Annotated in this window: 55 protein-coding genes and 1 pseudogene (2 of these 56 running past the window's edge); 43 read left to right on the top strand and 13 right to left on the bottom strand. The window is 70.8% G+C overall.

What is annotated here, in order from left to right:
* Positions 1-390, top strand: the end of a protein-coding gene (gene ligD, locus MUN74_RS00545; RefSeq protein ID WP_244854403.1) for a non-homologous end-joining DNA ligase. Its footprint begins 648 nt before the window's first position; 390 of the gene's 1,038 nt are visible here — the last part of the coding sequence; its start codon lies beyond the left edge, outside the window; it ends in the stop codon at positions 388-390.
* On the opposite strand, the gene MUN74_RS00540 is transcribed toward ligD, so the two are convergent.
* Positions 379-1,200 (bottom strand): isocitrate lyase/PEP mutase family protein, encoded by an 822-nt coding sequence (locus tag MUN74_RS00540; RefSeq protein ID WP_244854401.1) that lies wholly within the window; start codon positions 1,198-1,200, stop codon positions 379-381. The genes ligD and MUN74_RS00540 overlap by 12 nt on opposite strands.
* The gene (locus tag MUN74_RS00535) at positions 1,194-2,054 is read right to left on the bottom strand and encodes a cytochrome P450 family protein (protein ID WP_244854399.1); all 861 of its coding nucleotides are present in this window, start codon (positions 2,052-2,054) and stop codon (positions 1,194-1,196) included. Before MUN74_RS00535 ends, MUN74_RS00540 begins: the two co-directional genes overlap by 7 nt.
* Here MUN74_RS00535 and MUN74_RS00530 point away from each other — a divergent pair.
* A complete protein-coding gene (locus MUN74_RS00530; RefSeq protein ID WP_244854397.1) occupies positions 2,053-2,790 on the top strand; it encodes an ArsR/SmtB family transcription factor in 738 nt (245 codons plus the stop codon). The genes MUN74_RS00535 and MUN74_RS00530 overlap by 2 nt on opposite strands.
* 48 nt (positions 2,791-2,838) lie before the next feature.
* On the opposite strand, the gene MUN74_RS00525 is transcribed toward MUN74_RS00530, so the two are convergent.
* Positions 2,839-3,543 (bottom strand): GTP pyrophosphokinase, encoded by a 705-nt coding sequence (locus MUN74_RS00525; protein WP_244856513.1) that lies wholly within the window; start codon positions 3,541-3,543, stop codon positions 2,839-2,841.
* Between the two features lie 150 nt (positions 3,544-3,693).
* Positions 3,694-4,110: a YchJ family protein gene (locus MUN74_RS00520; protein WP_244854396.1), complete on the bottom strand. Its 417-nt coding sequence runs from the start codon at positions 4,108-4,110 to the stop codon at positions 3,694-3,696.
* Between the two features lie 151 nt (positions 4,111-4,261).
* On the opposite strand from MUN74_RS00520, the gene MUN74_RS00515 reads away from it, so the two are divergent.
* Complete coding sequence (locus tag MUN74_RS00515) at positions 4,262-5,110, top strand: aggregation-promoting factor C-terminal-like domain-containing protein (RefSeq protein ID WP_244854394.1); 849 nt, start codon at positions 4,262-4,264, stop codon at positions 5,108-5,110.
* A 42-nt stretch (positions 5,111-5,152) separates the two neighbouring features.
* Here the strand turns inward: MUN74_RS00515 and MUN74_RS00510 are convergent, their stop codons facing one another.
* The 3 genes from MUN74_RS00510 to MUN74_RS00500 all read right to left on the bottom strand — a co-directional run bounded on the left by MUN74_RS00510 (position 5,153) and on the right by MUN74_RS00500 (position 6,576).
* Entirely contained in the window at positions 5,153-5,839 is a 687-nt protein-coding gene (locus MUN74_RS00510; RefSeq protein WP_244854392.1) for an NAD(P)H-hydrate epimerase, read from the bottom strand.
* Positions 5,839-6,132, bottom strand: coding sequence for a GNAT family N-acetyltransferase (locus MUN74_RS00505; protein WP_244854390.1), 294 nt, complete (start codon positions 6,130-6,132; stop codon positions 5,839-5,841). Before MUN74_RS00505 ends, MUN74_RS00510 begins: the two co-directional genes overlap by 1 nt.
* Positions 6,133-6,204: 72 nt before the next feature.
* Positions 6,205-6,576, bottom strand: coding sequence for an RNA-binding S4 domain-containing protein (locus MUN74_RS00500; protein WP_244854388.1), 372 nt, complete (start codon positions 6,574-6,576; stop codon positions 6,205-6,207).
* 38 nt (positions 6,577-6,614) lie between these two features.
* On the opposite strand from MUN74_RS00500, the gene MUN74_RS00495 reads away from it, so the two are divergent.
* From MUN74_RS00495 to MUN74_RS00475, 5 genes are all read left to right on the top strand, one after another.
* Complete coding sequence (locus MUN74_RS00495) at positions 6,615-7,082, top strand: NUDIX domain-containing protein (protein WP_370647321.1); 468 nt, start codon at positions 6,615-6,617, stop codon at positions 7,080-7,082.
* A 34-nt stretch (positions 7,083-7,116) separates the two neighbouring features.
* On the top strand, positions 7,117-7,740 hold the full coding sequence (locus tag MUN74_RS00490) for a CDP-alcohol phosphatidyltransferase family protein (RefSeq protein ID WP_244854385.1): 624 nt from the start codon (positions 7,117-7,119) through the stop codon (positions 7,738-7,740).
* Between the two features lie 107 nt (positions 7,741-7,847).
* Entirely contained in the window at positions 7,848-8,261 is a 414-nt protein-coding gene (locus tag MUN74_RS00485; RefSeq protein WP_244856512.1) for an FHA domain-containing protein, read from the top strand.
* On the top strand, positions 8,261-8,950 hold the full coding sequence (ftsR, locus tag MUN74_RS00480; protein ID WP_244854383.1) for a transcriptional regulator FtsR: 690 nt from the start codon (positions 8,261-8,263) through the stop codon (positions 8,948-8,950). The genes MUN74_RS00485 and ftsR overlap by 1 nt, the downstream gene beginning before the upstream one ends.
* A gap of 111 nt (positions 8,951-9,061) precedes the next feature.
* A complete protein-coding gene (locus MUN74_RS00475) occupies positions 9,062-9,607 on the top strand; it encodes a MerR family transcriptional regulator (RefSeq protein WP_305038261.1) in 546 nt (181 codons plus the stop codon).
* A 37-nt stretch (positions 9,608-9,644) separates the two neighbouring features.
* On the opposite strand, the gene MUN74_RS00470 is transcribed toward MUN74_RS00475, so the two are convergent.
* Positions 9,645-10,478 (bottom strand): ParA family protein, encoded by an 834-nt coding sequence (locus tag MUN74_RS00470; protein WP_244854382.1) that lies wholly within the window; start codon positions 10,476-10,478, stop codon positions 9,645-9,647.
* Between the two features lie 75 nt (positions 10,479-10,553).
* Here MUN74_RS00470 and MUN74_RS00465 point away from each other — a divergent pair, with 75 nt between their 5' ends.
* From MUN74_RS00465 to def, 3 genes are read left to right on the top strand one after another with little or no spacing between them, the layout of a single operon-like run.
* Entirely contained in the window at positions 10,554-13,958 is a 3,405-nt protein-coding gene (locus tag MUN74_RS00465; protein ID WP_244854380.1) for a pyruvate carboxylase, read from the top strand.
* Positions 13,959-13,995: 37 nt separating this feature from the next.
* Entirely contained in the window at positions 13,996-15,378 is a 1,383-nt protein-coding gene (locus tag MUN74_RS00460) for a MinD/ParA family ATP-binding protein (RefSeq protein WP_370647320.1), read from the top strand.
* 10 nt (positions 15,379-15,388) lie between these two features.
* Positions 15,389-15,880, top strand: a complete 492-nt coding sequence (def, locus tag MUN74_RS00455; RefSeq protein ID WP_244854378.1) for a peptide deformylase — start codon at positions 15,389-15,391, stop codon at positions 15,878-15,880.
* A 138-nt stretch (positions 15,881-16,018) separates the two neighbouring features.
* On the opposite strand, the gene MUN74_RS00450 is transcribed toward def, so the two are convergent.
* The gene (locus MUN74_RS00450) at positions 16,019-17,851 is read right to left on the bottom strand and encodes an AMP-dependent synthetase/ligase (RefSeq protein ID WP_244854376.1); all 1,833 of its coding nucleotides are present in this window, start codon (positions 17,849-17,851) and stop codon (positions 16,019-16,021) included.
* Between the two features lie 148 nt (positions 17,852-17,999).
* Here MUN74_RS00450 and MUN74_RS00445 point away from each other — a divergent pair, with 148 nt between their 5' ends.
* The 3 genes from MUN74_RS00445 to MUN74_RS00435 all read left to right on the top strand — a co-directional run bounded on the left by MUN74_RS00445 (position 18,000) and on the right by MUN74_RS00435 (position 21,141).
* Positions 18,000-18,950: an ROK family glucokinase gene (locus MUN74_RS00445; RefSeq protein ID WP_244854374.1), complete on the top strand. Its 951-nt coding sequence runs from the start codon at positions 18,000-18,002 to the stop codon at positions 18,948-18,950.
* A gap of 50 nt (positions 18,951-19,000) precedes the next feature.
* Positions 19,001-19,690: a lysophospholipid acyltransferase family protein gene (locus MUN74_RS00440; RefSeq protein WP_244854372.1), complete on the top strand. Its 690-nt coding sequence runs from the start codon at positions 19,001-19,003 to the stop codon at positions 19,688-19,690.
* An 80-nt stretch (positions 19,691-19,770) separates the two neighbouring features.
* Positions 19,771-21,141, top strand: a complete 1,371-nt coding sequence (locus MUN74_RS00435) for a class II 3-deoxy-7-phosphoheptulonate synthase (protein ID WP_370647319.1) — start codon at positions 19,771-19,773, stop codon at positions 21,139-21,141.
* Positions 21,142-21,252: 111 nt separating this feature from the next.
* On the opposite strand, the gene pknB is transcribed toward MUN74_RS00435, so the two are convergent.
* On the bottom strand, positions 21,253-23,181 hold the full coding sequence (gene pknB, locus MUN74_RS00430) for a Stk1 family PASTA domain-containing Ser/Thr kinase (RefSeq protein ID WP_244854370.1): 1,929 nt from the start codon (positions 23,179-23,181) through the stop codon (positions 21,253-21,255).
* Positions 23,182-23,287: 106 nt separating this feature from the next.
* A complete protein-coding gene (locus tag MUN74_RS00425; protein WP_244854368.1) occupies positions 23,288-24,523 on the bottom strand; it encodes a muramidase family protein in 1,236 nt (411 codons plus the stop codon).
* Between the two features lie 144 nt (positions 24,524-24,667).
* On the opposite strand from MUN74_RS00425, the gene MUN74_RS00420 reads away from it, so the two are divergent.
* Positions 24,668-25,006 carry an Rv2175c family DNA-binding protein gene (locus tag MUN74_RS00420; RefSeq protein WP_244854366.1) on the top strand — a complete coding sequence of 113 codons (339 nt, stop codon included), beginning with the start codon at positions 24,668-24,670 and terminating at the stop codon, positions 25,004-25,006.
* Between the two features lie 6 nt (positions 25,007-25,012).
* Here MUN74_RS00420 and MUN74_RS00415 read toward each other — a convergent pair whose 3' ends face one another.
* Entirely contained in the window at positions 25,013-26,125 is a 1,113-nt protein-coding gene (locus MUN74_RS00415; RefSeq protein WP_244854364.1) for a polyprenyl synthetase family protein, read from the bottom strand.
* 74 nt (positions 26,126-26,199) lie between these two features.
* On the opposite strand from MUN74_RS00415, the gene MUN74_RS00410 reads away from it, so the two are divergent.
* From MUN74_RS00410 to MUN74_RS00295, 24 genes and pseudogenes are all read left to right on the top strand, one after another.
* Entirely contained in the window at positions 26,200-26,583 is a 384-nt protein-coding gene (locus tag MUN74_RS00410; RefSeq protein WP_244854362.1) for a DUF3040 domain-containing protein, read from the top strand.
* Between the two features lie 299 nt (positions 26,584-26,882).
* Entirely contained in the window at positions 26,883-27,314 is a 432-nt protein-coding gene (gene mraZ / locus MUN74_RS00405; protein WP_244854360.1) for a division/cell wall cluster transcriptional repressor MraZ, read from the top strand.
* 104 nt (positions 27,315-27,418) lie between these two features.
* Positions 27,419-28,372, top strand: a complete 954-nt coding sequence (gene rsmH, locus MUN74_RS00400; RefSeq protein WP_244854358.1) for a 16S rRNA (cytosine(1402)-N(4))-methyltransferase RsmH — start codon at positions 27,419-27,421, stop codon at positions 28,370-28,372.
* On the top strand, positions 28,369-28,986 hold the full coding sequence (ftsL, locus tag MUN74_RS00395) for a cell division protein FtsL (protein ID WP_244854356.1): 618 nt from the start codon (positions 28,369-28,371) through the stop codon (positions 28,984-28,986). The genes rsmH and ftsL overlap by 4 nt, the downstream gene beginning before the upstream one ends.
* A 46-nt stretch (positions 28,987-29,032) precedes the next feature.
* Complete coding sequence (locus MUN74_RS00390; protein WP_244854354.1) at positions 29,033-30,856, top strand: peptidoglycan D,D-transpeptidase FtsI family protein; 1,824 nt, start codon at positions 29,033-29,035, stop codon at positions 30,854-30,856.
* A 13-nt stretch (positions 30,857-30,869) separates the two neighbouring features.
* Entirely contained in the window at positions 30,870-32,417 is a 1,548-nt protein-coding gene (locus MUN74_RS00385; RefSeq protein WP_244854352.1) for a Mur ligase family protein, read from the top strand.
* On the top strand, positions 32,414-33,826 hold the full coding sequence (locus MUN74_RS00380; RefSeq protein WP_244854350.1) for a UDP-N-acetylmuramoyl-tripeptide--D-alanyl-D-alanine ligase: 1,413 nt from the start codon (positions 32,414-32,416) through the stop codon (positions 33,824-33,826). The genes MUN74_RS00385 and MUN74_RS00380 overlap by 4 nt, the downstream gene beginning before the upstream one ends.
* 61 nt (positions 33,827-33,887) lie before the next feature.
* Positions 33,888-34,981, top strand: a pseudogene (gene mraY, locus MUN74_RS00375) (phospho-N-acetylmuramoyl-pentapeptide-transferase).
* On the top strand, positions 34,966-36,522 hold the full coding sequence (gene murD, locus MUN74_RS00370) for a UDP-N-acetylmuramoyl-L-alanine--D-glutamate ligase (protein WP_244854349.1): 1,557 nt from the start codon (positions 34,966-34,968) through the stop codon (positions 36,520-36,522). Before mraY ends, murD begins: the two are co-directional and overlap by 16 nt.
* On the top strand, positions 36,482-37,750 hold the full coding sequence (ftsW, locus tag MUN74_RS00365; RefSeq protein ID WP_244854347.1) for a putative lipid II flippase FtsW: 1,269 nt from the start codon (positions 36,482-36,484) through the stop codon (positions 37,748-37,750). Before murD ends, ftsW begins: the two co-directional genes overlap by 41 nt.
* Positions 37,747-38,838 carry a UDP-N-acetylglucosamine--N-acetylmuramyl-(pentapeptide) pyrophosphoryl-undecaprenol N-acetylglucosamine transferase gene (locus tag MUN74_RS00360; protein ID WP_244854345.1) on the top strand — a complete coding sequence of 364 codons (1,092 nt, stop codon included), beginning with the start codon at positions 37,747-37,749 and terminating at the stop codon, positions 38,836-38,838. Before ftsW ends, MUN74_RS00360 begins: the two co-directional genes overlap by 4 nt.
* Positions 38,839-38,933: 95 nt before the next feature.
* Positions 38,934-40,334 (top strand): UDP-N-acetylmuramate--L-alanine ligase, encoded by a 1,401-nt coding sequence (murC, locus tag MUN74_RS00355; protein WP_244854344.1) that lies wholly within the window; start codon positions 38,934-38,936, stop codon positions 40,332-40,334.
* 13 nt (positions 40,335-40,347) lie between these two features.
* Positions 40,348-41,463 (top strand): cell division protein FtsQ/DivIB, encoded by a 1,116-nt coding sequence (locus MUN74_RS00350; RefSeq protein WP_244854342.1) that lies wholly within the window; start codon positions 40,348-40,350, stop codon positions 41,461-41,463.
* A 166-nt stretch (positions 41,464-41,629) separates the two neighbouring features.
* Positions 41,630-42,847 (top strand): cell division protein FtsZ, encoded by a 1,218-nt coding sequence (ftsZ, locus tag MUN74_RS00345; protein WP_244854340.1) that lies wholly within the window; start codon positions 41,630-41,632, stop codon positions 42,845-42,847.
* A gap of 31 nt (positions 42,848-42,878) precedes the next feature.
* Positions 42,879-43,550 (top strand): YggS family pyridoxal phosphate-dependent enzyme, encoded by a 672-nt coding sequence (locus MUN74_RS00340; protein WP_244854338.1) that lies wholly within the window; start codon positions 42,879-42,881, stop codon positions 43,548-43,550.
* A gap of 33 nt (positions 43,551-43,583) precedes the next feature.
* On the top strand, positions 43,584-44,075 hold the full coding sequence (locus tag MUN74_RS00335) for a cell division protein SepF (RefSeq protein WP_244854336.1): 492 nt from the start codon (positions 43,584-43,586) through the stop codon (positions 44,073-44,075).
* 6 nt (positions 44,076-44,081) lie between these two features.
* Positions 44,082-44,396 (top strand): YggT family protein, encoded by a 315-nt coding sequence (locus MUN74_RS00330; protein ID WP_244854334.1) that lies wholly within the window; start codon positions 44,082-44,084, stop codon positions 44,394-44,396.
* Positions 44,397-44,512: 116 nt separating this feature from the next.
* Positions 44,513-45,181: a DivIVA domain-containing protein gene (locus tag MUN74_RS00325; protein ID WP_244854332.1), complete on the top strand. Its 669-nt coding sequence runs from the start codon at positions 44,513-44,515 to the stop codon at positions 45,179-45,181.
* Positions 45,171-45,815: a signal peptidase II gene (gene lspA / locus MUN74_RS00320; protein ID WP_244854330.1), complete on the top strand. Its 645-nt coding sequence runs from the start codon at positions 45,171-45,173 to the stop codon at positions 45,813-45,815. The genes MUN74_RS00325 and lspA overlap by 11 nt, the downstream gene beginning before the upstream one ends.
* Positions 45,815-46,735, top strand: coding sequence for an RluA family pseudouridine synthase (locus tag MUN74_RS00315; protein WP_244854328.1), 921 nt, complete (start codon positions 45,815-45,817; stop codon positions 46,733-46,735). Before lspA ends, MUN74_RS00315 begins: the two co-directional genes overlap by 1 nt.
* 148 nt (positions 46,736-46,883) lie before the next feature.
* On the top strand, positions 46,884-50,357 hold the full coding sequence (gene dnaE, locus MUN74_RS00310; RefSeq protein ID WP_244856506.1) for a DNA polymerase III subunit alpha: 3,474 nt from the start codon (positions 46,884-46,886) through the stop codon (positions 50,355-50,357).
* Between the two features lie 47 nt (positions 50,358-50,404).
* On the top strand, positions 50,405-51,715 hold the full coding sequence (gene hisD / locus MUN74_RS00305; RefSeq protein ID WP_244854327.1) for a histidinol dehydrogenase: 1,311 nt from the start codon (positions 50,405-50,407) through the stop codon (positions 51,713-51,715).
* 32 nt (positions 51,716-51,747) lie between these two features.
* Positions 51,748-52,221, top strand: coding sequence for a transcriptional regulator NrdR (gene nrdR, locus MUN74_RS00300; protein WP_022893331.1), 474 nt, complete (start codon positions 51,748-51,750; stop codon positions 52,219-52,221).
* 36 nt (positions 52,222-52,257) lie between these two features.
* Positions 52,258-53,310, top strand: coding sequence for a quinone-dependent dihydroorotate dehydrogenase (locus MUN74_RS00295; protein WP_244854325.1), 1,053 nt, complete (start codon positions 52,258-52,260; stop codon positions 53,308-53,310).
* A 25-nt stretch (positions 53,311-53,335) separates the two neighbouring features.
* Here the strand turns inward: MUN74_RS00295 and MUN74_RS00290 are convergent, their stop codons facing one another.
* Positions 53,336-54,394 (bottom strand): App1 family protein, encoded by a 1,059-nt coding sequence (locus MUN74_RS00290; RefSeq protein ID WP_244854323.1) that lies wholly within the window; start codon positions 54,392-54,394, stop codon positions 53,336-53,338.
* A 100-nt stretch (positions 54,395-54,494) separates the two neighbouring features.
* On the opposite strand from MUN74_RS00290, the gene MUN74_RS00285 reads away from it, so the two are divergent.
* The 4 genes from MUN74_RS00285 to MUN74_RS00270 all read left to right on the top strand — a co-directional run.
* Positions 54,495-55,157 (top strand): TetR/AcrR family transcriptional regulator, encoded by a 663-nt coding sequence (locus MUN74_RS00285; RefSeq protein WP_244854321.1) that lies wholly within the window; start codon positions 54,495-54,497, stop codon positions 55,155-55,157.
* Positions 55,158-55,252: 95 nt separating this feature from the next.
* Complete coding sequence (locus MUN74_RS00280) at positions 55,253-56,065, top strand: ABC transporter ATP-binding protein (protein ID WP_244854319.1); 813 nt, start codon at positions 55,253-55,255, stop codon at positions 56,063-56,065.
* Positions 56,062-56,754 (top strand): ABC transporter permease, encoded by a 693-nt coding sequence (locus tag MUN74_RS00275; protein WP_244854317.1) that lies wholly within the window; start codon positions 56,062-56,064, stop codon positions 56,752-56,754. Before MUN74_RS00280 ends, MUN74_RS00275 begins: the two co-directional genes overlap by 4 nt.
* On the top strand, positions 56,751-57,333 hold the 5' portion of the coding sequence (locus MUN74_RS00270) for an ABC transporter permease (protein ID WP_244854315.1). 161 nt of this gene lie beyond the right edge of the window; only the first 583 of its 744 coding nucleotides appear in the window; it begins with the start codon at positions 56,751-56,753; the stop codon falls past the right edge of the window. Before MUN74_RS00275 ends, MUN74_RS00270 begins: the two co-directional genes overlap by 4 nt.

Raw genomic sequence — 57,333 nt, 5'->3', positions numbered from 1 at the left:
AACTGGTGGAAGGAGGAGCGCGGCGACCGCATCTTCATCGACTACAACCAGGCGAACCGCGATCGCACGATGGCCGGCGCCTACAGCCCTCGTCCGCTGCCGCACGCGCCGGTGTCGTGCCCGCTCGAGTGGTCCGAGCTCGAGCGCACCGACCCGGCCGCGCACACGATCCGCACCGTTCCGCGGCGCCTCGCCGAGCGGGGCGACCCGTGGGCCGACATGCACGCGAAGCCGGGCCGGCTCGGCACCCTGCTCGAGTGGTGGGCTCGGGACCTCGAGGACGGGCTCGGCGAACTGCCGTTCCCGCCCGACTTCCCGAAGATGCCGGGTGAGCCCACGCGGGTGCAGCCGAGCCGAGCGAAGAAGGTCGACGACGAGTCAGCCGGTTGAGCCCGGGCCGGTCTCGTTGCCGAGCGCGGCGACCCGGTCGTACCCGGGGACCGACAGGCGGCCCGTGCCTGGCCGCGCCCCCGCACGGACGTCCTCGAGCACGGCGCCGACGGCGGCGAGCGAGGCCCTGAACAGCAGCGAGCCGGTGCTGACTCGTGCGACCCCGAGCGCGGCGAGCTGGTCGATCGAGCGGCCCGACTGGGCCAGCACGTTCACGGGAGCGGGGATGCCGTCGACGAGCGCCGTGATGGTGCGGTCGTCGAGCGCCCCCGGCACGAAGACACCCGAAGCGCCCGCATCGAGATAGCGTCGAGCCCGCTCGAGCGATGCCGTCGTGCGCTCGCCGACGGAGTCTCCCGTCTCGACCCAGAACGCGTCCGTCCGTGCGTTGACGTACAGCGCGGGCGCGCCGCGTACGACGGCCGAGACCTTCGCGGCGAGCAGCTCGGGGTCGCTGAGCCGACCGTCGACGGTGGAGTCCTCGAGGTTGACCCCCACTACGCCGAGCTCGGCGAGGTGCGAGACGATCTCGGCGACTTCCGCCGGGTCGTGGGAGAACCCCGACTCGAGGTCGACCGTGACCGCGATCCCCGCCGCGACGAGTCGCCGAGCGAGTTCGAGCGTCGGCTCGAGCGTCGCGCCGGCGCCGTCCGGCTCACCGGCCACGACCGCGAGGCCGAGGCTGGTCGTGCCGACGACGTCGGCGCCCTGTTCGGCGAGCCAGAGACCTGACGCGAGGTCCCACGCGTTGGGCAGGAGCAACGGCTCGCCGCGCCGGTGGAGTGCACGGAACCGGGCCGGGCTCAGCACGACGGCTCCCGGAGCACGTCGACGACGGCCGTGGCGATCGCGACGGCATGCACCGAGGCGGGACAGCGACGTGCGCCGGAGCCGAAGGCGAGGTTCCTTGGCGGCGCCCCCTCCCGGGCTTCGCGGTCGGGGCCGTCGAGCCGGAGTTCGACGAGTCCGCGGTCGGCGAACTGGAGTTCGTCGAGTCGCCTGCCGCCGAGCGGGCCTCCGTCGACCCGGTCACGGTCGTCCGTCTCGCCGGTGCGTGCCGGGGCGATGCGCCGGGTCGACGCGACCGGCGGCTCGTCGCGGAGCACGAGGTCGACCAGGCGCGGGGTCGGCATGGCCGGGGATGCGGCGGCTCGACGCAGCGTGGTGGCGATGAGCGCGCCGGTCGCCGTGTGCGCCTGCACGAGCAGCTGCGCGTCGAGCGCCGCGTGACGACCGGCGGCGGCTGCGCCGAGCAACTGTTCAGCGGCGGCATCGACGGCGGGCTCGTCGACGACGGAGCCGGTCGCGTACGGCACGGCGACCGTCGCGGCGGCCTCCGCGAGCGACTCGGGGTCGGCCAGTCCGAGCGCGGCGGCGAGCACCACGACGGGCGCGCGGCGCGCGATCTCGGCGGGTTCCCGGCCCCTCGCGAGCGCGTCCTGCGCCCACGCGCCGGCGTCGCGACCGAGCTGCACGGCGTCGATCGCCGCGAGCCGCGCGTCGATCTCGCGGCGGCGCGCGTCGTGCACGCGGTCGTTGACGAAGCGGGATGCCGCTCCGCGCAGTCGCGCGAACGGGGTGTCGCCCGGGGCGGCTTCGGGTACCTGCCACGCCGGGTCGTCGAGCACGCGGGCGACGTCGGAGCGGTCGTGGATGACGGACATGCACCGAGGCTACGACGCCGACGGTTCGTCGACGGTCGAAGCATCCTCGTCGTATCGTGGCCTCATGGAAGGTGACGCCGATCTCGCGACCCCGGCCCGGTTGATGGGCGAACCGGCGCGAGCCGCGATGCTCGCCGCGCTGCTGGACGGTCGCGCACTGCCGGCCGGCGAGCTCGCGGCGATCGCGCACGTGTCGGCCGCGACGGCGAGCGCCCACCTGGCGCGGCTCGTCGACGGCGGCCTCGTGCGGGTGCGGCCGCTCGGTCGGCACCGCTACTACGAGCTCGCCGGGTCCGAGGTCGCCGACGCGATCGAGTCGCTGCAGCGGCTCGCACCACGACGCCCGGTGTCCTCCTACGCGCAGTCCGCGACGGCGCGTCGGCTCGCCGAGGCTCGATCGTGCTACGACCACCTCGCCGGCCGGCTCGCCCTCGGGATCGCGGACCGGCTCGTGGCGGAGCGGTCCATCGCCCCGCTCGAGGCGGGCGAGACGGGCGCCGTGCTCGCGACGGACGGGCCGCTCGCCCAACGGCTGCGCCTCGTCGACCTGCCGGCGGCGGGCCGTCGGCCCGTCGTGCGCGGCTGCCTCGACTGGACCGAGCGGCGGCCGCACCTCGCCGGCGCGCTCGGTGCTCATGTGCTCGAGGTCCTCCTCGCGGAGGGCACCGTGGCACGCGTGCCCGGCGACCGCTCGCTGCGGGTGAGCGACGAGGCGCGGGCGGCGTTCGGCGGCTGAGCCGTTCGGGCTGAGCCGTCCGGCACCCGACTGCGTGAGCCCGCGGGGTCAGACCGCGATGTCGCGCGGCACGTGGGGGAGTCGCGGAACCCCGTGCAGCTCGTGATGCAGCCGTTCCATGCGGGTGTCGAGCTCGGCGGCCGTGTGGGCGGCGTCGGTCAGGCCGTCGAGGAGCTCCTGCGGCACCTGCCGGTCGTACTTGTAGTAGATCTTGTGCTCGAGGCTCGCCCAGAAGTCCATCGCGATCGTGCGGATCTGCACCTCGACCGCGACCGGATACGGCCCGGTCGAGAGGAACACGGGCACCTCGACGATGACGTGCAGGCTCTGGTAGCCGTTCGGCTTCGGCTCCTTGATGTAGTCCTTCACCTTGAGCACCCGGATGTCGCGCTGGGCGGTCAGGAGCTCGAAGATGCGGTACGCGTCGGAGACGAAGCTGCACGTCACGCGCACGCCGGCGATGTCGGTGATCGTGTCGCGGATCGTGTCGAAGTTCGGCTCGATGCCCTTGCGCGCCATCTTCTCGATGACGCTGTCGAGGCTCTTCAGCCGGCTCGAGATGTGCTCGATCGGGTTGTAGTCGTGCGTCTGGCTGAACTCCTCGCGCAGGATCGAGAGCTTCGTGATCACCTCGTCCATGCCGAACTTGTAGCGCATCATGAACCGCTCGGTCTCGTCGCGCAGCGCTCGCATCTCGTCGAGGGTCTGGCCGTCGATGGTCTCGAGGGTGCGCTGGGCGCGCGGGGTGAGCATGGCCGGTGCATCGGGATGCCTCGTGGGACGAGTGCCGTCGAGCGGAGTCACGACCACCACGCTAGGCGGCGAAGCTCTGGATTCCCTTTGACTCGGGCTGCGTTCGCCCGCAGCGGAGCACCGCTGTCGCGTTCGACGCGACCGCGCCGGTCAGTCGACGGCCTCGACGTAGTACCAGCGTTCGTCGACCCTCGAGAACCGGCTCGTCTCGTGCTGGCTGCCGCGCTCGCCGTCGTGGCGGTAGTGCGCCGTGAACTCGACCACTCCCTCCCGGTCGAACGGTCCGCCGCGCTCGGTGCGCGCGATGTCGAGTCGAAGCCAGCGGATCGACGGATCGAGTTCGAGCTCGCGTGGTCGCGTCGTGGGGTGCCAGGTCTCGAGGAGGTAGGCGGCCGCGCCCGTGGCGAAGGCCGTGTAGCGCGATCGCATGAGTTGCTCGGCCGTCGGCGCGTGCGCCGTTCCGCCGATCAACCGATGGCAGCATTCGCCGAACGTGAGCCCCGACAGGCAGGGGCAGCGATCCTCGGCTGCGGGTACGGCGAACGGGGATGCATCGGCTGGGAGCATCCTCCGAGTATCGCGCGTTTCGCCGCCGCATCCATGGATCGCACAGGGAGAACTGAGGATCCATCCAGAATCGGAAGGCAGGGTGTCTGACTTGTGCCCGTGCTCGGGGCCGCCCCCACGTCTACGAACGAACCGAGCAACTCCAGAGAATATGCAGAACCAGACTTCCCCCAGCCCTGAGACCATTCACGAAGACCCCACCGGCATCGCCCTCGACGACCACCCTCGTCGCTCGATCCGTCGGCGCGCGAACCGGCGCCGCCTCCTGCTCGCGGGAGCCGTCGCCGGCGTCGCACTCATCGTCGGCACCGGCTTCACCGTCAAGTCGGCCGCCGAGTCGCAGGCGCGCATCGACGCGACCACGGCGCTGACCGAGGCGACGGGCGTGCAGCACGACCAGTTGGGCGCGTACAGCGCGATCGCCGCGGCACGCACGCGTGCCACCGCCGAGGACACGCTCTCGACCGCGAGCGCGACGCTCGCCGCGGTCGACGGCAAGACCGACACGACGAACCTCGCGGCGTCGGTCGCCTCGCTCGGCGACTACGAGCTGCTGCCGGTCGACGAGCTCGCCGACCTCACCAAGGAGACGCGCGACGAGGTGGCCAAGGCGAGCGCCGCGGCCGCCGAGTACGACCGCGAGCAGGAGGCGAAGGCGAAGGCCGCAGCCGAGGCGCTCGCCCGCGCGAACACGCCCGACGGTGCGCGCGAGACGGCGCGCTCGATGGCCTCGAGCACGTACGGCTGGGGCGACGGCGAGTTCCAGTGCCTCGACTCGCTGTGGCAGAAGGAGTCGGGGTGGTCGTACACCGCGATGAACGGCTCCAGCGGCGCCACAGGCATCCCGCAGGCGCTGCCCGGCAGCAAGATGGCCACCATGGGCGCCGACTGGCAGACCAATGCCGCGACCCAGATCGCCTGGGGTCTCGACTACATCTCGCGTTCGTACGGTTCGCCGTGCAGCGCCTGGTCGCACTCGCAGGCCGTCAACTGGTACTGATCCGTCGCTGAAGCGCCCCGCCTCGCGGGGCGCTTCGTCGTCTCAGCCGCGCTCCACGAGCCGGGTGAAGGCCGCGAGCTCGGGACCGAGGCCGAGGTCGACGACGTGCACCTCGCCCGAGAGATCGGCCCCCGGCTCGATCAGCAAGCCGGCCTTGGCCGCACCGAACGTGACCGTGACGGTCGCGGGCAGCACGGTCGGATCGGGCACGCTGCCGTCGTCGGGATGCACGCCGCTCGGCAGGTCGGCGGCCACCACCACGGGGCCCGCGTCGTCCGCGAGCGTCGGCAGGATCGCCGCCACGAGTTCGCGGGCACGGCCACGGAGCGACGGGTCGGAACTCGTGCCGGTCCCCAGGATGCCGTCGATGATCAGGGATGCCTCGGCGGCACGTGCGGCGACGGTCGGTGCATCCGCGTCATCGAGCACGTGCACGCCCGCCGCGACGGCCGCTGCCCGTGCCTCGGCGTGCAGGCGCGAACCGGTCGGAACGATCTCGACCCGGATGCCGGTCGCTGCGAGGTCGGCGGCCGCGTGGGCGGCGTCGCCGCCGTTGTCGCCCGACCCTGCGAGCACGAGCACGAGGGGCGCGCCGTCGCCATCACGGGGGAGCCGCTCCCGGACGACGTCCGCGAGCGCCGCGGCCGCCAGCAGCATGAGCGGCTCGCCGCGTGCGAGGTGCGGCTGCTCCGCAGCGCGGACCTGCGCGGCGCTGTAACCGGCGACCATCAGCCGAGCCGCGGATCGAGCAGGTTCCGCCGGTCGGGGTGGCGGTCGAACCACTCGCCGACGTACCAGCAGCTCGGCACGATGTGCCGGTCGGAGGTCGCCTCGACGTCGTCGACCGCGAACGCGACGACCTCGGCGGCGAGGCCCGAGCCGCGGTACGACGGATTGGTGAAGGTCCTGGTGAAGGCGACCGCTTCGCCGAGCACGCGGTAGTCGAGCACGCTCGCGATCGTGCCGTCCACGCGGAGCACGTAGCGGCGGGCGTCGGGTTCGTGGGTGAGTTCCTTGTGCACGAGGCACAGGCTACGCCCGTGCGGCGTCGTCGGCGCCGCACGCGCCCGAGCGCGCCGGAGCCGTGCTCGGGCTCAGCGGCCGCGGAGCCGGTCGAGGTCCCGCCGCTCCCGCTTCGTCGGGCGGCCGGCACCGCGATCGCGCACGATCGTGGCGGGAAGCTCGGCGCGCGGCGGAGGCGGCGGGGTGCGATCCTCGGCAGCCTCGGCCGCGAGCGGGGCCGACACCCGCTTCGAGATCGTGCGCCGCACGATCAGCTGCCGGTCGAAACCGGCGATCCGCACGCGCACCTCGTCGCCGGGGCGAACGGGCTGCGCCGCCTTCGCGCGTTCGCCGTTGACGCGCACATGTCCGGCGCGGCATGCGGCGGTGGCCGCCGAGCGCGTCTTGTACTGGCGCACGGCCCACAACCAGGCGTCGATGCGCACCGGTCGGTCGTCGTCCATCGCCCAAGACTACGACGCCGGGCGGACGTCTCGCGGGCATGCGTCATGCTGGAGGGGTGACGAGTTCGAGCGGCGACGCATGGGTCGAGGGTCCCGGTGGGGTGCGGTACTGGGGTCGCTACGGCGCCGCGGGCCTGCTCGCGATCAGCCCCGAGGCCGAGGTGCTCCTCCAGCACCGCGCCGAATGGAGTCATTTCGGCGGCACGTGGGGCATCCCCGGTGGTGCGCTGCACGCCGACGAGGCCGCCGTGGATGCCGCGATCCGCGAAGCGGGGGAGGAGGCGGGCGTCCCTCCCGAAGCGCTCTCAGTCCGGTTCACGAGCGTGCTCGACCTCGGCTTCTGGTCGTACACGACCGTCGTGGCCGACGCGCTCGTGCGCTTCGAACCCGTCGTGAGCGATCCCGAGAGCATCGAACTGCGCTGGGTCCCCGTCGGCGAGGTCGGCCGGCATCCGCTGCACCCGCGGTTCGCCGAGGCGTGGCCGGCCCTCGCCGCGCGGCTCTGAGACGAGGCATCCGCCCGCCCGATAGGATCGGGGCGTGGCTGGGGAGCGGGCGGGGGCCGTCGGTTCGGAGATCTGGACGATCCCGAACATCCTGAGCATGCTCAGGCTGGCACTCGTGCCGGTGTTCCTCGTCTACCTCGTCATCGGCGACTACGTCGTCGCCCTCGTCGTCCTCGTGGTCGCGAGCCTCACCGACCTCGCCGACGGATACCTCGCGCGACGGCTCGACCAGGTCACCCGGCTCGGGCAGCTCCTCGACCCCGCCGCCGACCGCCTCTACATCTTCGCCGCACTCATCGGACTCGCGGCCCAGCAGCTCGTGCCGTGGTGGATCGTCGTCGTCATCGTCGCCCGTGACGTCTTCCTGCTCGTGCTCGGCGTCGTGCTCGCGAACCACGGGTTCGGCCCGCTGCCCGTGCACCAACTCGGCAAGGTCGCGACGTTCGCACTGTTCTTCGGCCTGCCGGTGATCATGCTCGGTGCGGCATTCCCGGCGGTCGCCGCCGTGAGCGAGCCCGTCGGCTGGGCGATCACGCTGTGGGGTGCATTCCTCTATTGGTGGGCCGGTGCGATCTACGCGATCGAGACGGCACGTGCCATCCGCATTCCGCGGGTGGCGGGCGACTCGCGATCCGATACGCTGGAAGAGGGAGGTTAGCCGTGGCGGATTCCGACAACACACAGGCCGACGGGGCAGGTGAGGCCGGCTTCGAGCAGGCGCACACCTCGTCGAACCCGGTGTCAGACAGCTCCGTCGATTCGACGATGGGCTTCAGCCGCGAGGCGGCGGCCCAGCTCGGTGCGATCGACTCCGACATCTCCGCAGAGGAGCAGGAGGCGATCGCGGCCCTGCCGTCCGGCTCGGCGCTGCTCGTCGTTCGGCGCGGACCCAACACCGGTGCGCGGTTCCTGCTCGACACCGACGTCACGGTCGTCGGCCGTCACCCCGACGCCGACATCTTCCTCGACGACGTCACGGTGTCGCGCAAGCATGCCGAGTTCGTCCGGCACCGCACCGCGTTCGAGGTGCGCGACCTGAGCTCGCTGAACGGCACCTACTTCGACGGCGTCCGCATCGAGACCGCGCTGCTGTCCGACGGTGCCGAGGTGCAGATCGGCAAGTTCCGGCTCACCTTCTACGCCTCCCGACGCGACCTGGCTCCGGTGGCGAGCGAGTAGTGGTCGGCACGGCGGCGTCGGCGCGCACGAGCGAGCAGGCGCCACTGCTCGGCATCGGCCAGGTGCTGGCGAAGCTGCAACCCGAGTTCCCCGAACTCACTCCGTCGAAGCTGCGCTTCCTCGAGGAGCAGGGGCTCGTGGCACCTGCACGCACGGCTGCCGGGTACCGCAAGTTCTCGGCGGCCGATGTCGAGCGCATCACGCTCGTCCTCTCGATGCAGCGCGATCACTACCTGCCGCTCAAGGTCATCCGGGCGCATCTCGAGGCGATCGACGCGGGCGAGACCTCGGCGTTGCCGGCCGCGACGAGCGCCGCCGGCTTCCTCACGGCGAAGCGGATGACGCGGGCCGAGCTCGTGCGTGCGGCCGGAGCGAACGCCGTGCTCGTCGACGATGCGGTCTCCGCGTCCCTGCTGCCGGCGGCCGAGCACTACGGCGAGGACTCGCTGGGCGTCCTCCGCGCGCTCGTCGCCCTGCGAGCCGTCGGGATCGAGCCGCGACACCTTCGCGGCGTCCGTGCCGCGGCCGAACGCGAGGCCGCGCTGGTCGACCGGGCGATCGCGCCGTCGCGACGCACCGACGCCGCCGGAAAGGCACGCACCGCCGAGCAGGCGAGGGAGCTCGCCGGGGCGCTCGAAACGGTGCACTCGAGCATCCTGCGCTCGACGCTCGAACGCCTGTCGAGATGATCGCGCGACACGCCGTGACGATCGGCCCGATATGTTTGGCGCGGGCCGTCCGCCTCGGTAGCGTGGAACTCGCGTCGCCGGGGTGGCGGAGCAGAAGTGAGGGGCGAATCGATGAGTGAGACCATGCGCTCGCGTTACGACCTCGGCCTGCTGTTCACCGACGGGATGCCGGAGTACGAAGACGGCACCGGGTACCGCGGCGCGATCGCGGCACGTGCCGCCGGCATCAGCTATCGCCAGCTCGACTACTGGGCCCGCACGCAGCTCGTCGAACCGACGGTGCGAGGCGCGGCCGGCTCCGGTTCGCAGCGCCTCTACGGCTTCCGCGACATCCTCGTGTTGAAGCTCGTGAAGCGCCTGCTCGACACCGGCATCTCACTGCAGCAGATCCGCGCGGCCGTCACCCAGCTGCGCGAGGCAGGCGTCGAGGACCTGGCCCAGACCACGCTCATGAGCGACGGTGCGAGCGTCTACCTCTGCACCTCCGACGACGAGGTCATCGACCTCGTCAATCGCGGCCAGGGTGTGTTCGGCATCGCGGTCGGCAAGGTGCTCCGCGAGGTCGAGTCGACGCTCGTCGAGCTCGACACGCACCCCGCCGACCCGATGGACGAGCTCGCCGCTCGCCGCGGAGCGAAGTCCCGCAAGGTCTCCTGACGTCATACGACGTCACACTCGCGGGGCGCTGCGGGGCTCAGATCGCGTGCGACTCGACCGCGAGCTGACCGTCGGCGTCGTCGATGATGCGAGCGGTGCGCAGCACCCGGTCGAGCAGCTGGTCGAAGTTCGCCGACATCTCCTCGGCGCTCTCGCCCGGCCACATGTGGAGCGGCTTCGCAGCCCCCTGCGCCTGCTGCAGCGACGTGCGCTCGGGCAGCTGCGGGCTGAGCACGAGCGGACCGAACATGTCGCGCAGTTCTTTGATGCGGAACTGGTGCTCGAGCGACTGCACGCGCGCCCGGTTCACGATGATGCCGAGCGGCTGCAGGCGAGGGGAGAGGCCTCGCCGGATCTCCTCGATCGCGCGCAGCGCGCGGTCGGCCGCGGCGACCGAGAACAGGCCGGGCTCGGTGACCACGGCGACGCGGTCGCTCGCCGCCCATGCCGTGCGGGTCAGCGCGTTGAGCGAGGGTGCGCAGTCGATGAGCACGAGCTCGTAGTCGGACTCGACGTTGGCCAGCGCCTCCTCGAGCTTCCAGATGTCGCGGATCGAGGGGTGCGGGCCGTCGAAGTTGATGGCCGACGGACTGCCGATCATGACGTCGATGGTCGACTGCGGATTCTGCCGGGCCCAGCCGCTCGGTGCGATCGCCGAGCGGACGATCTTCTCCTTCGGCGACGCGAGCACGTCGGCGACGTTCAGGTGGCCGGCGACCTGGATGTCCATGCCGGTCGAGACGTCGGACTGCGGGTCGAGGTCGACGACGAGCGTACGGACGCCGCGGGCGAAGGCCGCCGACGCCAGTCCGAGCGTGACAGTGGTCTTGCCGACGCCGCCTTTCAGGGAGCTGACGGAGAGAACGTGCACGAACAGATACGTTACCTTTAGTGCTCGGGCGATACCTAAACGTTCGCTGTGCGGATTCCGTTCGGAAAGGCTTGCATGTTCACGAAGATCCTGGTTGCCAATCGCGGTGAGATCGCCATCCGTGCGTTCCGTGCCGCCGTCGAACTCGGTGCGAAGACGGTCGCGGTGTATCCGTTCGAAGACCGCAACTCGCTGCACCGGCTGAAGGCCGACGAGGCGTACCAGATCGGCGAGCCGGGTCATCCGGTCCGCGCCTACCTCGACGTCTCGGAGATCATCCGCGTCGCCAAGGAGTCGGGGGCCGACGCGATCTACCCGGGCTACGGCTTCCTCTCCGAGAACCCCGAACTCGCGCAGGCCGCGGCCGAGGCGGGCATCGCCTTCATCGGCCCGCCGAAGCACGTGCTCGAGATGGCGGGCAACAAGGTCACCGCGAAGGAGCACGCGATCGCCGCGGGCGTCCCCGTGCTGAAGTCGACCCCGCCCTCGCGCGACATCGAGGCGCTCGTCGCGCAGGCCGACGAGATCGGTTTCCCCATCTTCGCCAAGGCCGTCGCCGGCGGCGGCGGGCGCGGCATGCGCCGCGTCGACGCGAAGGACGACCTGCGCGCGGCCCTCGAAGAGGCGATGCGCGAGGCCGACAGCGCGTTCGGCGACCCCACGATGTTCCTCGAGCAGGCGGTGCTCCGGCCGCGGCACATCGAGGTGCAGGTGCTGGCCGACGCCACCGGCGAGACCGTGCATCTCTTCGAGCGCGACTGCTCGGTGCAGCGGCGCCACCAGAAGGTCATCGAGATCGCGCCCGCCCCGAACCTCTCGGACGACGTCCGTCGGTCGCTCTATCGCGACGCGATCGCGTTCGCGCGATCGATCGGCTACGTGAACGCCGGCACCGTCGAGTTCCTGCTCGACACGGCGGGGGAGCGGGCCGGCGAGCACGTCTTCATCGAGATGAACCCGCGCATCCAGGTCGAGCACACCGTGACCGAGGAGGTCACCGACGTCGACCTCGTCGTCTCCCAGATGCGCATCGCCGCCGGCGAGACGCTCGCCGAGCTCGGGCTCGAGCAGGACTCGATCCGCCTCCGCGGCGCCGCCCTGCAGTGCCGCATCACGACCGAGGACCCCACGGCCGGTTTCCGCCCCGACACCGGCAAGATCACGACCTACCGCTCGCCGGGCGGCGCCGGCATCCGTCTCGACGGCGGCACCATCAACCCCGGCGCGCAGATCAGCCCGCACTTCGACTCGATGCTCGCGAAGCTCACCTGCCGAGGTCGCGACTACACCGCCGCCGTCGCCCGGGCGAAGCGGGCGCTCGCGGAGTTCCGCATCCGCGGCGTCTCCACGAACATCCCCTTCCTCCAGGCCGTGCTCGAGGACCCGGCGTTCGTGGCCGGCGACCTCAGCACCTCGTTCATCGACGAGCGCCCGCAGCTGCTGCGCGGCCGCGTCTCGAAGGACCGCGGCACCAAGATCCTGAACTGGCTCGCCGACGTGACCGTCAACCAGCCGAACGGCGCCGCGCCGATCGGTATCAGCCCGGTCGAGAAGCTGCCGACCATCGACCTGACCGCGCCCGCGCCCGACGGCTCGCGCCAGCGGCTGCTCGAGCTCGGCCCGACCGGCTTCGCCGCGGCGCTGCGCGCCCAGACGCCGCTCGCCGTCACCGAGACGACCTTCCGTGACGCCCACCAGTCGCTGCTCGCGACCCGAGTGCGCACGAAGGACCTGGTCGCGGTGGCACCGTACGTGGCGCGCCTGACGCCCGAGCTCCTCTCGGTCGAGGCATGGGGCGGTGCGACGTACGACGTCGCCCTCCGCTTCCTCGGCGAGGACCCGTGGGACCGGCTCGCCGCCCTCCGCGAGGCGCTGCCGAACATCAACATCCAGATGCTCCTCCGCGGCCGCAACACGGTCGGCTACACGCCGTACCCGACCGAGGTCACCGACGCCTTCGTGCGCGAGGCCGCGGCCACCGGCGTCGACATCTTCCGCATCTTCGACGCGCTCAACGACGTCTCGCAGATGCGGCCGGCGATCGACGCGGTCCTCGAGACGGGTCACAGCGTCGCCGAGGTCGCGCTCTGCTACACGGGCGACCTGCTCGACCCGGCCGAAGACCTGTACACGCTCGACTACTACCTGCGTCTCGCCGACGAGATCGTCGGGGCGGGCGCGCACGTGCTCGCGATCAAGGACATGGCGGGCCTGCTCCGGCCCGCGGCGGCCGCGAAGCTCGTCGGTGCGCTCCGAGAGCGGTTCGACGTGCCGGTGCACCTGCACACGCACGACACCGCGGGCGGCCAGCTCGCGACGCTCATGGCCGCGAGTGCGGCCGGGGTCGACGCCGTCGACGTGGCGAGCGCGCCGATGGCGGGCACCACGAGCCAGCCGTCGGCATCATCGCTCGTCGCCGCGCTCGCCCACACCGAACGCGACACCGGCCTCTCGCTCGACGCCGTCAGCGACCTCGAGCCGTACTGGGAGGCGGTGCGCCGCCTGTACCACCCGTTCGAGTCGGGCCTGCCCGGCCCCACCGGGCGCGTGTACCACCACGAGATCCCGGGCGGGCAGCTGTCGAACCTGCGCCAGCAGGCGATCGCGCTCGGCCTCGCCGACGACTTCGAGCTCATCGAGGACATGTACGCCGCGGCCGACGAGATCCTCGGCCGTGTGCCGAAGGTGACCCCGTCGTCGAAGGTCGTCGGCGACCTCGCGCTCCACCTCGCGGCCGTCAAGGCCGACCCGGCCGACTTCGCGGCGAACCCCGAGAAGTACGACGTGCCCGACTCCGTCATCGGCTTCATGGCGGGCGAGCTCGGCGACCTGCCGGGCGGCTGGCCCGAGCCGTTCCGCACGAAGGTGCTCGCGGGCCGCGACGTACGAACGGGTGTCGCCGAGCTGACGCCCGACCAGCTCGCCGCGCTCGAGGCCGACAGCGCGACGCGACGCTCGACGCTCAACGCGCTGCTGTTCCCGGCGCCGACCCGGCAGTTCGAGCAGATCCGCGAGCTGTTCGGCGACCTCTCGGTCGTCGACACGGTCGACTACCTCTACGGCCTGCGCCCCGGCGCCGAACACGTCGTCGAGATCGCGAAGGGCGTCCGGCTCTACGCGGGGCTCGAGGCGATCGGCGAAGCCGACGACAAGGGCATGCGCACGGTCATGACGATCCTCAACGGGCAGCTTCGCCCGGTGTTCGTGCGTGACCGCAGCATCACGGTCGAGACGAGAACGGCCGAGAAGGCGGATGCCTCGCAGCCGGGTCAGATCGCGGCGCCCTTCTCGGGCGTGGTGACGCTCCAGGTCGAAGCCGGCACCGAGATCGAGGCCGGTCAGAGCGTCGCATCGATCGAGGCCATGAAGATGGAGGCCGCCATCACGTCGCCCGTCTCGGGCGTCGTCGAGCGCGTCGCCGTGCCCAAGACCCAGCAGGTGGAGGCCGGTGATCTGCTCGTCGTCGTGCGCGCACGCTAGGCTTGGCGTGGAACGGCGCTGATGAGGAGGGGTATCGGTGGCTGACGAGACGCATGATACGGGGCCGGTGAGCCGGCGCGGCGTCGGTGTTCGCACCGGCCCGGTCGACCGCATCCCGGTGACCGGGACGACCGGCGCGCATGCCGCACGCCCCGATCTCGACCTGCGGGTCGACCTGCCGCCGGCACCGGTGCACGAGGTCCCCGAAGACGAGGTCGCGGTGGCGATCGACGAGGTGTCGGTCAACCCGGGATCGCTCGCGGCGACCGACACCGGAACGCGGTCGGTGCCGATCCTCGCGACGGGGTTGCCCTCGGGCAGTCGTCCGCCGGTCCACCGTGAGGCGTCGCCGTACAGTGCCCTGCTCGCCGCCGATGCGACGAAGCGCGCCCGCGAGGTCGATCTCGACCGTCCGGTCGCGGCCGCCGACGTCGCCCCGAGCGAGGGTCATGACCCGGCCGAGCCCGCCGAACTGCCCGAGACGCCCGACTCGCTGACGCCCGACCGCCTGATCGACGTCAATCGCACGACCCGTCCGGCGCCCGAGGGCGGCCTCAACCGCTTCCTGTACGAGGCGTCCCTGCATCTCGTGAACCTCGGCGACTCGGCCAAGGTGCGCGCGCACAAGGCGATGAACCAGCGCATCCAGAAGCGCTTCGAGGGCGGCGCCCGGTTCGTGCCCGTGCTCACCCGCAAGGGCGGCGTCGGCAAGACGACGATCACGGCGCTGCTCGGCATGGCGCTGGCCGACGCGCGCGACGACCGCATCATCGCGATCGACGCGAACCCCGACCGCGGCACGCTCGCCGAACGCGTCGACCGGCAGACGCGCGAGACGGTGCGAGACGTCGTCGCGAAGGCGTCGTCGATCGGCGGGTACACCGACTTCTCACGTTTCGTCTCACGCGACGAGACCCGGCTCGACATCCTCGCCTCCGACACCGATCCCACGCTGTCCGAGGCGTTCGACGACAACGACTACAACGTGGTGGCGGGGCTCGCGGCCCGCTACTACTCGATCGTGCTCACCGACTGCGGCACGGGCATCGTGCACTCGGTGATGCGCGCGACGCTTCAGCGGGCCGACTCGATCGTGATCGTCTCGGGCGGCAGCGTCGACGAGGCGCGGCTCGCCTCCGAGACGCTCACGTGGCTCGAGGCGAACGGCTACGGCGAGCTCGTGCGCAATGCGATCGTCGCGATCAACCTCGCCACCCAGGGCACGCACCTCGTCAAGGTCGACGAGATCGAGGCCCACTTCCAGTCGCGCGTGCGTGAGATCGTGCGCATCCCGTACGACCCCCAGCTCGCGGCCGGCTCGGTCGTGAACTGGCACCAACTGCGCCCCGTCACCCGCGACGCGGCTCGCGAACTCGCCGCCCTCGTGGTGGAAGGCCTGCCCGCCGACCGCGGGCACTGATCGGAGAACATTGCCAGAGCGTCCCATCCGCCTGTTCGGCGACCCCGTCCTCAAGACCGTCTCAGCTCCCGTCGAACAGGTCGACGAGCGTGTGCGCGCGCTCGTCGCCGACCTCGTCGACAGTGTGAAGCTGCCCGGCCGCGCGGGCGTCGCAGCCTCGCAGATCGGCGTCAACCTGCGCGCGTTCAGCTACAACGTCGACGGCGAGGTGGGCTACGTCATCAACCCCGAGATCATCGAGGTTTCTGGCGAGAAGGAGCTCGTCGACGAGGGCTGCCTCTCCGTTCCCGGGCTCTGGCACAAGACGCCCCGCCATCCGTACGCGAAAGTGCGCGGCATCGACCTCGACGGCAACGAGCTCGTGCTGGAGGGCACGGGACTCATGGCCCAGGCGCTGCAGCACGAGACCGACCACCTCGACGGACTGCTGTATCTCGACCGTCTCGAGAAGGACGAGCGTCGGGCCGCGATGAAGGAGATCCGCGAGTCCGACTGGTTCTGACGCATCGGTCTCGAGCGCGGCGGGTCGCAGCATCCCGATGCCGCCGCCCGAGCGAGCCGCTCGGGAGACGTGCGGCCCGAGGACGACGAAGCGCCCCGTGGATGCTCCGCGGGGCGCTTCGTCGTGGATCGATGTCGGTCAGCTGACGATCGAGTGGCCCTCCGTCGCCGGTGCGCCCGAGTACATCGACTCGATGAGCGGCGAGAAGTCCTCGAGGATGATGTTGCGCTTGATGCTGAGCTTCGGCGTGAGGTGGCCGCTCTCCTCCGTCAGCTCGGACGTGAGGATCGTGAACTTGCGGATCGACTCGGCGCGGGACACGTTCTCGTTCGCGGCGTCGATCGCGCGCTGCACCTCGGCGAGCACGGCCGGGTTCGTCGAAGCCTCCTCGAGCGACATGCCCGCGTCCTCGCCGTTGTTGTTGAGCCAGACCGGCAGCATCTCGGGGTCGAGGGTGACGAGAGCCGCGATGAAGGGCTTCTTGTCGCCGACGACGACGACCTGGCCGACGAGCGGGTTCGCGCGGATCGGGTCCTCGAGCGCGGCGGGGGCGACGTTCTTGCCACCGGCCGTGACGATGATCTCCTTCTTGCGCCCCGTGATCGTGAGGAAGCCGTCGCTGTCGAACGCGCCGATGTCGCCCGTCTTGAACCAGTCGCCGTCGAAGGCCTCGGCCGTGGCCTCGGGGTTCTTCCAGTACTCCTTGAAGACGTCGACGCCCTTGACCTGGATCTCCCCGTCGTCGGCGAGGCGCACCGAGACGCCCGGCAGCGCGGGGCCGACGGTACCGATCTTCGACTTCGTGGGCAGGTTGACCGTCGCCGGCGCGGTGGTCTCGGTGAGGCCGTAGCCCTCGAGGATCGCGATGCCGAGCGCGTGGTAGAAGTGACCGAGGCGCGGGCCGAGCGGCGCGGAGCCCGAGACGGCGTACTTGACGTTGCCGCCCATCGCCTGGCGCAGCTTCGAGAACACGAGCGCGTCGAACACCTTGAACTTGAGCTTCAGGCCGAACGGCACCGAGCCCTGCTCCTTCGCCGTCGAGTAGGCCACGGCCGTCTCCGCGGCGGCGCGGAAGATCTTGCCCTTGCCGCCCGCTTCGGCCTTCTGCTCGGAGACGTTGTAGACCTTCTCGAACACGCGCGGCACGGCGAGGAGGAAGGTCGGCTTGAAGCTGCCGAGCGAGGGGAGCAGCTGGCGGGTGTCGGGCTGGTGGCCGACGCGGACACCGGCGTGCACGCACAGCACCGCGATGAAGCGGGCGAACACGTGCGCGAGCGTGATGAAGAGCAGCGTCGAGGCGCCGTTCGGGTCGAGAACGACCTCGTCGAGCGCCACGGCGGCGTTGCGCGAGAGCTCGACGAAGTTCGAGTGGGTGAGCACGCAGCCCTTGGGCTTGCCGGTCGAGCCCGACGTGTAGATGAGCGTCGCGATGTCGTCGCCGTTCGCGAGCTTGCGGCGGCGCTCGATCTCGTCGTCGGGGACTTCGGTGCCGCCGGCGGCGATCTTGTCGAGGTCGCCGAGGTCGATCTGCCAGCTCTTGCGGATGAGCGGCAGGTCGGGGTGCACCTCGTCGAATCGGGCGAAGTGGTCGGGCGTCTCGAGGATGACGGCGATGGCGCCCGAGTCGCTGAGGTTCCACCGCACCTGGGCGGGCGAGCTCGTCTCGTACACGGGAACGAGCACGGCGCCCGCGAACCACGCGGCGAAGTCGATGAGCGTCCACTCGTAGCGGGTCTTGCACATGAGGCCGATCTTGTCGCCGGGCTCGATGCCCGCCGCGACGAAGCCCTTGGCGAGGGCGATCACCTGGTCGTAGAACTCGCGCGTCGTCACCGGGCTCCAGCCGCCGTCGGCGGTGGGCCGGGAGAACAGCACCGAATCGGGCGTCGCCGCGAGGCGGTCGACGAGCAGGTCGGTGGTGTTCGCCGTGGGGTCCGGGGCGACCACGGCGGGCGTGGAGAATTCGATCACGGTAGCTCCTTCGGTACCGAGTGGATCGCGCCCGGCTCGGGTACCTGCGCGACCTCGGCTTTGGGGTCTACTACACTCTAGTCGTTGCGCGCACGGCCCCCGTTCGGGCGCGACTCAGCCCCGTCCCCCTCTGAAAGGCGGCGTCAGCGTGCACGCGATCGGAATCGACATCGGCGGAACGAAGATCGCCGGCGCAGTCGTCGACGAACTCGGTGCGATCGTGCGGAGCGACCGCGTGCCGACGCCGGCCGGCGACGCCGCGGCGCTCGAGCGCGCGGTGGTCGACATGATCGCCGGTCTCCGCGCAGCCGACGAGATCGAGGCGGTCGGCGTCGCCGCTGCCGGCTTCGTGGATGCCGCCCAGTCGACCCTGTACTACGCACCCAACATCGACTGGCGCAACGAGCCCCTGCGCGAGAAGCTCGAGGCGCAGGTCGGCGGCACCGTCGTCATCGACAACGACGCGAACGCAGCCGGCTGGGCCGAGTTCCGCTTCGGCGCGGGCCGTCTCGTGAGCGACATGGTCATGCTGACGATCGGCACCGGCGTCGGCGGCGCCATCGTCGCGAACGACCGGCTCTTCCGCGGCGGTTTCGGCGCGGGTGCCGAGCTCGGTCACCTCCGCGTCGTGCCCGACGGCCTCGCGTGCGGTTGCGGACAGCGCGGTTGCATCGAGCAGTACGGCTCGGGCAGAGCCCTGCTGCGGATGGCGGGGGAGATCGCCGACGCCGGCGGCATCGGCCAGGCCCTCGCCCGCGCGCGCGGCGAGCACGGTGCGCTCGACGGCGGCATCGTGGGCGGACTCATCGAGCAGGGCGACCCGGGCGCGGTCGCGGCGCTCCGCCAGCTCGGCCACTGGCTGGGCGCGGCGGCGGCGAGCCTGTCGGCGGTGCTCGACCCGCAGCGCTTCGTCTTCGGCGGCGGCGTCGCCGTCGCCGGCGAGCTCCTGCTCGAGCCGATCCGCGAGTCCTATCTCGAGTACCTGCCGGCGCGCGGCTACCACCCCGAGCCCGACTTCGTGATCGCCGAGCTCGTCAACGACGCCGGCGTCGTCGGCGCCGCCGACCTCGCCCGCGTGTGGGTCGCAGAACACTCCTGAGTCACCCGGCGTTAAGCTGAGTCGATGTTCACCGGGAAGGGAGCCGCACGGTGTTCTACTGGATCATGAAGAACCTCGTGATCGGGCCGATCCTGCTCTCGATCTTCCGGCCGTGGGTCGTCGGGCTCGAGAACGTGCCCAAAGAGGGTGCCGTCGTGCTCGCCTCGAACCACCTCTCGTTCATCGACTCGATCTTCCTGCCGCTCGTCGTCGACCGTCCCGTCGTGTTCCTCGCCAAGAGCGAGTACTTCACGGGCAGGGGGCTCAAGGGCTGGGCGACGCGGGTGTTCTTCCAGGCCGCCGGGCAGTTGCCGATCGACCGGTCGGGCGGCAAGGCGTCCGAGGCATCCCTCAACACCGGGCTCCGCGTACTGGCCGACGGCAGCATCCTCGGCATCTACCCCGAGGGCACGCGCAGCCCCGACGGCAAGCTCTATCGCGGCCGCACGGGCGTCGCGCGGATGGTGCTCGAGTCCGGCGTCCCCGTCATCCCGGTCGCGATGATCGGCACCGAGCACGTCATGCCGATCGGCACGAGGCTGCCGCGCGTGCGCCGCATCGGCATCATCGTGGGCGAGCCGATCGACTTCTCGCGATTCGAGGGTCTCGAGGGCGACCGGTTCGTGTTGCGGAGTGTGACGGACGAGCTCGTCTACGCGTTGCGCGGCCTCAGCGGGCAGGAGTACGTCGACGTCTACGCGTCGAGCGTGAAGGAGCAACGGGCCTCGCAATCGCGGTAGGCTCGGGACTGCGGCGGCGCAACTGCGTCGCCGTTCCGTTTCCCGGCGCCGAGGCGCCCGCACCCCTCCAGGACAGTCCAGTGGTACAGCTCGTCGAGCCCATCGTCAACGCAGATCCCTCCGTGATCGCGGGCCTCGACTATTGGCGCGACCTGCCGATCAAGCAGCAGCCCACCTGGCCCGACCCCGACGCGGCCCGCGTTGCGTCGGCGGAGCTCGCGACCCTGCCGCCGCTCGTCTTCGCCGGCGAGGTCGACACCATGCGCGACCGCCTCGCGGCCGCGTCGCGCGGCGAGGCGTTCCTGCTGCAGGGCGGCGACTGCGCCGAGACCTTCGCCGGTGCCACCGCCGATCAGATCCGCAACCGCGTCAAGACCGTTCTGCAGATGGCCGTCGTGCTCACGTACGGCGCGTCGATGCCGGTCGTGAAGATGGGCCGCATGGCGGGTCAGTTCGCGAAGCCCCGGTCGAGCGACACCGAGACCCGGGGCGACGTCACCCTTCCGGCCTACCGCGGCGACATCGTGAACGGCTACGACTTCACGCCGGCGTCGCGCGAGGCCGACCCCAACCGCCTGATCCGCGGCTACCACACGGCCGCGTCGACGCTGAACCTGATCCGCGCGTTCACGCAGGGAGGGTTCGCCGACCTGCGACAGGTGCACTCGTGGAACCAGGGCTTCGCGAAGAACCCCGCGAACTCGCGCTACGAGCAGATGGCGCGCGAGATCGACCGCGCGGTCAAGTTCATGGACGCCTGCGGCGCCGACTTCGAGGCGCTCAAGCACACCGAGTTCTACACGGGCCACGAGGGCCTGCTCATGGACTACGAGCGCCCCATGACCCGCATCGACTCGCGAACGGGCACGCCCTACGTGACGAGCGGCCACTTCATCTGGATCGGTGAGCGCACCCGCGACCTCGACGGCGCCCACGTCGACTTCCTCTCGCGCGTACGCAACCCGATCGGTGTGAAGCTCGGCCCGACGACGACGCCCGAGACGATGCTCGAGCTCGTCGAGAAGCTCGACCCGAACCGGGAGCCCGGCAGGCTCACGTTCATCACGCGCATGGGTGCCGGCAAGATCCGCGACGCGCTGCCGCCGCTGCTCGAGGCCATCAAGGCGAGTGACGCGAACCCGCTGTGGGTCACCGACCCGATGCACGGCAACGGCATCACGACGCCGACCGGCTACAAGACCCGTCGCTTCGACGACGTCGTCGACGAGGTGAAGGGGTTCTTCGAGGCGCACCGTGCAGTGGGCACCCACCCGGGTGGCATCCACGTCGAGCTCACGGGCGACGACGTCACCGAGTGCCTCGGCGGCTCCGAGCAGATCGACGAGGCGACCCTCGCGACGCGCTACGAGTCGCTGTGCGACCCGCGCCTCAATCACATGCAGTCGCTCGAGCTCGCCTTCCTCGTGGCCGAGGAGCTCGCGGCGCGCTGAGCAGCCCACAGCCGAACGGCGCACGTCCCCGAGGGGCGTGCGCCGTCCGCATGTTCGAGACGGGCGATCGGATGCTGCCGCGCACGCACGCCCCGGGCGCGGGTGCGGACCTCAGAAGCCCTGGAAGTTGACCGTGACGGTCGAGCCGCGCTTAGCGGTCTGGCCCGCCTCGGGCGTCACCTTCGAGACGACGAACGTGTCGGGCGCGATGTCGACGAACAGGTTGTAGTCGAGCGCGAATCCGGCGTCGGTGAGGAGCTGCTTCGCCTCGGTCCAGTTCTTGCCGACGACGTCGGGAACCGCGACGAGGTCCTGGCCCTTCGAGACGGTGAGCTCGACGACCGAGCCCGGTCGCATGGGGTCGTCCATCCAGTCGGCGGTGATCACGATGCCCTTCGGCACGGTGTCGGAGAACACCGGATCCTTGACCTTCACCTCGAGATGCGCGGCTTCGAGCTTCGCCTGGGCCTCGTCGGCCGGCGTGCCCTCGACGGGCGGCACAGGGCCGACCGACACGACGAGGGTGACCGTGCCGCGCTCGGGGTAGGGCGAGGAGAGCGGTCGTCCCTCGCCGTCGAGCGCGGCGATGACCGAGCCCGAGTCGACATCGGCCGAGAACTGCTGCACGGGGTCGCCGACGGTGAACGCGGCGAGCAGGTCGTTCGCCTCGGCCTCGGGCTTGCCGACGACCTCGGGAACGTCCAGCATCTGCGGGCCCTCGGACACGTAGAGCGTGACCGTCGATCCGCGCCGGGCGCTCTGGCCGCCGGCCGGATCGGTGCCCGCGACCTGGCCCTTCGGGATCTCGGGATCGGTACGCGTCGCCGGGTCGACGACGAATCCCGCCTCCTCGAGCACGGTGGCGGCCTCGTCGGGCGACATGCTCGCCGAGACGGGAGGCACCTCTGCGTATGCACCGGGGCCGGCGCCGAAGTACCAGCCGGTGCCGCCGGCGAGGCCCGCGAGCACGAGCACGAGCGCGAGGATCCAGTAGCCGCGGCGCTTGCGGCGGGAGGCGGCGGCGGTGAGCGCTGCGGTGTCGTCGTCGTCGAGTGCCTCGGCGGAGGGACTCTGCGGCGCAACGGTCGCGACCGGCGTACCGCCGAGCACGCTCGTCTCGGCGGTGGCGACGCCCGCCGCGCCCATGCCCGCCGGCAGGACCATCGTCGCCTGCGTCGTGATCGGCAGGTGCGAGGCGCGCAGCTCGGGCTCGGCAGCGCGAAGGCGGTCGAGCAGTTCGCGAGCGTCGCGCGGGCGTTCCTCGGGGTCGCGTCGGGTGGCCCAGAGCACGAGCTCGTCGAGCGAGGCCGGCACGGCGGGGTTGCGCAGGCTCGGTGCGGGCACCTCGTCGTTCGCGTGCTGGTAGGCGATCTGCATCGGGGCCTCGCCGACGTACGGCTGCTCGCCCGTGAGCATCTCGTACATCATGATGCCGACCGCGTAGATGTCGCTGCGGGCGTCGGCCACGCCTCGCGTGACGAGTTCGGGGGAGAGGTAGGCGATCGTGCCGAGCAGTGCCTGCCCCGTCGCGGTGTTCGCACTGGCCGCGCGTGCGAGCCCGAAGTCGCCGAGCTTGATGCGGCCGTCGTCGGCGAGCAGCACGTTCTCGGGCTTGAGGTCGCGGTGCACGATGCCGGCCTTGTGGGCGGCCGCGAGGCCCGAGAGCACAGCGTCCATGATGTCGACGGTCTGCTCGGGGGTGAGCTTCTTGTAGTCCTTCAGCAGTTCGCGCAGGGTGATGCCCGGCAGGTACTCCATGACGAGGTACGCCATGTCGGCGTCCTGCCCCTGGTCGAACACGTTGACCACGTTCGGGTGGGCGAGCCGGGCGGCCGACCGCGCCTCTTGCACGAACCGCGTCTTGAAGGTGTTGTCGTCGGCGAGGTGGCCGTGCATGATCTTGATCGCGACGCGGCGTTCGAGACGCAGGTCGGTCGCGAGGTACACGGTGGCCATGCCGCCGCGGGCGATCCGCGAGCGCACCTGGTACCGGCCGTCGATGAGACGGTCGATCATCGGGTCCGCGGGCGCTGTGCTCACCGTTCGAGTCTACGAAAGGGCATATGCCATGACTCGAACAAACGCCGCCGACGCGCCGATCGCAATGCCATCGTGACCCTCGAGGCGGGGACGGCGATGCGGCGGCTCAGCCGAGCTCGTCGAGCCACGTGCGCGCCTGCGCCTCCCATTTGGCGTAGTGGTCGGGGTGGGCGCTGTGCTGCACGGCCTGCGCCGCCTTCGCGAGCGGCATCGATTCCCATCCGGGAATGTCGAGGAGACCGGGGGCCCGTCCGACGTTCGGTCCGTCGGGTCCGCCGTAGAACGCCGTGGCAGCACGGCGGGCGTCGAGCACCTGCTCCGACGTGCCCCAGCCCTGGCTCGGCCGTTGCTGGAACAGGCCCTGGGAGTCGCGGTCGCCGTGCCGGACGTTCCTCAGGCCGGACTCCTGCGCGGCGGTGGCGAGGGCGAAGACGATCGCCCGGTCGGGCACGCCGAGCTCGCGGCCGATGTCGACGATGAGCTGCGCGTTCGCGCGCATCTCGTCGGTGAGCACGACGCTCACCGAGGCGACCGGGACGGCCGCGACGGCTCGTGGGATCACGAGCCGCTGCCCGACGCGGATGGTCGCGCGGTCGTCGAGCCGGTTCGCCGCGACGAGCGCGTCGAGGTCGACCTTCGCGCGCGCGGCGATGTCCCACGCCGTGTCGCCCGCGACGACGATGTGGACGTCGCCGCCCTGCGCAGTGCCGGACGGATCGGGCGCGGGTTCGGCCGGCGTTCGGGGTGCGGGCGCCGGTGCGGGGGCTGCGGCCCCGGGCGGCAGGACGATCTGCTCGCCGGGGAAGATGAGCGACTGCCGGCCGAGCCCGTTCACCCGCAGCAGCTCGTCGAGGCCGACCCCGTAGTGCGCTGCGATCCCGCTCATGGTGTCGCCGGCGACGACGGTGTGCTTCGCGATCGCATCGCGAGGCGCCGGCGCGGTCGTCGCGGGTGCCCGCCCGCCGGGCAGTGCGAGCCGCTGGCCGGGGAAGATGAGGCTCGACCAGCCGAGACCGTTGCTCGCGAGCACCTCGGCCGTCGAGAGACCGTAGCGTTCGGCGATGCCGCTGACCGTGTCGCCCGCGGCGACCACGATCTCGCGCGGCACGTCGGTCGCGGCGACCGACGCCGCGCGCGCGGCGCCGGATGCGGGCGCCTTCGTCTTCGGCGATCGCTTGACGGGCTGCGGGGCGGCTTCGGCGGGCTGGACGATGCCGAGCGTCACCGCCACCGTGCTGGCCACGGCGAGGGGCAGGGCGAGCAGCCCGCGGATGCCACGGGGCCGACCTCGGTCGACCGATCGGCCGTCGCGCCCGCCGGCGTCGTCGACGTCGTACGCCATGGTTCCCCCTTCGCCGGCATGGTGCACCGGCTCCCGTCACGGTCGCACAGCGTCAGGTGCGAGTCAACGACCGCCACCGCGCGTCCGGCGAGTCGGTCGGGCGGCGGCTTCCGCGTTCGCCGCCGGTCGTGGCAGTCTTGAGTCGTGACCGATGCCGCCGACACCACCTGGCTGACCGTTCCCGAACTCGTCGACCTCCTCGGGCAGAGCCCGTCGCGGATCCGACGCCTCATCGACGACCGTCATCTGCTCGCCGCCCGTCGCGACGGGGTGCTGAAGGTGCCGTCGGTGTTCCTGCGCGACGACGCCCCGCTGCCCGAGATCCACGGCACCGCGGTGCTGCTCTCCGACGTCGGGTTCAGCGACGCCGAGGCGCTCGACTGGTTGCTCGCCGAGGAGGACAGCCTCGGCACGACGCCGATCGACGCGCTGCGCGCGGGTCGGAAGGCCGAGGTGCGCCGGGTCGCCCAGGCGCTGCTCTGAGGCGGATCAGCTCGTTCGACGGGTGACGGTGCGCACGAGCGCGCCGAGCTCGGTTCGCGCCGCGGTGCTGAGCGGCGCGGCCTCGAGCACCTCGAGAGCGCGCGCCGCGCGCGCCGCGATCATGGACTCGATCTCGTCGACGGCGCCGCATTCGGCGATCGTCCGCTGCAGCATCCGGATCTGGTCGGCCGAGAGGTCGGGGTCGCCGAGGAGCTCGTCGAGGAGGCGCCGCTGCCCGGCCGCGAGTCGCTCGCGTGCGATCGCGATGAGCATCGTGCGCTTGCCCTCGCGAAGGTCGTCGCCGCTCGGCTTGCCGGTGACCTCGGGGTCGCCGTAGACGCCCAGCAGGTCGTCGCGCAGCTGATAGGCGATGCCGAGCGGAAGGCCGAACTCGCGCAGCGCCGCGAGCTGCGCCTCGTCGGCACCGGCGATGGCGCCGCCGATGACGAGCGGGGCCTCGATGCTGTACTTCGCCGACTTGAAGACGATGACGCGTTCGGCGCGGAGCCGCTGCTCGTCGTCGGGCTGCACGACCCACGCCCGCTCTTCGAGGATGTCGAGGTACTGGCCCGCGGTCACCTCGGTGCGCATGCGCATGAACTCGACGCGCGCCGCGCGCGCCGCGCTGCGGTCGACGAGGAGGTCGAGCCCCTCGTCGAGGAGTTCGTCGCTCCAGCCGAGGAGCAGGTCGCCGAGCAGGACTGCGGCGTCGACCCCGAAGTCGGCGGCGTCGCCGGCCCAGCCGGACTCCGCGTGCAGCGCCTCGAACAGGCGATGCGCCGACGGCGCACCGCGGCGCGTGTCGGACTTGTCGATGATGTCGTCGTGCACGAGGGCGGCGGCGTGGAACAGCTCGAGCGCGGCCGCCGCCGACACGACCGGGTCCAGGTCGACGTCGTCGCCGGCGTCGATGGGGTCGAACCCTCGCCCGTGCACCGCCTCCCAGCCCCAGTAGCAGAAGAGTGCCCGGAAGCGCTTGCCACCGCTGAGAAAGCGCCGTGAGAAGCCGTCGAGCGGGTCGAGGTCGGGACTGATCGAACGGAGAATTGAGGTACGTTCGGCGAGGAAGTCCTCGATGCGTTCGTGAACAAGATCGACCAGTCGGGAACTGTGAGCCACCCGCCTAGCCTACCGAGGCGAGGCGGGGCTAGAATGGACTCGGATGCGTCGATCCCGAGCCTGAGGGGAAAGAGATGCCGCTTTCAGAGCAGGAGCAACGTCTTCTCGAGGAGATGGAGCGGAACCTCTACCGCAACGATGCCGACTTCGTGCAAGCGGTCGGCGGGGTACGAGGCCGACGGCCGAACTACCGGGCGATCGTGCTCGGCGTCCTCCTCGCCGTCGCCGGCGTGGGGGCGCTCATCGGCGGTGTCGCATCCCAGATCCTGATCATCGGGATCCTCGGGTTCGTGCTCATGTTCGCCGGCGTGCTGGTGGCGTTCACGCCCGGCAAGCGGGGCGCCGCGGCGCCGGCGCCGAGCGAGTCGCCCTCGAGCAGTTCGAAGCCGCGCTCGGGCGCCGGGTTCATGGACCGCATGAACGACCGCTGGGACCGCCGCCAGGAGGGCCGCGACTAGTCCCTCCACTTCCGACCACCTGAACGGGCCGATCGTCTGATCGGCCCGTTTTTTCGTGCGCGCGAACCCGCCATCGCCTTCCGAGCGGGGAGTCGGCCGTGGCATCCCGGCCGCGACGCGCCCATCTTGCACCTGGATGCGTGCATTTCCTCCACTCCGCTCCACCCACTGTTTTCCTTGCAATCACTGGGATCTCCCACTTCATGTGCACGAAATTCGAGCGAACTTCGTTGATCAGTGGATGAAGGTGGAGTAAAGTGGGGTTACCTGGATCCTGGCCGGAGGAAGGGGGTGGCGCAGTGTTCCTCGGTACGTACGAGCCGAAACTCGATGAGAAGGGGCGCGTCATTCTTCCGGCGAAGTTCCGGGAGGAGTTGTCGAACGGGCTCGTGCTCACGCGCGGGCAGGAGCGCTGCATCTACGTGTTCAGCGCTCGCGAGTTCGAGAACATGAGCGACAAGATCCGCCAAGCCCCCGTGACGAGCAAGCAGGCACGCGACTACATGCGCGTCTTCCTCTCGGGAGCCTCCGCGGAGACCCCCGACAAGCAGAACCGGGTCACCATCCCTGCCAACCTCCGCGGCTACGCGGGGCTCGACCGCGACCTCACGGTCATCGGCGCCGGCAGCAGGGTGGAGATCTGGGACCAGGCGGCGTGGCAGAGCTACCTCGCCGAGCAGGAGGCGGCCTTCGCGGAGACGGCGGAGGAGGTGATCCCCGGACTCTTCTGAATCCCCGGGTCCCGACTCCCAGCCGGCCGGCCCTGGTGCACTTCCCCGCATCAGGACGAACGGATGGGGATCAGGGCCCGAGGCCCGGAAGCAGAGGCGGAATCATGGACATCGAACGCATCCACACCCCGGTCATGCTCGAGCGCACGCTCGAGCTGCTGGCCCCGGCCCTCGAGGGCGACGGGGCGGTCATGGTCGACGCGACGCTCGGCATGGGCGGGCACACCGCGGCATTCCTCGAGCGGTTCCCGAACCTCACCGTCATCGGGCTCGATCGCGACACCGACGCCCTCGGCATCGCGCGCGAACGGCTCGCGAAGTACGGCGACCGCGCGCGCTTCGTGCACACGGTCTACGACGGCATCGCCCGGGCCGTGCGGTCGGAGGGCTTCAGCGAGGTGCAGGGCGTGCTGTTCGACCTCGGTGTCTCGTCGCTGCAGCTCGACCGGGCCGAGCGCGGCTTCGCCTACGCGAAGGACGCCCCGCTCGACATGCGCATGGACTCGACGAAGGGCCGCACCGCGGCCGACGTGATCGCCGAGTCGAGCGAGGACGAACTGCGCCGCATCTTCCTCGACTACGGCGAGGAGAAGCTCGCAGCCCGATACGCACGGGCGATCGTGCGTGCGCGCGCCGAGGCGCCGATCACGAGGTCGGCCGAACTGGTCGCCGTGCTGCAGGATGCGACGCCCATGGCCGTGCAACGGCAGGGGCACCCGGCAAAGCGGGTGTTCCAGGCGCTTCGCATCGAGGTGAACGAAGAGCTCTCGGTGCTCGAGCGCGCGATGCCCGCCGCCCTCGACTCGATCGCGGTCGGCGGCCGCATCGTAGTGCTGGCCTACCAGTCGCTCGAAGACCGCATCGTCAAGCGCGTGCTGCAGGCCGTATCGAGCTCGACCGCACCCGCCGGGCTGCCGATGGAGCTCCCCGAGCACCGCCCGCAGTTCAAGCTCCTCGTCCGAGGGGCAGAACTCGCGTCCGAGTCCGAGCAGGCGGAGAACCCGCGTGCCAAGCCGGTGCGACTCCGCGCCGCAGAACGAGTGAGGAGGCCGTCATGAGTGCTCTGCCGGCCCGTCCACTGACCATCGGCCAGACGGCCGCAGCCCCCGAGCGCGCACCCGAGCGTGGGCGCTGGCTCCGGCCGGTGCCCGATCCGGGGCGACGTGCGAAGCCCACGCTCGTCTACGCGATCATCGCGATCGCCGGCGTCGCGGCGATCGTCGTGGCGCAGTTGCTGCTCTCGATCGCGATCACCCAAGGGGCGTACGACATCGACCACGCCCAGATGCAGCAGACGAAGCTCGACCGGCAGGAGCAGCAACTGCGCGAGGACCTCGACCGAGTGCAGTCGCCGCAGTACCTCGCCGCGAACGCCGAGGCGCTCGGCATGGTGCCGAACGCGAATCCCGTGTTCCTGCGCCTCTCCGACGGCAAGCTGAGCGGCGACCCGGTGCCGGCCGGCACCGGCGCCGCGGCATCCGCCCCGCTCGTGCCGAATGCGCTGATCGACGGCGTGCCGCTCGTCACCGAGGAGCCGGCGGGGGAGACTCCGAAGCAGGAGGTGAAGCCGGCCGACCGGGCCGAGCACACCGGAGCGGGAGGCGCCGCGGCGGTCGAGAAGCCGGTCGAGCCATCCGTGACCGACGGACTCCCGACCCCGGCCACGCACTGACCGCGAACCGTCAGACCGAACACCAGAAGGGCCGAGGAACCACCGGATGAAGCGAACGAGCCGGCACTCGATGCGGAGGATCATCGTCTCCGCGGTACTGCTGGTCGTGCTGGTGGGCGTCTTCGTCGTGAAGCTCGTCGACATCCAGGTGGTGCGGGCCTCGGCGCTCAACGCCGAGGCGCAGGACGCCCGTTCGACGCCGGTCAAGGTGTGGGGCGCCCGCGGCGACATCGTCGACGCCAACGGCACGGTGCTCGCCGACAGCGTCATGCGCTACGACATCGTGGTCTCGCCGAAGCAGGCGAAGCTCGCGGTCGCCGAGCGCAAGGCCGCGAAGTCGGGGAGCCCGCAGGCGGACGTCGAGCTCACGACCGAGGAGCTCGTCGCCGGCCTCACACCGGCGGCGACGGAGCTCGCCCCGATCATCGGCCTCACGCCCGACCAGGTGATCGGCGTGATCACCTCGAAGCTCGCCGAGAACCCCGACTCCGACTTCGCCTACGTCGCCAAGCAGGTCGACATCGAGGCCTACGACGCGGTCAAGGCACTCGAGATCGCGTGGGTGTATCCGAAGGAGCATCCGAGTCGCACCTACCCGAACGGTGCGGTCGCCGGCAATCTGCTCGGCTTCGTGCAGGCCGACGACGGCGCCCCGCTCGCTGGGCTCGAGCTCGCCCAGGACCAGTGCCTCGCGGGCACCGACGGCGAGCTGAGCTACCTGCACAGCGCGTCCGACTGGGTGCCCATCCCCGGCACCGAGATCGTGCACAAGCAGGCGCACGACGGCGGCACGCTGAAGCTCACGATCGACGCCGACCTGCAGTACTTCGTGCAGCGGGTCGCCGAGGAGCAGCGACGTGCGACTGGCGCCAAATGGGCGACTGTCACGGTGATGGAGGCGAAGACCGGGCGACTCATCGCCGTCGCCGACGTGCCGACGGTCGACCCGAACGACCCGGGTGCGACCGACGCCGACGACCGCGGGTCGCGCACGTTCACCGCCCCGTTCGAACCGGGATCGACGTTCAAGGCGATCACGGCGGCGTCGGTGCTCGACGCCGGCAAGGCCACGCCGCTCGACCAGATCATCGCGCCCTACCGGTACGAACCCCCGAACGGCGCCGACATCAACGACAGCGCGTACCACGACGACGAGCGGCTCACGCTTACGGGCGTGCTCATCGAGTCGTCGAACACGGGCATGTCGAAATTCGGCGAGCGGCTGACCGATCGGCAGCGCTACGAGGACATGCAGAAGTTCCACTTCGGCGAGCCCACCGAGGTCGGCTTCCCCGAGGAGGCGCCCGGCGACCTGCACGGCGACCCCGATGAGTGGGACAACCAGACGAAGTACACGACGATGTTCGGTCAGGGTATGACGACGACGGCCGTGCAGATCGCGAGCGCCTACCAGACCATCGCCAACGGGGGCGTACGCATGCCGGTCTCGCTCGTCGAGAGCTGCACGACCCCCGACGGCAAGTCCACGGCGAAGCCCGCCGAGGGCGAGCGTGTGATCTCCGAGAAGGCGGCCGACGAGACCTCGCAGATGCTCGAACGGGTCTACGCCGAAGGCTGGCTCGCCGACACGTGGAACATCCCCGGCTACCGCGTCGCTGCGAAGACCGGAACGGCCCAGGTGGCAGATGGCAACGGCGGCTACCTGCACGGCTACCTGGTCTCGGTTTCGGGGTTCGCGCCGGCGGACGATCCCGAGTACGTGGTTTCGGTCAGCATCATGGATCCCGTTAAGATGAATTCGTCCGCCGCATCCGCGCCCGTCTTCCAGAAGGTGATGAGCCAGGTGCTGAAGAAGTATCGGACCGTTCCATCCGGCGCTCCGGCGCCCGATCTGCCAGCCACCTGGTGAGAAAGTTGGGTTCGTGACCGGATCGCCTCCAACGGCCCTCCGGCCGCAGCACCCGAGCCCTCGATCGCTCCGCGGCCTCGCCGAGGAGTTCGGGTTCGACGTGCGCGGCGAGCTCGGCGACCTCGAGGTCACGGGCGTCGGCCTCGCCTCGGGCGCCGTGCGTGCCGGCGACCTCTACGTCGGCGTGCCCGGGCGCAACGCGCACGGCGCGCAGTTCGCCGTCGCCGCGCGCGAAGCAGGCGCGGTCGCCGTGCTCACCGACGAAGCGGGCGCCTCGCTCGCGGGCCAGGCCGGGCTCCCCGTGCTCGTGACGCCCGACGCGCGTGCCGCGCTCGGCGCCGTCGCGGCCTGGATCCACCGCACCGACGAGAACCCCGCCTTGACGTTCGCCGTCACCGGCACCAACGGCAAGACGAGCGTCGTCTACCTGCTCTACGGCATCTTGCGCCAGCTGGGCGTCGTCGCGGGGCTCACCTCGACGGCCGAACGCCGCATCGGCGACGAGGCGGTCACGAGCTCGCTCACGACGCCGGAGGCGAGCGAACTGCACGCCCTGCTCGCCCGCATGCGGGAGGTCGACGTGCGCGCCGTCGCGATCGAGGTCTCCGCCCAGGCGCTCAGCCGCCATCGGGTGGACGGCCTCGTGTTCGACGTCGCCGGGTTCACCAACCTCAGCCACGACCACCTCGACGACTACACCGACCTCGACGAGTACTTCGAGGCGAAGCGAGAGCTCTTCCAACCCGAACGCGCCAAGCGCGGCGTCGTCACGGTCGACTCCGACTGGGGCGACCGGCTCGTCGCGGAGTCGCGCATCCCGGTCACGACCCTCACCACGAGCGCCGACCGCGCCGCCGACTGGCGGGTCACCGTGCTCGACGAGCAGGCCGCGTACACGGTCTTCGCGCTCGAGGCGCCCGACGGCCGACGCATCGAGACCCGCGTGCCGCTGCTCGGCTGGTACATGGCGGCGAATGCGGCGCTCGCGATCGTCATGCTCACCGAGGCCGGCTACGACCTCGATCGCATCGCCGCGGTGCTCGAGCGCGACGGCGGCATCGACGCCTACATCCCGGGCCGCGCCGAGCGCATCTCGGGCGACCGCGGACCGGTCGTCTACATCGACTACGGCCACAGCCCCGACGCCTTCCTGCAGACCTTGGGCGCGATCCGGCGCGTCACGCCCGGCCGCGTCATCATGCTGTTCGGTGCCGACGGCGACCGCGACACGACGAAGCGCGCCGAGATGGGTGCCATCGCCGCGCGCGGCTCGGACATCGTCGTGATCACCGACTTCCACCCGCGCAGCGAAGACCCGGCGGCGATCCGCGCCGCGCTCATCGCCGGCGCACGGGCGGCCGTCCCCGATCGCGAGATCCACGAGATCGCCGATCCGCGCGCCGCGTTCCGCGCCGCGCTCGCGCTCGCCCAGGAGGGCGACGCCATCCTCTACGCCGGACCCGGACACGAGGACTACCACGAGGTGAAAGGCGTGAAGATCCCCTACTCAGCACGCGAGGATTCCACGCAGGCGCTCCGCGACGCGGGGTGGCTGTCATGATCGCCCTGACCCTCGCCGAGGTCGCCTCGGCCGCCGGCGGCAAGCTGCGCACCGAGGGCACCGACGCGAACGCCGAGACGGTCGTCTCGGGTGCGGTCACGACCGACTCGCGCGAGATCGGCCCCGGCGACGTCTTCGTCGCCAAGCGCGGTGAGTTCGACGACGGCCATCGCTTCGCACCGGCTGCCGTCGAGCAGGGCGCGGCCCTGCTCATCGTCGAGCACTCGCTCGACCTCGCCGTGCCGCAGATCGTCGTCGACGACTCGGTCGAGGCGCTCGGCGCCCTCGCGACCGAGGTGGTGCGCCGCGTCCGCGATCTCGGGCGGCTCCGCATCGTCGGCGTGACCGGTTCGAACGGCAAGACCACGACGAAGAACCTGCTGCGCGCGGTGCTCGAGCGCGTCGGTCCGACGGTCGCCGCGCGCGCCTCGTACAACAACGAGGTCGGCGCCCCAGTCACGATGCTCGAACTGACCGACCAGACCGAGTTCCTGGTCGCGGAGATGGGCGCGTCCGGCGTGGGGGAGATCGCTCGTCTCGTCAAGATGGCGCGCCCCGACGTCGGCATCGTGCTGAAGGTCGGCCTCGCCCACGCCGGCGAGTTCGGGGGCATCGAGCAGACCGTGCGCGCGAAGTCGGAGATGGTCACCGACCTCCTCGGCACCGACGTCGCCGTGCTCAACGCCGACGACCCGCGCGTCGTTCCGATGGCCGGGCTCACCGCGGCGCGCGTCGTCTGGTTCGGCCTCGGCGACGACGCCGACGTCCGTGCGACCGACCTGCACGTGCACGCCCGCGGCACCGACTTCACGGTCACCGTACCCGGCGGCGAATCCGCCCGCGTGCACTTCGGCGTGCTCGGCGAGCACCACGTCATGAACGCCCTCGCCGCCGTCGCGGCATCCCTGCAGCTCGGGGTCGGCCTCGCCGACATCGTGACGGCCCTCGAGAGCGTGACCCTCGCCGAGCGCTGGCGCATGCAGCTCATGGGCGGACGCGACGACGTCACGGTCATCAACGACGCCTACAACGCGAGCCCCGACTCGATGGCCGCTGCACTCAAGACCCTCGCCCAGGTGAAGGCGCCCGGCACCCGCACGATCGCGGTGCTCGGCGAGATGAGCGAGCTCGGCGAGTTCTCGGGCGAGGAGCACGACCGCATCGGCCTGCTCGCCGTGCGCCTCGGCATCTCGCAGCTCGTCGTCGTCGGACAGGGCGCCCGCCGCCTGCACATCTCCGCGATCAACGAGGGATCGTGGGACGGCGAGTCGGCGTACGTCGAGACCGCCGACGAGGCCTTCGAGCTCGTCACCGCGAGCGTGCAGCCCGGTGACACGGTATTGGTGAAATCGTCGAACTCGGCGGGTCTCCGCCTGCTCGGCGACCGACTGGGAGAATGGTTCGCGTGAGCGCAAGGCAGCATGACGGCGATGTCGGGCAGATGAACTGCCGGACGGGAGCGCAGTCCGCATGAGAGCCCTCCTGACCGCCGGGGCGCTCTCGCTCGCGTTCACCCTCTTCCTGACGCCGCTGTTCATCCGGCTGTTCGTCCGGCTCGGCTGGGGCCAGTTCATCCGCGACGACGGCCCGCAGAGCCACCACGTGAAGCGCGGCACGCCCACCATGGGCGGCATCATCTTCATCCTGGGCACGCTCTTCGGCTACTTCACGGCGACGTTCGTGCAGGGCGAGGGCGCGACGACCTCCGGTCTGCTCGTGCTGCTCATGATGGTCGGGCTCGGCATCGTCGGCTTCGTCGACGACTTCCTGAAGACGCGCAAGAAGCAGTCCCTCGGCCTCGGTGGCTGGGCGAAGGTCGCCGGCCAGATGATCGTCGCCGTCGTGTTCGCCCTGCTCGCGCTGCAGTTCCCCAACCAGCAGGGCGTGACCCCGGCGTCGACGAACATCTCGTTCATCCGCGACCTGCCGCTCGACTTCATGGTGTTCGGCACGATCGCGGGCATCGGGCTCTACGTCATCTGGATCTGCCTGCTCTCGGCTGCGGCCTCGAACGGCGTCAACGTGACGGACGGTCTCGACGGTCTCGCGGGCGGTGCGTCGATCCTCGCGATCGGGTCGTTCGTCGTCATCGGGTTCTGGCAGTTCAACCAGTCGTGCGCGAACCCGACCATCAACCCGCCCGACATGTACCGCTGCTACGAGGTTCGCGACCCGCTCGACCTCGCGATCGTGGCCACGGCCATCGTCGGCGGTCTCATCGGGTTCCTCTGGTGGAACACGAACCCGGCGAAGATCTACATGGGCGACACGGGCTCGCTCGCGCTCGGCGGTGCGCTCGCGGCGCTCGCGATCCTCAGCCGCACCGAACTCCTCCTCCTGCTCATCGGCGGACTGTTCGTCATCGAGGCGGGCTCGGTCATCCTGCAGCGGGCCTACTTCAAGGTCACGCACGGCAAGCGCATCTTCCTCATGAGTCCGATCCACCACCACTTCGAGCTCAAGGGCTGGGCCGAGGTCACGATCGTGGTGCGCTTCTGGATCATCGGGGGCTGCTCGTCGCCGCCGGCGTCGGCGCCTTCTACTTCGAATGGCTGCAGAGCTGATGGCGGATGCCGCCGGCACGGCCGCAGAGCGCCTCGATTCGCTGACGAGCTGGAACGCCGACTGGCGCGGCCTCAGGGTCGCGGTGCTCGGCGTCGGCGTGACCGGGTTCGCCGTCGCCGACACCCTCACCGAGCTCGGTGCGGAGGTGCTCGTGCTCGCGCCGACCGTCGACGACGACCGCGCCCGCATCCTCGACGTCATCGGGGCTCGACTCGTTCGGCATCCGCTCGACGCCGTGCCCGAGGAGCTCACGGCGTTCGCACCCGAGGTCGTCGTCACCTCGCCGGGATTCCACCCCGATCACCCGGTGCTCGAGTGGGCCGGACGCGAGGACGTCGCGATCTGGGGCGACATCGAACTCGCCTGGCGCGTGCGCGACAAGGTGAACGCGGCCGAGTGGATCCTCGTCACGGGGACGAACGGCAAGACCACGACCGTGCAGATGGCGGCGACGTTCCTCGCCGCGAACGGTCTGCGCGCCGCACCGTGCGGCAACATCGGCGTACCCGTGCTCGACGCGGTGCGCGACCCGGGCGGGTTCGACGTGCTCGTCGTCGAGCTGTCGAGCTACCAGCTGCACACGCTCCCGACGACCGGGCCCGGGGCGGTGCACCCCTGGGCGAGCGTCGTGCTCAACCTCGCCGACGACCACCTCGACTGGCACGGCTCGTTCGAGGCCTACGGTGCGGCCAAGGCCAAGGTCTACGAGAACACCAAGGTCGCCTGCGTCTACAACCGTGCCGACGAGGCCACCCGCCGCATGGTCGAAGACGCGGAGGTCGAGGAGGGTGCGCGAGCCATCGGCTTCGGTCTCGACGTGCCGGGCCCCAGCGACTTCGGCGTGGTCGACGGCATCCTCTGCGATCGCGCGTTCCTCGACGACCGCCGCACGGCGGCACTCGAGATCACGACGCTCGCGGAGCTCGAGCCTCGGGGACTCGCAGCACCCCACGTCGTGGCGAACATCCTCGCCGCCTCGGCGCTCGCGCGGTCGTTCGGCGTACCCGTGGGCGTCATCCACGACGCGCTCGGCGAGTTCCGGCTCGACGCCCACCGCATCGAGACCGTCGCGGTCGCCGGCGGCATCCGCTGGATCGACGACTCGAAGGCGACCAACCCGCACGCGGCCGAGGCCTCATTGCGGGCCTTCGGACGGGTCGTGTGGATCGTCGGCGGCCTCCTCAAGGGCGTGGATGCGGACTCGCTCGTCGCGGCGCACGTCGGCCGGCTCCGGGCCGCGATCGTGATCGGCCGCGACCGGCTCGCGCTCGTCGAGGCGTTCCGGCGACACGCCCCCGAACTCCCGCTCTTCGAGGTCGTGGCCGACGACACTGAACAGGTGATGCCCGACGCGGTCGCGCTGGCTGCGACGGTCGCCGAGGACGGCGACACCGTGCTGCTCGCCCCGGCGGCGGCGTCGATGGACCAGTTCGCCGACTACGGCGATCGCGGCCGGCGGTTCCACGAAGCGGTCAGAGCGATGCTGGGAGGTGAGGCGGATGGCGACTCCGCCCCGCTCGAACCGCCCGCCGAAGCCTGAGGCCGGCGAGCAGGGCATCTCGGCGGCGCGGATCCGACTCGGACGCGTGTTCCGCGCCGAGTCCGCCGACTACTTCCTGCTGCTCGGCACGACGCTCTTCCTCGTCGTGCTCGGGCTCGTCATGGTGCTCTCGTCGTCGCTCGTCGAGTCGCTCATCGAGGACGGCGGCCTCGTCGACCAGGCCGTTCGCCAGGGCGTGTTCGCGATCATCGGCATCCCGGCGATGCTCATCGCGAGCCGCCTGCCCGAGCGCTTCTGGATGCGCATCGCGTGGCCGCTGCTCATCGTCACCTGCATCCCGCAGATCCTCGTCGTCGCGACCCCGATGGGCATCGAGATCGGCGGCAACACGAACTGGCTCGCGATCGGCCCCGTGCAGTTCCAGCCGTCCGAGTTCATCAAGGTCGCCCTCGTGATCTGGCTCGGGCTCATGGTCACCAAGAAGCAGGACAAGCTCGACGACTTCACGCACGGCATCCTGCCGATCCTGCTCGTCGGCGGGGGAGCGATCGGCCTCGTGCTCCTCGGCGGCGACCTCGGCACCGTCATGATCATGGGCGCCATGCTGCTCGGCGCGCTCTTCCTCATCGGGGTGAAGCTGCGGCTCCTGCTGCCGCCGGTCATCATCGCGGCGGTCGGCTTCGTGATCGTCGCCTTCTCGAGCGAGAACCGGATGCGGCGGATCACCTCGTTCCTCGATGCGAACTGCGCCGCCGGCGGCACCGGCGACGCCGTCAACGACTGCTGGCAGATCCAGCACGGCACGTTCGCACTCGCGAACGGCGGCATCTTCGGCATCGGGCTCGGCAACTCGGTCGCGAAGTGGTCGTGGCTGCCGGCGGCCGACAACGACTTCATCTTCGCGATCATCGGCGAAGAGCTCGGGCTCATCGGGGCGATCGTCGTGATCGGGTTGTTCGTGCTGCTCGCGATCGCATTCGCCCGGGTGCTCCGCGGAGCGCAGACTCCGTTCGGCCGCGCGGCGACGGCGGCCGTGCTCGTGTGGGTGATCGGGCAGGCCTGTGTCAATATCGGTGTCGTGCTCGGAGTCTTCCCCGTCCTCGGCGTCCCGCTGCCGCTCGTCTCGGCCGGCGGCACCGCCCTGCTCACCACCCTCGTCGCGATCGGCGTCGTGCTGTCCGTCGCGCGCACGCCCGAGGCATCCGCCCGTCTGGCCGCGCGTTCGGCCGCGCGCAAGGCCCGAGCCGCCGAGCGGGCTGCGCGATGACCGTCTACCTGCTCGCCGGCGGCGGAACGGCCGGCCACGTGAACCCCCTGCTCGCGGTCGCCGACCGCCTGCGCGATCGCGATCCCGATGCCGAGGTGCTCGTGCTCGGCACCGCCGAAGGCCTCGAGGCGAGACTCGTGCCCGCCCGCGGGTACGAACTGCTGACGATCGCGAAGGTGCCGTTCCCACGACGGCCGAATCGCGCCGCGGCCGCGTTCCCGGCGCGGTTCCGGCGATCGATCGCCGACGTCACCGAGATCATCGCCGGCCGCGGCGTCGACGTCGTCGTCGGGTTCGGCGGCTACGTCTCCACTCCGGCCTACGTCGCCGCGCGACGTGCCGGCGTCCCCTTCGTCGTCCACGAGGCCAACGCGAAGCCCGGACTGGCGAACCGTCTCGGCGCCCGTCGTGCACGTGCGGTCGGCGTGGCGTTCGAGGGCACACCGCTTCCCGGTGCCGAGGTCGTCGGCATGCCGCTGCGCCGTGAGATCGAGACGCTCGACCGCGCCGCGCTGCGCCGCGCCGCCGCGGAGTTCTTCGACCTCGACCCCGACCGCCCCGTCCTGCTCGCGACGGGTGGATCACTCGGCGCCCGTCGCATCAACCGCACGATGGTCGACAGCGCAGCCGCGCTCGTCGCGACCGGCTGGCAGGTGCTGCACATCACCGGTGCCAAGTCCGAGGTCGACGACCCCGGCATCGACGGCTACCGCATGGTCGAGTACGCCGACCGCATGGACCTCGCGCTCGCCCTCGCCGACTTCGCCGTCTCGCGTGCGGGCGCGGCGACCGTCTCCGAGCTCGCCGCGCTCGGCATCCCCGCCGTGTACGTGCCGTACCCGGTCGGCAACGGCGAACAGCGGTTCAACGCGGCCGGGGTGGTCGGCGCCGGTGGCGGCATCCTCGTCGAGGACGCCCGGTTCGTGCCCGAGTGGGTCTCGGCCGAGCTCGTGCCCCTGCTCGCCGACCGTGAGCGGGCCGCTTCGATGGCGGCCGCAGCAGCCACCGCCGGCGTGGCCGACGGCAGCGACCGCATGGTCGCCCTCGTCGATCGCGCACTCGGCGGGGGAGCCGCGGACCGCGGCTGACACGCGTAACGTGGAATGCAGCGGATCCACCCCGAACGCGCCGACGGCGCACCGCATCCGACGACCCCGACCGCACTGAGGAAGAGCGCCCGAACGTGACCATCAAGCCCGATCTCTCGATCCAGATCCCCGCCGAGCTCGGCGCCGTGCACTTCGTCGGCATCGGGGGTTCCGGCATGAGCGGCATCGCACGTCTGTTCATCGGCGCTGGGCATCGCGTCACGGGCTCCGACGTGCGCGACTCGGCGAACATCGCGGCGCTCCGCGAACTCGGCGCCGAGATCGCCATCGGCCACGACGCCGCGAACCTCGGCGACGCCGAAGCCGTCGTCGTCACCGGTGCGCTCTGGCAGGACAACCCCGAGTACCAGCTCGCACTCGAGCGCGGCCTGCCGGTGCTGCACCGCTCGCAGGCGCTCGCGTGGCTCATCTCGGGACAACGCCTCGTCTCGGTGGCGGGCGCGCACGGCAAGACGACGTCGACCGGCATGATCGTCACGGGCCTGCTCGCGCTCGGTGCCGACCCGAGCTTCGTCAACGGCGGCGTCATCGACGGGCTCGGCGTCTCGTCGGCGGCCGGCGAGGGCGAGCTCTTCGTCGTCGAGGCCGACGAGTCCGACGGGTCCTTCCTGCTCTACGACACCGCGGTCGCGCTCATCACGAACGTCGACCCCGACCACCTCGACCACTACGGCTCGCGCGAGGCCTTCGAGCAGGCGTTCGTCGACTTCGCCGACCGCGCCTCGGAGCTCGTGGTCATCTCCTCCGACGACGCGGGTGCGAAGCGCGTGCACGAGCGTCTCGCCCACGCGAACGTCGTCACCTTCGGCGAGGCCGCGGATGCGACGGTGCGGGTGCACTCGATCGAGACCGACGGCCCCGTGTCGTTCGTCATCGCGCACGACGGCGTCGACCACCCGGCCACGCTGCGGATCCCCGGCAAGCACAACGCGATCAACGCGGCCGGCGCCTTCGCCGTGCTCGTCGGCCTCGGCTTCGAGCCGGCCGCCGCGCTCGAGGGCATCTCGCGATTCACGGGCACGGGCCGCCGTTTCGAGCTGCACGGCACGGTCGGCGGCGTGAGCGTCTACGACGACTACGCGCACCACCCGACCGAGGTGGCGGCCGCGCTGGCCGCCGCGCGTACGGTCGTCGGCGACGGCCGCATCATCGCCGTCCACCAGCCGCACACCTACAGCCGCACCCAGGCCTTCGCGAAGGAGTTCGCCGAGGTGCTCGAGGAGTACGCCGACGAGACCGTCGTGCTCGACGTGTACGGCGCCCGCGAAGACCCGGTGCCGGGCGTCACGGGCGCCCTCGTGAGCGAACGCTTCGCCGACCACGACAAGGTCGCGTTCATCGCCGACTGGCAGCAGGCCGCCGACCACACGGCGAAGATCGCCCGCGACGGCGACTTCGTCATCACCCTCGGCTGCGGCGACGTGTACCGCATCGTGCCGCAGCTGCTCGGTTCGCTCGAGCGGGAGCGCGGGTGACGGCGGGCCGCGCGTGAAGCGGCCGCAGGGCTTCGACGGGCGCACCCCGCGGCGTCCGCGGCCGGTGACGGATGCCGCAGCCGAGGTCGTCGCTTCGGCGACGCCCCCGGCCGGTGACGCTCCGACGGCCGGTGCACCGGTCGAGACGGAAGCGCCGGCGTCGCTCCGCTACGGCGGATCCGGCGCGGCCGATCGCGTCTCGACCGAACCCATCGTGGTCGTCGAGCCGGCCGTGCGCATCCCCGTGGTGGGGGCCGCAGACGAACCGGGCACGCGGGACGTCGACCGCACGCGGGGAACCGCGGCATCCGTCGTCCCGCATGCCGTGCCGGGTGCGGCGGTCGCCGCCGACCGCCCAGCCGACGCGAAGTCGGCGAAGCGTGCGCTCGCGTCGGCCGAGCGCGAGCGACGACGTTACGAGAAGCAGGAGGTGCGTCGCTTCACGAAGCGATCGCGCCGGCGTCGCCTGACCTGGTGGATCGCCGGGGGAGCGGTCGCCCTCGTGACCGTCGGCATCGTGGCCGGCGCCTACTCGCCGCTCATGGCCCTGCGCGAGGTACGGGTCGAGGGCGCGTCGCGGATCCCCGCCGCGTCGATCGTCACCGCGTTCGACCGCGAGCTCGGCACGCCGTTGCCCCTCATCACGGGCGACGAGGTGCACCGGGCGCTCGAGGGCTTCCGGCTGATCGAGACCTACTCGGTCGAGACGATCCCTCCCGGCACCCTCGTCGTGCGCATCGTCGAGCGCACGCCCGTCGGCGTCATCGAGGCCCGCGACGGGCTCGAACTCGTCGACGGCGCCGGGGTGGTCATCGACCGGCCGAAGGAGCGCCCCGAGGGCCAGCCCCTCATCGCGGTCGACGGCGGTGTCGGCTCGGACGGCTTCAAGGCGGTGGCGGCGGTCGTGCGGAGCCTCCCGGCCGAGGTGCGCTCGCAGCTCGTCGGAGCGACGGCCGAGACACCCGACGACGTGCGGCTCGAGCTCGCGGGCGGCGTCCCGGTCGTCTGGGGCGGGGCGAACGACTCACGGCTGAAGGCCGACGTGCTGGCGAAGCTCATGGTGGTCGCGCCGCCCGACACGGTTCCGGGCTACGACGTGTCGTCGCCCGAGGCGCCCGTGACCGGCTGACCGGTCCCTCGCGACGTCATCTCGGCGGTCGGATCGCGACACGCGGGCGCGCCTTGCGCGGGGCACCCGGCTCGCGACCTACCGTCATCTCAGGAATTGCATACTCAGCAAAACTTTAACCTTCGACTAGAGGTTCAGGGTTCAGAGTTCGCACGGAAGGCCGGACATGTCGACAAACCAGAACTACCTCGCCGTCATCAAGGTGGTCGGTATCGGCGGCGGCGGTGTCAACGCCGTCAACCGCATGATCGAGCTCGGCCTGCGCGGAGTGGAATTCATCGCGATCAACACCGACGCGCAGGCGCTGCTCATGAGCGACGCCGACGTCAAGCTCGACGTCGGACGAGACCTGACCCGTGGTCTCGGCGCGGGCGCCGACCCCGAGGTGGGTCGTCGCGCTGCAGAGGACCACGCGGAGGAGATCGAGGAGGCGCTCGCGGGCGCCGACATGGTCTTCGTGACCGCGGGCGAGGGCGGCGGCACCGGTACCGGCGGCGCGCCCGTCGTCGCGCGCATCGCCAAGTCGATCGGCGCGCTCACGATCGGTGTCGTCACGAAGCCGTTCGGCTTCGAGGGCAAGCGCCGCCAGACGCAGGCCGAGCAGGGCGTCGCCCGCCTGAAGGAAGAGGTCGACACCCTCATCGTGGTGCCGAACGATCGCCTGCTCGAGATCAGCGACCGCGGCATCTCGATGCTCGAGGCGTTCGCGACGGCCGACCAGGTGCTCCTCGCCGGTGTGCAGGGCATCACCGACCTCATCACGACGCCGGGCCTCATCAACCTCGACTTCGCCGACGTCAAGTCGGTCATGCAGGGTGCCGGTTCCGCGCTCATGGGCATCGGCTCCTCGAGAGGGGCCGACCGTGCCATCAAGGCGGCGGAGCTCGCCGTCGCGAGCCCGCTGCTGGAGGCGTCGATCGACGGCGCGCACGGCGTGCTCCTCTCGATCCAGGGCGGCTCGAACCTCGGCATCTTCGAGATCAACGACGCGGCCCGACTCGTGCAGGAGGCCGTGCACCCCGAGGCGAACATCATCTTCGGCGCGGTCATCGACGACACGCTCGGCGACGAGGTGCGGGTCACCGTCATCGCCGCCGGGTTCGACGGCGGTGAGCCGAACGCGAAGCCCGTCGAAGCCAGGCGCACGAACTTCGTGCCCGCCGCCGCGGCCGCCGTCGGCGTGCCCGTCGCCGCGGGCGGCGCGGCGCTCGGCGACTCGCTGAGCGACGAGGCCGCCGACGTCATCTCCGAGATCGACATCGACGAGCTCGTGGAGACGGCGAACTGGGGCGAGGCGACGACGTCGACGGCCGACCAGATCGTCACCGACCCGGCGTTCGACGACGGCGACGACGACCTCGACATCCCCGACTTCCTCAAGTGAGCCGCTGCGAGACGAGCCGGAGGCGAGGCGCATGAGCGGCCTCGGCTTCCGGCTCGCCGCCGTGCAGTCGGCGATCGCGGATGCCGCGGCCGACGCCGGCCGCGAGGCATCCGAGATCACGACCATCGTGGTGACCAAGTTCCAGCCGGCGTCGCTCGTCGCCGACCTCGCCGCGCTCGGCGTTCGCGACGTGGGGGAGAACCGCCACCAGGAGGCGCAGGCGAAGGCGGCGGAGCTCGCCGACCTCGACCTGCGCTGGCACTTCGTCGGGCAGCTCCAGAGCAAGAAGGCGCGGCAGGTGCGCGCGTACGCCTCGGCGATCCACTCGATCGACCGGCCGGCGCTCGTCGACGTGCTCCGGTCGGAGGAGACGCTGGTCGACTGCTTCGTGCAGGTCAACCTGACGGACGACCCCGGCCGAGGCGGCGTCGCCCCTGCGGAGCTCGATGCGCTCGTCGAGCACGTGCTCGAGACGCCCGGCCTGCGCCTGCGCGGGCTCATGGCGGTCGCCCCGCTCGACGAGCCCGCTCGGCCCGCGTTCGCGCGCGTCCGCGGGCTGTCCGAGCGCATCGTGCGGCTTGCACCCGACGCGACCGCCCTGTCGATGGGGATGAGCCACGACTTCCGCGACGCGATTCTGGAGGGTGCGACACACCTGCGGATCGGAACGGCAATCACCGGGAACCGGCCGGCCGCCGGTTAGCCTCGAAGAGACGGAATACAGACGGAGGCATCGATGTCGAACCCGCTCAAGAAGACCATGGTCTACCTCGGACTCGCCGATGAGGAGTTCGAGCAGGAGGCGCCCCAAGCTGCCGCCGCGCCCGCCCCAGCGCCACCCGCGCCGGTCGTGCACGCCGCACCGGCGCCGGCACCGAAGACCGGAGCGTCGGTCACGCCGCTCCGCAAGCACCACGTCCAGCCGAGCACCCCGCAGGTGGAGATGAACGAGATCCTGACCGTGCACCCGCGCCAGTACCGTGACGCGCAGGTGATCGCCGAGTCCTTCCGCGAGGGTGTGCCGGTGATCATCAACCTCTCGCAGATGTCCGACGGCGACGCCCGTCGACTCATCGACTTCGCCAGCGGCCTCTCGCAGGGGCTCTACGGCAAGATCGAGCGGGTCACGAGCAAGGTGTTCCTGCTGTCTCCGTCGCACGTCGTGGTCTCGGGCGAGACCGGCGACGCCGAGGGCGACGTCGACGCGTCGTTCTTCACGCACGCGTAGCCGCAGGTGGGCGCACTCTCCGTCGTCTGGAACGTCCTCTACGCGCTCCTGCTCATCTACTTCTTCGTGATGTGGGGCCGGTTCGTGCTCGACCTCGTGCGGACGTTCAACCGGTCGTGGCGGCCGAGGGGCTTCTGGCTCGTCGTCGTCGAGGCCGTGTACTCCGTCACCGACCCGCCGGTGAAGTTCTTCCGGCGGGTCATTCCGCCGATCCGCATCGGGCAGGTCGCACTCGATCTCGGGTGGAGCCTCGCGATGCTGGTCGTCATCGTCGCCATGACCGTCGTGTCATGGCTGGCCGCGGCATCCGCCGTCGGCTGAGCATCTCCTGCGAGCGTGACCGGTGAAGTCGAACGCGGCTCACGACTCGCAGTCGGTGTTTGCTACCGTTAGCAGAACGTGATCGAACCGTTCGACAGATTTGAGGGTGGGAAGCCATGGCGCTAACTCCGGAAGATGTGGTCAACAAGCGCTTCCAGGCGACGAAGTTCCGGGAGGGCTACGACCAGGACGAGGTCGACGACTTCCTCGACGAGGTCGTCGTCGAGCTGCGCCGGCTGAACCAGGAGAATGACGAGCTGCGCCAGCGCGTCACGGCCGCCGAAGCCCGCGCCGCCGAGGCCGCCAGTGCACCGGCCGCCGCGCCTGCGCCCGCCGCCGTCTACACGGAGCCCGCCGCCCCGCCGCCCACCGTCGCGGTGCCGACGCAGCCGGCCGCGCCGCAGTCGGAGCTCGACGAGCAGACCTCGACGACCAACCTGCTGCAGCTCGCGCGCCGCCTCCACGAGGAGCACGTCCGCGAGGGCATCGAGAAGCGCGACGCGCTCATCGCCGAGGGTCACGCGACCGCGGCCCGCGTCGTCGCCGAGGCCGAGGCCAAGCAGCGCCAGCAGATGGGCATCCTCGACCAGGAGCGCGTCGCGCTCGAGAAGCGCGTCGACGAGCTCCGCACCTTCGAGCGCGACTACCGCGCGAAGCTGAAGAGCTACATCGAGGGTCAACTGCGCGAGCTCGACACCGCCGCCCCGGTGCAGGTGTCGGGCAACCAGGGCTTCTCGGCCCCCGCCGAGCAGCCTGCTCCGACCTTCCAGGGCTTTGGCGGCTGAGCGGGCCGCGAAGGTCGGCACCACCACCGCACTGCTGGTCCTGGCCGGCGCCGCACTCGCGGCGTACGGCCTCGACCAGTTGAGCAAGTTCCTCGTCGTCTCGAACCTCACCGAGGGTGAGATCGTGCCGGTCCTGGGCTCCGTGCTCCAGTGGCAGTTCGTGCGCAACCCGGGCGCGGCATTCTCACTCGCGAGCGGCATGACGTGGATCTTCACGATCCTCGCCGCGAGCGTGATCACGTTCATCATCTGGTTCTCCCGGCGCATCCGATCGGTCGCCTGGGCCGTGGTCTTCGGGCTGCTGCTCGGCGGCGTGCTCGGCAACCTGACCGACCGGCTCTTCCGTGAGCCGAGCTTCGGGCTCGGGCACGTGATCGACTTCATCTCGACCCCGTGGCTGCTGCCGGCCATCTACAACGTCGCCGACATGGCGATCGTGTCGAGCATGGTGCTGTTCATGATCCTCACGATCCGCGGCGTCGGGCTCGACGGCACGCGCGAGACCCGTGCAGCCAAGACCGATGGGGCGGATGCGGCGGCGTCGGCACCGCTCGACGGCGAGGCATCCACGGGCGACACGACCGCTGCCGGCGGCGCCGACGGCCCGCGCGCGGCGACCATCGCCGAGGCCTGATGGATCACCGTTCCCTGCCCGTCCCCGACGGGCTCGAGGGCAGCCGGGTCGACGCCGGCCTCGCGAAGCTGCTCGGATTCTCGCGCACGCTCGCGGCCGAGATCGCGGAGTCCGGCGGCGTGCTCGTCGACGGTGCGGTCGTCGGCAAGTCCGACCGGCTGCGCGCCGGCGGCTGGCTCGAGGTGAGCTGGGAGCCGCCGCGCACCCTCGAGGTCGAGCCGATCGCGGTGCCCGACCTCGGCATCGTGCACGACGACGACGACCTCGTCGTGGTCGACAAGCCAGCGGGCGTCGCCGCCCACCCGTCGCTCGGCTGGAACGGTCCGACGGTCGTCGGGGCACTGGCCGCCGCCGGGTTCCGCATCTCGACGTCGGGCGCACCCGAACGGCAGGGCGTCGTGCACCGGCTCGATGCCGGCACGAGCGGGCTCATGGTCGTCGCGAAGTCCGAGCGGGCCTACACCGAGCTCAAGCGCCAGTTCCACGACCGCGAGGTCGAGAAGATCTACCACACGGTCGTGCAGGGCCACCCCGACCCGCTCGCCGGCACGATCGACGCCCCCGTCGGGCGGCACCCGCGCTCCGAGTGGAAGTTCGCGGTCACCGCCGACGGCAAGCACGCCGTGACGCACTACGAGACGCTCGAGGCGTTCCCGTACGCTTCACTGCTCGAGGTGCACCTCGAGACCGGACGCACCCACCAGATCCGGGTGCACATGGCCGCGCAGCGACACCCGTGCGCGGGCGACGCGATGTACGGCGCCGATCCGACCCTGTCGGCCCGCCTCGGGCTCACGAGGCAGTGGCTGCACGCGCACGAGCTCTCGCTGACGCATCCGGGCACGGGGGAGTGGACGACCTTCGTCTCCGACTATCCGGCCGACCTCGCGCACGCGCTCGACGTGCTTCGCGGCGACTGACGTCGAGGCTTCCGCGACATCCGCCGCGACACGCCGAGCGCGTCGGCGGGTCGCCGTAGACTCGTCGCACACCCCCAGATCCACCCCGATGAGGAGCCCCGTGGCCGCCGATTCATTCGTCCATCTGCACGTGCATTCCGAGTACTCGATGCTCGACGGGGCGGCGCGGGTGGGTGAACTCATCAAGGCTGCGCAGGGGTACGAGATGCCGGCCGTCGCGGTCACCGACCACGGCAACGTCTTCGGCGCGTACGACTTCTGGAAGCAGGCGACCGACGCCGGCATCAAGCCGATCATCGGCACCGAGGCGTACCTCACGCCGGGCACGCACCGCGGCGACAAGACGCGCATCCGGTGGGGCAACGGCGGCGGCGACGATGTCTCGGGGTCGGGCGCATACACGCACATGACGCTCCTGTCCGAGACGACCGAGGGCATGCACAACCTCTTCCGGCTGTCGAGCCTGGCGTCGATCGAGGGCTACTACTTCAAGCCCCGCATGGACCGCGAGCTGCTGCAGACGTACTCGAAGGGGCTCATCGCGACGACCGGCTGTCCGTCAGGCGAGGTGCAGACGCGGCTGCGGCTCGGCCAGTACGACGAGGCCGTGAAGGCCGCGGCCGACTTCCGTGACATCTTCGGCGCCGAGAACTTCTTCTGCGAGATCATGGACCACGGACTCGGCATCGAGAAGCGCATCATGACCGACCTGCTGCGCCTTGCGAAAGACCTGAACCTCCCGCTCGTCGCCACCAACGACCTCCACTACACCCACGCACACGACGCGAAGAGCCACGCGGCGCTCCTGTGCGTGCAGTCGGGCTCGACGCTCGACGACCCCAACCGCTTCAAGTTCGATGCCGACGACTTCTACCTGAAGACCGCCGCCGAGATGCGGCAGGTCTTCCGCGATCACCCCGACGCGTGCGACAACACGCTCGCGATCGCCGAGCGCTGCAACGTGCAGTTCAACACGAACGCCAACTACATGCCGCGCTTCCCCGTGCCCGAGGGCGAGAACGAGGAGAGCTGGTTCGTGAAGGAGGTCGAGAAGGGCCTTCACGTCCGCTACCCGAACGGCATCCCGGCCGAGGTCCGCAAGCAGGCCGACTACGAGGTCGGCGTCATCAGCCAGATGGGCTTCCCGGGCTACTTCCTCGTCGTCGCCGACTTCATCAACTGGTCGAAGTCGAACGGCATCCGGGTCGGCCCGGGCCGCGGCTCGGGCGCGGGCTCGATGGCGGCCTACGCGATGAAGATCACCGACCTCGACCCGCTGCAGCACGGGCTCATCTTCGAGCGGTTCCTCAACCCCGACCGCGTCTCGATGCCCGACTTCGACGTCGACTTCGACGAGCGTCGTCGCGGCGAGGTCATCAGGTACGTGACCGAGAAGTACGGCGAGGAGCGGGTCGCCCAGATCGTCACCTACGGCACGATCAAGGCCAAGCAGGCGCTCAAGGACTCGGGCCGCGTGCTCGGATTCCCGTTCTCGATGGGCGAGAAGCTCACGAAGGCGATGCCGCCTGCGGTCATGGGCAAGGACATCCCGCTCACCGGCATCTTCGACACGAAGCACCCGCGCTACAAAGAGGCCGGCGACATCCGTGCGATCGTCGAGACCGACGCCGAGGCGAAGACCGTCTTCGAGACGGCGCTCGGGCTCGAGAACCTGAAGCGCCAGTGGGGTGTGCACGCGGCCGGTGTGATCATGTCGAGCGACCCGCTCATCGACATCATCCCGATCATGAAGCGCGAACAAGACGGTCAGATCGTCACGCAGTTCGACTACCCGGCGTGCGAGTCGCTCGGGCTCATCAAGATGGACTTCCTGGGGCTGCGCAACCTCACGATCATCGACGACGCACTCGACAACATCGAGGCGAACCGCGGATTCCGTCCGGTGCTCGAAGACCTCGCGCTCGACGACGAGGAGGCCTACGCGCTGCTCTCCCGGGGCGACACGCTCGGCGTGTTCCAGCTCGACGGCGGCCCGATGCGCGCCCTGCTGCGACTCATGAAGCCCGACAACTTCGAGGACATCTCCGCCGTCATCGCGCTGTACCGCCCGGGCCCCATGGGTGCGAACTCGCACACGAACTACGCGCTCCGCAAGAACGGCCTGCAGGAGATCACCCCGATCCATCCCGAGTTCGCCGAGTCGCTGAAGGACATCCTCGACACGAGCTACGGCCTCATCATCTACCAGGAGCAGGTGATGGCCATCGCCCAGCGCGTCGCGGGGTTCTCGCTCGGCCAGGCCGACATCCTGCGGCGCGCGATGGGCAAGAAGAAGAAGTCGGAGCTCGACAAGCAGTACGAGGGCTTCTCGGCGGGAATGAAGGCGAACGGCTACTCCGAGGAGGCGATCGGCAAGCTCTGGGAGATCCTGCTGCCGTTCTCCGACTACGCGTTCAACAAAGCCCACTCGGCCGCGTACGGCGTGCTCAGCTACTGGACCGCGTACCTCAAGGCGCACTTCCCAGCCGAGTACATGGCGGCCCTGCTCACGAGCGTCGGCGACGCGCGCGACAAGCTCGCGCTCTATCTCAACGAGTGCCGCCGCATGGGCATCAAGGTGCTGCCGCCCGACGTCAACGAGTCGATCGGGTACTTCGCGGCCGTCGGCGACGACATCCGCTTCGGGCTCGGTGCGGTGCGCAACGTCGGCTTCAACGTCGTCGACGCGATCCGCGGCGCGCGCGAGAAGGAGGGGCGCTTCGAGACGTTCCACGACTTCCTGAAGAAGTCGCCGATCCCGGTCGCGAACAAGCGCACGGTCGAGTCGCTCGTGAAGGCGGGCGCCTTCGACTCGCTCGGCCACACGCGGCGCTCGCTCGTCGAGATCCACGAGGGCGCGGTCGAGTCGGCAGTGAAGGAGAAGCGCGCCGAAGAGAACGGCGACGTCGGCTTCGACTTCGACAGCCTGTTCGACGAGCACGAGAAGGAGGCGGCGCCCTCGCTCGTGCCCGACCGGCCGGAGTGGCCGAAGAAGCAGAAGCTCGCCTTCGAGCGGGAGATGCTGGGTCTCTACGTCTCCGAGCACCCGCTCGACGGACTCGAGGCGCCCCTCGCGAAGCACGCCTCGTCGTCGATCCTCGACCTGATGACCTCCGAGTCCACCCAAGACGGCGACACGGTCGTCGTCGCGGGCCTCGTGACGAGCGTGCAGCATCGCATCGCGAAGGCCTCGGGCAACCAGTACGGCATGATCCAGGTCGAGGACTTCTCGGGTGAGATCACCGTTATGTTCATGGGCAAGGCGTACCAGGAGTTCGCTCCCGGACTGCAGGCCGACACCATCGCCGTCGTGCGAGGCAGGGTCAGCATGCGCGACGACGGCATGAACCTCCACGCGCACAGCGTCTTCACGCCCGACCTCGGCCAGGACGACGACGCCGGACTGGTCAAGATCTCGATACCCGACCAGCGCGCCACTCCCGAACTCACGGCGGCGCTCAAGGAGATCCTGATGCGCCATCGAGGCGAGACCGAAGTGCGATTGACGCTGACCAAGGGGCGCACCGGGCGGGTGTTCGAGATCCACCAGTACCCGGTCAAGGTGACGGCCGACTTCTACGGTGAGCTCAAGAGCCTGCTCGGCCCCGGCTGCCTTCTGTGACGTCCGGTCGGAGCGTCGTGCGCGGCGCTCGGTAGGCTGAAGTCACCATGCTGCGCACGATCGACCTCCGCGGAACCCGCCCATCCACGAGCGAGCTGCTCGCCCTCGTGCCGCGTGCGGCCACCGACGTCTCGGCCGCGCTCGAGCCTGCGCGGGGGCTGATCGATGACGTGCGCGAGCGCGGCGAGGCCGCCCTCGTGGAGCAGGCAGAACGCTTCGACCGGGTGACTCCGCCGTCTGTGCGGGTGCCCGCGGCCGAGCTCGCGGCGGCCCGCGACGGGCTTGCTCCCGAGATCCGCGACGCGATCGAGCGCACGATCGAACGCGTGCGCGCCGCGAGTGCCGCGCAGGTACCGGCGCCGCAGCGTACGGTGCTCGGTGCGGGCGCCGTCATCGAGCAGCGCTGGCAGCCCGTCGGACGGGTCGGCCTGTACGTGCCGGGGGGCAAGGCGGTCTATCCGTCGAGCGTCGTCATGAACGTCGTCCCGGCGCAGGTCGCGGGGGTCGGCTCGATCGCGCTCGCGTCGCCGCCGCAGGCCGAGCACGGCGGGCGCGTGCACCCGACCATCGCGGGCGCTGCCGCTCTGCTCGGCATCACCGAGGTGTACGCGATGGGCGGCGCCGGCGCGATCGGGGCCTTCGCGCACGGCGTGCCCGGTCTCGGGCTCGAGCCGGTGCAACTCGTCACGGGTCCGGGCAACGTGTACGTCGCGGCGGCCAAGCGCGTCGTGCAGGGGGTCACCGGCATCGACGCGGAGGCGGGGCCGACCGACATCCTCGTCATCGCCGACGCCGCGGCCGACGCCGATTTCGTCGCCGCCGACCTGATCAGCCAGGCCGAGCACGACGAGCTCGCCGCCGCCGTGCTCGTGACCGACTCGCCCGAATTCGCCGAGCGCGTGCTCGAGCGCCTCGCGACGCGGTCGACGGCGACGAAGCACGGCGACCGCATCCACCAGGCCCTGAGCGGCGCCCAATCGGCCCTCGTGCACGTCGACGACCTCGAGCAGGCCGCCGCGTTCGCGAACGCGTTCGGCCCCGAGCACCTCGAGATCCAGGTTCGTGACGTCGACGCGGTGCTCGCGCGCGTCGAGAACGCGGGTGCGATCTTCGTCGGTCCGTACTCGCCCGTGAGCCTCGGCGACTACGCGGCCGGATCGAACCACGTGCTGCCCACCGGCGGGCAGGCGCGGTTCGCCGCCGGCCTCTCGGCGGCGACCTTCCTGCGCCCGCAGCAGGTCGTCCGGTACGACGAGCAGGCGCTGCGCGAGGTCGCCCCGGTGATCGCGGCGCTCTCGAACGAGGAGGACCTGCCGGCGCACGGCGAGGCCGTGACTGCACGGTTCCGCGCGGAGTGACGACGCCCGCGCGCCGCTAGGCTGGGGACACCATGTACTGCCCCTTCTGCCGCCATCCCGATTCGCGCGTCATCGACTCCCGCACGAGCGACGACGGACTGTCGATCCGCCGCCGTCGGCAGTGCCCCGAGTGCGGCCGTCGCTTCTCGACCACCGAGACGGCGAGCCTCGTCGTGATCAAGCGGTCGGGCGTCATCGAGCCGTTCAGCCGCGAGAAGGTCGTGCTCGGCGTCAAGAAGGCGTGCCAGGGGCGCCCGGTGACCGACTCCGATCTCGCGGTGCTCGCGCAGAAGGTCGAGGAGACCATCCGCTCGACGGGTGCGTCGCAGATCGAGGCGAACGACATCGGCCTCGCGATCCTGCCGCCGCTGCGCGAGCTCGACGAGGTCGCCTACCTGCGCTTCGCGAGCGTCTACCAGGCGTTCGACTCGCTCGACGACTTCGAGTCGGCGATCGAGCAGCTCCGCGAGGAGCACGGCCGGCTGCCCGCACGGCCCGTCGAGTGACGGCTCGGGCCGCGCGACCGGTAGCCTGAGTCCGGCATGTATCGACTCCTCTTCTCCCTCTTCCTGACGAAGCTCGACCCCGAGGACGCGCACCACCTGGCCTTCCGGGTGATCCGCGCGCTCCCGACGCTCGGCTTCGGCCGGCTCGTCGAACGCTTCACCGCGCCCGACCCGTCGCTCGCCGTGGAGGCGCTCGGCCTGCGATTCCCGTCGCCGTTCGGTGTGGCCGCGGGCTTCGACAAGGACGCCCGTGCGGTGCTCGGCCTCGGAAACCTGGGCTTCGGCCACGTCGAGGTCGGCACGATCACCGCGATCGCGCAGCCCGGCAACGAACGGCCGCGGCTGTTCCGGCTCGTCGAGGATCGCGCGCTCGTCAACCGCATGGGCTTCAACAACGGCGGGGCGGATGCCGCGGCCGGGCGTCTCTCCCGGCTGTCGCGTCGCACGCACCGACCCGTGCTCGGCGTCAACATCGGCAAGAGCCGGGTCACCGCGGTCGAAGACGCGGTGGGCGACTACGTGCGCAGCGCGAAGCTGCTGGCCCCGTACGCCGACTATCTCGTCGTCAACGTGAGCTCGCCGAACACGCCGGGTCTCCGCGGCCTGCAGGAGCTCGACGCCCTCGCACCGCTCCTCGAGGCGGTGCGCGAGGCGTGCGGAACGACGCCGCTGCTCGTGAAGATCGCCCCTGATCTCGCCGACGCCGAGATCGAGCGCATCTGCGAGCTCGTCGTGCGGCTGAAGCTCGACGGGATCATCGCGACCAACACGACGATCTCGCGCGAGGGACTCCGCACGGACGCATCCCGGGTCGAGGCCATCGGTGCGGGCGGCCTGTCGGGCGCGCCGCTCGCGGAGCGGTCGCTCGAGGTGCTGCGTCTCGTACGCCGCAACGTGCCCGACGCGCTCTGCGTGATCTCGGTCGGCGGCGTCGAGACCGCGGCCGACGTGCAGGACAGGCTGGATGCGGGCGCGAACCTCGTCCAGGGGTACTCGGCGTTCATCTACCGGGGGCCGTTCTGGGCGCGGCAGGTCAACCGCGGGCTCGCGTCGTTCCGCCGCTCGCGCGATCGCGCGATCGCACGGTAGCCTTCCGGCTGCGGTCGACGGCTCGTCAGACGACGCCGACCTCGGCGAGCCCGTCGGCGATCGTCGACCCGTCGCTCGCTGAGACCCACGGCACGTCGGTGCCGTGCTCCTCGGCCTTCGTGCGACCGCCCGCGAGCACGGCCTCGCCCGTCGACAGCCGGCGGATCGCGATCGCGGCGACGCGCTCGGGATGCTCCGCCGCGAACCGGGCGTAGAGGTCCTCGTCGTGCTGGCCGTCGTCGCCGATGAGCAGCCAGCGCACGTTGGGGAACTCCTCGGCGAGACGCCGGAGGTTCTCCTCCTTGTGCTCGCGGCCGCTGCGGAACCAGCGGTCGTGCGTGGGCCCCCAGTCGGTCAGGAGGAGCGGGCCCGCGGGGAAGAGGTTGCGCGAGAGGAACCGGGTGAGCGTCGGTGCGACGTTCCACGCGCCCGTCGACAGGTAGATCACGGGCGATCCGGGATGCGACCGGGCGAGTCGCTCGAACAGCACCGCCATGCCGGGCGTGGGGATGCGGGCGTGCTCGTCGAGCACGAACGTGTTCCACGCGGCGACGAGCGGGCGGGGGAGCGCGGTCACCATGACCGTGTCGTCGACGTCGCTGATGATGCCGAAGTCGACGTCGGGTCCGACGATGCGGATCGGGGCCTCGACGGGCTCGGCCCCCTCGGTGCTGAGCGTCGCACGGTGCCAACCGGGTGCGAGCGAGACCGGCACGGTCGTGTCGACGACGCCGCCCCGGTCGGCGAGCACCTCGATCGTCTGGCCGCCGACCTCGATGAGTACCGGGACGTCGCCCACCGGCACGCTCGTGAAGCTCCGCCAGCCGCGGATGCCCTGCTCGCCGCGCTTGCGCCGGCGCTTGGACTTCTCGTCGGCGGCGACGGGCTTCGACAGCAGCACCCGGCAGAACACGCGGACCCACTCGGTCGATCCGTAGCCGGTGTACGGCACGACGGTCGGCACGTGCCCACGACGACGTGCGCCGCGTGAGCGGACGTCGTGGAACCAGTCCTCGACGCGCGCGGCGCGATGCCGGACCTGACGCTCTCGAGAACCGGGCGGGGTGGGGGAGCTCGCCGGCATCCACTCAGTCTGTCATGCACGGGGGACACGTCGCGAAACGACGGGTGCACGCCGGGTGTTCGACGCCCGGTAGAGTGGACCGAGCAACTGAGGAGGTTCCGTGCCGAACATCGACCTGATCCTCGGGGCCGATCCGAGCCGGAGGCGCTCGGTTCGCACCGAGCCGACGCAGCGTCGTTCCAGCCAGCGTCTCGACGCGCTGCTCGACGCCGCCGCCGAGATCGTCGACGAATCGGGGTTCGAGCGGCTGACGACCCAGATGGTCGCCGAGCGCGCCGGCGCGTCGATCGGAACCGTCTACCGCTACTTCCCCGACCGCGTCGCGGTGCTCTACGCGCTGCGCGAGCGGTCGGTGCACCGCTACCGCGAGCGCGTCGCCGACGAGATGGCCGGCACCGAGCTCGACTCGTGGTGGACCGTCGTCGACGTCGCGCTCGACGTGAGCGCGAAGATGTACGCGGGGGAGCCCGGGTTCAGCGTCGTGCACGCCGCGCAGCGCGAACTCGCCGAGGGCGATGTCGAGCCCGAGTTCGCGCATCGCATGGCCCGACTCATCGAGGCCGAGTTCGGCAGCGAGGGCGACCAGGCCGAGCTGCGGTTCCGGCTCGGCGTCGCGATGGAGATCGGCGACGCGCTCATCAGCCGCGCCTACGAGCGCGCGGCCGGCGGCGACGAGCGCTACCTCGCGGAGGCGAAGCGGCTCGTGCACGACTACCTCGCCGAGCACCTCGGCAGCGCGCTCGCGGCGTCGTCAGCCGCCTGACGACTCGCGGGGCCACCCGTTGCGCTCGCGGCGCGATCGGTGTTTGGCTTGGAGCTGCACCTCGCAGCGACCGCCGACGACGGGATTGAGCCAGCATGATCGAGTTCCGCGGCGTGTCCAAGCGCTTCCCCGACGGCACGCTCGCCGTCTCGGGGGTGGACATCGTCATCCCGCCGCGGAAGACGACCGTGTTCGTGGGGTCGTCGGGGTCGGGCAAGACGACGCTCCTGCGCATGATCAACCGCATGGTCGATCCCACCGGCGGGCAGGTGCTCATCGACGGCACGGACGTGGCGACCGTCGAGCCCGTCGCGCTCCGCCGCAGCATCGGCTACGTCATGCAGAACTCGGGACTGCTGCCGCACCGCAAGGTCATCGACAACGTGGCGACGGTGCCGCTCCTGCGCGGCGTGCGCAGGCGCGAGGCGCACGCCAGGGCGCTCGAGCTCCTCGACACCGTCGGCCTCGACCGGTCGCTCGCCGACAAGTACCCGAGCCAGCTGTCGGGCGGCCAGCAGCAGCGCGTGGGCGTCGCGCGGGGCCTCGCGGTCGACCCGAACATCCTGCTCATGGACGAGCCGTTCGGCGCGGTCGACCCGATCGTGCGGTCGGAGCTCCAGCAGGAACTGTTGCGCCTGCAGGGCGAGCTCGGCAAGACGGTGGTGTTCGTGACCCACGACATCGACGAGGCCTTCCTGCTCGGCGACCAGGTTGTGATCATGCAGCAGGGTGGCCGGATCTCGCAGGCGGCGTCGCCCGCCGAGATCCTCGCGCGCCCGGCCGACGAGTTCGTCGCCGACTTCGTCGGGGCCGACCGAGGCAAGCGGCGACTGCACGTGACCGAGGTCGACGGCCGGCGCGTCGTCGTCGACGACGACGGGCGGGCGGCGGGAGTGCTCGCCTCGTGAAGTGGCTCTGGTCGAACCTCGACCTGGTCTGGGAGCTGACGCTCGTGCACCTGGCTTTGTCGGTGCCCGCGATCATACTGAGCTTCGTGATCTCCGTTCCGATCGGCTGGGCGGCGCACCGCTACCGGTGGTCGCGCGGTGTGCTGCTCTCGCTGTGCGGGTTGCTGTACGCGATTCCGTCGCTCGCCCTGTTCATCGCGCTTCCCGCGCTCACCGGGCTCGGTCTGCGGTCACCGTTCAATCTGATCATCGCGCTCACGCTCTACGGCATCGCCGTCATCGTGCGCACCGCGGCGGATGCGTTCGACGCGGTCGATCCCGACATCCGGCAGTCGGCCACGGCGCTCGGGTACTCGGCCGGGCGCCGATTCTGGGGCGTCGAGCTCCCGCTCGCCGGGCCGGTGCTGCTCTCGGGCCTGCGCGTCGTGATCGTCAGCACGGTGAGCCTGGCGACGGTCGGCGCGGTGATCGGCGTCCAGAGCCTCGGCAGCCTCTTCACCGACGGCTTCCAGCGCGGCATCCAGGCCGAGATCGTGACCGGCATCGTCATGACCATCGTCGTCGCACTCGTGCTCGACGCGCTCGCGGTGCTCGGCGGGCGGCTGCTGCTTCCGTGGACGCGGCGCGGCGGGGCCGGGAGCGGCCGAGGGCAATCGGTGCTCGTCGACGAACCGGACGTGGTCGCATGAACCTGTTCGTCGAGGCGTTCGCCTGGCTCGTCGATCCCGCGAACTGGTCGGGCCCGGGCGGCATCCCCGTCCGGCTCGGGCAGCACCTGCTCATCTCCGTCGTGGTGCTCGTGATCACAGCGCTCATCGCCCTGCCGCTCGGCGCCTTCATCGGCCATTCGGGGCGCGGCAAGCAGTTCGTGATCATGACGTCGGGCGGACTGCGCGCGCTGCCGACGCTCGGCTTGCTGACCCTCTTCGGCACGTGGCTCGGCATCGGCCTCTCCGCCCCGATCCTCGCGCTCGTCGTGCTCGCGATCCCGCCCTTGCTCGCGGGGACGTACGCCGGGTTCGAGTCGGTCGACCGTCGCACGATCGACGCCGCGCGCGCCGTCGGCATGGCGGAGCGGCAGGTCGTCGGCCGCGTCGAGCTCCCGCTCGGGCTGCCGCTCATCGTCGGCGGCATCCGATCGGGCATGCTGCAGATCGTCGCGACGGCGACGCTCGCCGCGTACATCGCCGACTTCGGGCTCGGGCGCTTCATCTTCGCGGGCCTCAAGACGCGTGACTACGCCGAGATGCTCGGCGGCTCGATCCTCG

The organism is Agromyces sp. H17E-10 (assembly GCF_022919715.1).
Lineage (GTDB): Bacteria > Actinomycetota > Actinomycetes > Actinomycetales > Microbacteriaceae > Agromyces.
Note: the sequence above shows the minus strand (reverse complement) of the source record. Positions and strands in the feature narration are given on the sequence as shown.

Bases quoted from the DNA above. Each gene is read 5' to 3' on its own strand.
- MUN74_RS00530 (WP_244854397.1), top strand. From the start codon at position 2,053: ATGCACCGAGGCTACGACGCCGACGGTTCGTCGACGGTCGAAGCATCC.
- MUN74_RS00515 (WP_244854394.1), top strand. From the start codon at position 4,262: ATGCAGAACCAGACTTCCCCCAGCCCTGAGACCATTCACGAAGACCCC.
- MUN74_RS00335 (WP_244854336.1), top strand. From the start codon at position 43,584: ATGTCGAACCCGCTCAAGAAGACCATGGTCTACCTCGGACTCGCCGAT.
- MUN74_RS00510 (WP_244854392.1), bottom strand. From the start codon at position 5,839: ATGGTCGCCGGTTACAGCGCCGCGCAGGTCCGCGCTGCGGAGCAGCCG.
- MUN74_RS00500 (WP_244854388.1), bottom strand. From the start codon at position 6,576: ATGGACGACGACCGACCGGTGCGCATCGACGCCTGGTTGTGGGCCGTG.
- MUN74_RS00475 (WP_305038261.1), top strand. From the start codon at position 9,062: ATGAGTGAGACCATGCGCTCGCGTTACGACCTCGGCCTGCTGTTCACC.
- murD (WP_244854349.1), top strand. From the start codon at position 34,966: ATGGCTGCAGAGCTGATGGCGGATGCCGCCGGCACGGCCGCAGAGCGC.
- ftsL (WP_244854356.1), top strand. From the start codon at position 28,369: ATGAGTGCTCTGCCGGCCCGTCCACTGACCATCGGCCAGACGGCCGCA.
- MUN74_RS00340 (WP_244854338.1), top strand. From the start codon at position 42,879: ATGAGCGGCCTCGGCTTCCGGCTCGCCGCCGTGCAGTCGGCGATCGCG.
- MUN74_RS00290 (WP_244854323.1), bottom strand. From the start codon at position 54,394: ATGCCGGCGAGCTCCCCCACCCCGCCCGGTTCTCGAGAGCGTCAGGTC.
- MUN74_RS00360 (WP_244854345.1), top strand. From the start codon at position 37,747: ATGACCGTCTACCTGCTCGCCGGCGGCGGAACGGCCGGCCACGTGAAC.
- MUN74_RS00520 (WP_244854396.1), bottom strand. From the start codon at position 4,110: ATGCTCCCAGCCGATGCATCCCCGTTCGCCGTACCCGCAGCCGAGGAT.
- MUN74_RS00380 (WP_244854350.1), top strand. From the start codon at position 32,414: ATGATCGCCCTGACCCTCGCCGAGGTCGCCTCGGCCGCCGGCGGCAAG.
- MUN74_RS00315 (WP_244854328.1), top strand. From the start codon at position 45,815: ATGGATCACCGTTCCCTGCCCGTCCCCGACGGGCTCGAGGGCAGCCGG.
- nrdR (WP_022893331.1), top strand. From the start codon at position 51,748: ATGTACTGCCCCTTCTGCCGCCATCCCGATTCGCGCGTCATCGACTCC.
- MUN74_RS00465 (WP_244854380.1), top strand. From the start codon at position 10,554: ATGTTCACGAAGATCCTGGTTGCCAATCGCGGTGAGATCGCCATCCGT.
- ftsW (WP_244854347.1), top strand. From the start codon at position 36,482: ATGGCGACTCCGCCCCGCTCGAACCGCCCGCCGAAGCCTGAGGCCGGC.
- ftsZ (WP_244854340.1), top strand. From the start codon at position 41,630: ATGTCGACAAACCAGAACTACCTCGCCGTCATCAAGGTGGTCGGTATC.
- MUN74_RS00485 (WP_244856512.1), top strand. From the start codon at position 7,848: ATGGGCTTCAGCCGCGAGGCGGCGGCCCAGCTCGGTGCGATCGACTCC.
- rsmH (WP_244854358.1), top strand. From the start codon at position 27,419: ATGGACATCGAACGCATCCACACCCCGGTCATGCTCGAGCGCACGCTC.
- MUN74_RS00390 (WP_244854354.1), top strand. From the start codon at position 29,033: ATGAAGCGAACGAGCCGGCACTCGATGCGGAGGATCATCGTCTCCGCG.
- MUN74_RS00280 (WP_244854319.1), top strand. From the start codon at position 55,253: ATGATCGAGTTCCGCGGCGTGTCCAAGCGCTTCCCCGACGGCACGCTC.
- MUN74_RS00295 (WP_244854325.1), top strand. From the start codon at position 52,258: ATGTATCGACTCCTCTTCTCCCTCTTCCTGACGAAGCTCGACCCCGAG.
- MUN74_RS00410 (WP_244854362.1), top strand. From the start codon at position 26,200: ATGCCGCTTTCAGAGCAGGAGCAACGTCTTCTCGAGGAGATGGAGCGG.
- MUN74_RS00525 (WP_244856513.1), bottom strand. From the start codon at position 3,543: ATGCTCACCCCGCGCGCCCAGCGCACCCTCGAGACCATCGACGGCCAG.
- MUN74_RS00495 (WP_370647321.1), top strand. From the start codon at position 6,615: ATGCGTCATGCTGGAGGGGTGACGAGTTCGAGCGGCGACGCATGGGTC.
- dnaE (WP_244856506.1), top strand. From the start codon at position 46,884: ATGCTCGACGGGGCGGCGCGGGTGGGTGAACTCATCAAGGCTGCGCAG.
- MUN74_RS00535 (WP_244854399.1), bottom strand. From the start codon at position 2,054: ATGTCCGTCATCCACGACCGCTCCGACGTCGCCCGCGTGCTCGACGAC.
- MUN74_RS00325 (WP_244854332.1), top strand. From the start codon at position 44,513: ATGGCGCTAACTCCGGAAGATGTGGTCAACAAGCGCTTCCAGGCGACG.
- hisD (WP_244854327.1), top strand. From the start codon at position 50,405: ATGCTGCGCACGATCGACCTCCGCGGAACCCGCCCATCCACGAGCGAG.
- MUN74_RS00425 (WP_244854368.1), bottom strand. From the start codon at position 24,523: ATGGCGTACGACGTCGACGACGCCGGCGGGCGCGACGGCCGATCGGTC.